Raw genomic sequence first — 56,826 nt, forward strand, 5'->3', positions numbered from 1 at the left:
TCGCGGTCCAGGAGCACCGTCGGCGACAGGTTGATCGGCTTCGGGAAGGTCCGCTTCACGCCACGGTTGCGGTCATCGGAGAAGCGCGACTCGCCGCGGCCGTTGGACATGGCCTGGTTCTGCAGGGGGCACTCGCCGCCCTTGTCGCAGACGGGGCAGTCGAGCGGGTGGTTGATCAGCAACAGCTCCATCACGCCCTGCTGCGCCTTGTCGGCGACCGGGCTGGTGACCTGCGTGGACACGACCATGCCTTCGGCGACCGGCAGCGTGCACGAGGCCTGCGGCTTGGGGAAACCCCGGCCGTTGCCGGCGTCGGGTACGTCGACCAGGCACTGGCGGCACGCACCGGCGGGTGCGAGCAGCGGGTGGTCGCAGAAGCGCGGGATCTGCACGCCGATCTGCTCGGCGGCGCGGATGACCAGCGTGTCCTTGGCGACGCTGACCTGGACGCCGTCGATGGTGACGGTGACCAGGTCGGTCTTCTCSACTGCGTTGGTCGAGCCTGTCGAGACCGTCATGCGCTGACCTCCGTACCGGCCCAGGCGGTCGACTTCGCCGCGTCGAAGGGACACCCGCCGTGCGCGAGGTGGGCGAGGTACTCCTCGCGGAAGTGCTGGATGGAGCTGGAGATCGGGCTGGTCGCACCGTCACCGAGGGCGCAGAAGGAGCGGCCCAGGATGTTGTCGCACTGGTCGAGGAGCTGGTCGAGGTCGGCCTCGGAACCCTGGCCGTTCTCGAGCCGGGTCAGCGCCTGCACCAGCCACCACGTGCCCTCGCGGCACGGGGTGCACTTGCCGCAGGACTCGTGCTTGTAGAACTCGGTCCAGCGCAGCACCGCACGCACCACGCAGACGGTCTCGTCGAAGATCTGCAGGGCCCGGGTGCCGAGCATGGAGCCGACCGACCCGACGCCCTCGAAGTCGAGCGGGATGTCGAGGTGCTCGGCGGTCAGCAACGGCGTGCTGGAGCCGCCGGGCGTCCAGAACTTCAGCTCGTGGCCGTCGCGGATGCCACCGGCCAGGTCGAGCAGCTGGCGCAGCGTGATGCCGAGCGGCGCTTCGTACTGACCGGGCTTCACCACGTGACCCGACAGCGAGAAGATGCCGTGGCCCTTGGACTTCTCGGTCCCCATCGAGGCGAACCAGGCRGCACCGTTCTTCACGATGGCCGGCACCGAGGCGATCGACTCGACGTTGTTGATGACCGTCGGGCTGGCGTAGAGGCCGGCGACGGCGGGGAACGGCGGCCGGAGCCGCGGTTGTCCACGACGACCCTCGAGGCCCTCCAGCAGCGCGGTCTCCTCGCCACAGATGTAGGCACCGGCACCGGCGTGSACGACGATGTCGAGGTCGTAGCCCGAGCCGTGGATGTCGGTGCCGAGGTGGCCCGCGGCGTACGCCTCCTCGACGGCCGCCTGGACCCGGCGGATGACGTGCAGGACCTCACCGCGGATGTAGATGAAGGCCTTGTTCGCGCGGATGGCGTAGGAGCTGATGATGACGCCCTCGACGAGGACGTGGGGGTTGCCCATCATCAGCGGGATGTCCTTGCAGGTGCCCGGCTCGGACTCGTCCGCGTTGACGACGAGGTACTTCGGCCGGGGGTTGTCCTGCGGGATGAAGGACCACTTCATGCCGGTCGGGAAGCCGGCGCCGCCGCGGCCGCGCAGCCCGCTGTCCTTGACGGCGGTGATGACGTCGTCCTGGCTCATGCCGAACGCGATGTCGAGGGCGGCGTACCCGCCCTTGSWCTCGTACGGCGCCAGCTTCCAGCCCTGCTCGACGTCCCACATGTCCGTGAGGACGGGGGTCAGCATGTCGCTCACTTGKCGGWCTCCTTGMGCACKGGCTGGRCCTCGGGCTTGGCCTCGATCGCCGGGGCCGCGGGTGCGTCGGGTGCCGTCCAGCCGCGCTCGCGCGCGATCTTGAGGCCCGCGAGGCTCGCCGGACCGGCCGTGGGGCCTTCGTCGACGCGRCCGTCGGGGAAGCCGGCGAGCACGCGCTCGGCCTCGCGCCAGCTGCAGAGCTTCGGGCCACGGGTCGAGGCCACGTCGTGGCCGGCGCGCAGCGACTCGACCATCTGGACCGCGGACTGGGGAGTCTGGTTGTCCATGAACTCCCAGTTGACCATCATCACCGGCGCGAAGTCGCAGGCCGCGTTGCACTCGATGTGCTCGAGGCTGACGGTCTTCGAGTCACCYTGGCGYTGTACGGCGACCTCGTCGTTGCCGATCTCGAGGTGGTCCTTGAGACGGGCGAAGATCTCGTCGCCACCCATCACGGCGCAGAGCGTGTTGGTGCACACCCCGACGTGGTAGTCGCCGACGCCGTGGCGCTTGTACATCGTGTAGAAGGTCGCCACTCCGCTGACCTCGGCGGCGCTGATGTCGAGGATCGCGGCGCAGGCCTCGATCCCCTCCGGGGTGACCCGGCCCTGCACCGACTGCACGAGGTGCAGCATGGGGAGCAGGCCCGAGCGCGGCTCGGGGTAGCGCTCGGAGATCTCGCGGAGCTCGGCGAGCGTCTTCTCGTCGATCGGTGGAGTGGGCATTAGCGGTCGACGCCTCCCATGACGGGGTCGATGCTGGCGATCGCGACGATGACGTCAGCAATCTGGCCGCCCTCGCTCATGACGCCCATCGCCTGGAGATTGTTGAACGAGGGATCACGGAAGTGGGCCCGGAACGGYCGGGTGCCGCCGTCGGAGACGACGTGSGCSCCGAGCTCGCCCCGGGGCGACTCGACCGGCACGTAGGCCTGGCCGGCCGGGACCCGGAAGCCTTCGGTGACCAGCTTGAAGTGGTGGATCAGTGCTTCCATCGACTCACCCATGATGTGGCGGATGTGGTCGAGGCTGTTGCCCATGCCGTCGCTGCCGATGGACAGCTGGCTGGGCCAGGCGATCTTCTTGTCGGACACCATGACCGGCGCACCTTCGAGCTTCGCGAGGCGGTCGGCGGCCTGCTCGATGATCCGCAGCGACTCCCACATCTCGTTGAGGCGGACCCGGAACCGGCCATAGGAGTCGGCGGTGTCCCACGTCTGCACGTCGAAGTCGTAGGTCTCGTAGCCGCTGTAGGGCTGCGCCTTGCGCAGGTCGAAGCCGTAGCCGGTGCTGCGCAGGACCGGGCCGGTGAGGCCGAGCGCCATGCAGCCCTCGAGGTCGAGGTGGCCGACGTCGACCAGCCGGGCCTTGAAGATCGGGTTCGCGTTGCAGAGCGCGGCGTACTCGGGCAGCCGCTTCTTCATCAGCGCGATGAAGGAGCGGATGTCGTCGAGGGCGCCGGGCGGGAGGTCCTGGGCGACACCGCCGGGGCGGATGAACGCGTGGTTCATCCGAAGGCCGGTGATCAGCTCGAACAGGTCCAGCACGAGCTCGCGCTCRCGGAAGCCGATCGTCATCACCGTCAGGGCGCCGATCTCCATGCCGCCGGTCGCGATGCAGACCAGGTGGGAGGAGATCCGGTTGAGCTCCATGAGCAGGACCCGCATGATCTGGGCCTTCTCGGGGACCGCGGTGTCCGTGCCGTCCTCGATGCCCAGCAGTCGCTCCACGCCCAGGACGTAGGTCATCTCGTTGTAGAACGGCGAGAGGTAGTCCATCCGCGTGCAGAACGTGACGCCCTGCACCCAGGAGCGGTACTCCATGTTCTTCTCGATGCCGGTGTGGAGGTAGCCGATGCCGCAMCGGGCCTCGGTGACCGTCTCGCCCTCGATCTCGAGGATCAGGCGGAGCACRCCGTGCGTCGACGGGTGCTGCGGGCCCATGTTGACSACGACCCGCTCCGCGGCGTCGCCCTCACCCAGGCCGGAGGCGATCTCGCTCCAGTCCTGACCGGTGACGGTGAAGACCTTGCCGTCGGCGGTGTCCGCAGCGGCCGACGGGTCGGCGTAGAAGTCGGTGTTGGTCTGGCTGGCCATCAGTTGTAGCTCCTGCGCTGGTCCGGCGGCGGGATGCTGGCGCCCTTGTACTCCACAGGGATGCCGCCGAGGGGGTAGTCCTTGCGCTGCGGGTGGCCCGGCCAGTCGTCGGGCATCAGGATCCGGGTCAGCGCCGGGTGGCCGTCGAAGATGATCCCGAACATGTCCCACGTCTCGCGCTCGTGCCAGTCGGCRGCGGGGTAGAGCGGGACCAGGCTCGGSACGTGGGCGTCGCCGTCRGGTGCGCTGACCTCGACGCGGATCCGGCGGTTCCACGTGTAGGACATGAAGTGGTAGACCGCGTGCAGCTCGCGACCGGCGTCACCGGGGTAGTGCACCGCGCTCACGCCGGAGAGGAACTCGAAGCGCAACGCCGGGTCGTCCCGCACCAGGCGGGCCACGGCGAGCNACGTGGGCGTCGCCGTCAGGTGCGCTGACCTCGACGCGGATCCGGCGGTTCCACGTGTAGGACATGAAGTGGTAGACCGCGTGCAGCTCGCGACCGGCGTCACCGGGGTAGTGCACCGCGCTCACGCCGGAGAGGAACTCGAAGCGCAACGCCGGGTCGTCCCGCACCAGGCGGGCCACGGCGAGMAGRTTGTCGCGGTGGACGTGGAAGGTGATCTCGCCGCGGTGGATCACGACGCTCTCGATGAGGGGGTCGAGCGTGTCGGCSACCGTGTCGAACCAGCCACCGAAGGGCCGCTGCGCGACACCCGGCAGGACCACCGGGGCCACCAGGCCACCGAAGCCGCTCGTGTCGCCGGTGCCGCGGACRCCGAACATGCCCTGGCGCTCGCCGACCGCGCGGATCTCGACACCGGGCTCGCCGATGGCCTCGGGAACGTTCTCCGGCGACTGCTCGACCGCCGGCTGCTCGACAGCCTTCTCGGGGCCCGCCTTCTCGGGGCCAGCCTTCTCGGTCATCGGAGCATTCCCCTCATGTCACCGGTCGGCACCGCGACSAGGCCCTCGGCTTCCATCTCGCGGATCTGGGCCAGGCGGTTCGCGCCGAGCGGCGTGGCCTGGACCTTGTCGTGCAGCTTGAGGATCGCGTCGATCAGCATCTCCGGGCGCGGCGGGCAGCCCGGGAGGTACATGTCGACGGGCACGACGTGGTCGACGCCCTGGACGATCGCGTAGTTGTTGAACATGCCGCCGCTGCTGGCACACACGCCCATGGCGAGGACCCACTTGGGCTCTGCCATCTGGTCGTAGATCTGGCGCAGGACGGGYGCCATCTTCTGGCTCACCCGGCCGGCCACGATCATCAGGTCGGCCTGGCGCGGGCTGGCCCGGAAGACCTCCATGCCGAACCGGGCCAGGTCGTACTTCGGGAGGCCCTCGGCTTCCATCTCGCGGATCTGGGCCAGGCGGTTCGCGCCGAGCGGCGTGGCCTGGACCTTGTCGTGCAGCTTGAGGATCGCGTCGATCAGCATCTCCGGGCGCGGCGGGCAGCCCGGGAGGTACATGTCGACGGGCACGACGTGGTCGACGCCCTGGACGATCGCGTAGTTGTTGAACATGCCGCCGCTGCTGGCACACACGCCCATGGCGAGGACCCACTTGGGCTCYGCCATCTGGTCGTAGATCTGGCGCAGGACGGGYGCCATCTTCTGGCTCACCCGGCCGGCCACGATCATCAGGTCGGCCTGGCGCGGGCTGGCCCGGAAGACCTCCATGCCGAACCGGGCCAGGTCGTACTTCGGNCATCTTCTGGCTCACCCGGCCGGCCACGATCATCAGGTCGGCCTGGCGCGGGCTGGCCCGGAAGACCTCCATGCCGAACCGGGCCAGGTCGTACTTCGGRCCGCCCGAGGTCATCATCTCGATCGCRCAGCAGGCCAGGCCGAACGTCGCGGGCCAGAAGCTGGCCTTGCGCATGTAGCCGGCCAGTCCTTCGACCGTGGTCAACAGKACGCCGCTCGGCAGCTTCTCTTCGACACCCATGGGTCAGTCCCAATCCAATCCGCCGCGGCGCCAGACGTATGCGTAGGCCACGAAGACCGTGGCGATGAACAGGACCATCTCGACCAGGCCGAACCACGCCATGGCGTCCAGGTACAGGGCCCAGGGGTACAAGAAGATGATCTCGATGTCGAAGACGATGAAGAGCATCGCGGTGATGTAGTACTTCACCGGGAAACGCCCACTGAGCGCCTGAGGCGTCGGCTCGATACCGCACTCGTAGGAGTCGAGCTTCGCGCGGTTGTAGCGGCGCGGCCCGATCATGGTGCTCATCGCCACGGACCCGACCGCGAACAACGCAGCCAGTGCAGCGAGAACCAGAACCGGTGTGTAGAGCTCCATGAGCCTCCCTCCCCCCCAGCGAACGAACGCCAAGGTTCACGGCCCGACGACCTGATCCCATGCGCAATGCCGTAGCGCCTCAGTCCGGCATCAAGCACTTTCTAGCCGAGGTCGGACGCTGACAAGTCACCCCGCGGGGTGAGCAACTGGGTGGCGCCAGATTGGGTCGGAAGCGGACAGCAGACATGGACCAGTCACTCGAGTCGGAGAGTTCTGGACATGCCACGACTGCAACCCCGCCACGCGTGGGCCAACGCTCATTCCATTCGCGCCGAGCGCCCTCCGACACGGTCAGGAATCGCAGCCCCCAGAGCCACTAGGTGATGTGGGTCACACCCATTGCCTCACTCATACGGGTGAGGTCGATGAACGTTCCCTCACGGTCAGATGAACTTGCCGAACACTTCGAAAGTAGATCTCGTGATGGCAACAGCCAGCGCCGCAGAAGCGCAACAGTCCAGTACCCACGCACCAGGTGACGACGATTCGGAGCACCGTTCCAACGAGACATCGGATCCGAGCGATGAGGGCGCGTCCAGCAGTCGGTGGCGACGGATCTGGTCGCATGGTTCCGCCAAGGCGGTCGCATGGATTGTCACGGTTGCCATCGCGACTGGGTGCATGTGGATCGTCGTACTCAAGGACAGCGAAAGTGTCGACAGTTCGTCATCGACGGCCCCGACAGAACCCGCCCCGGCCGCCTCGCTCGAAAGACTGAAGGCACTCAACGACCCCGTCGCCGGCTACCACCTGGAATACCCGGCGACCTGGGCCGAGGTCGCTTCCGCAGACACGCCCGCCGGACCTGACGGCCATGTCGTCCGGATCGCTGGCGAGAACGCAATGAGCATTCGAACCTTTGCCCTCGAACGTCCTGTCGAGGCCTCCGCAGTGGCCGACATGCGAGCCGTCACCGATGCGATCCTGTCCAGCCCCAAAGCACAACTGACTGTGCTCGATGTTCGCGAGACCGAAGTCGCTGGCCTCCCAACGATCTACTACCTCTACTACTTCCCAGCCGGGTCGCAGCGGGGAATTCACGCCCACTACTTCATCTTCGACCGCACGAAGATGCACGCCTTGATCTTTCAGGTCGTCCCCGACGCCGATTTTGCCGACTACGCGAAACAGTTCGACCAAGTGGTCGCGTCCTTCAAGTCCGCGGCCTCCTAGGCCTCAGACCCTGACACAGTCCCACTCCCTCCAACTGCGTCATTCAGGAGCAGACATGATCTGGCTCATCCTTGGAATCGTGCTCGGAATCCTTCTCGTACGGACATTGCAGACAGCCCTCATCGCGCTGGCGGCCAGTCTGGGCAGGATCGACACCGCGCTGAACGACGTCGTCACGGAGTGCCAGCTGATCGTCCCGGCTCTCGACGGAGTACCCGCACTGGCGGAGACGCAAGCGCTCGTCGGCGCCGTTCCCGGCCTGGTTGAACGCTACGTGGGCGCACTGAAGCCCCTTCTCTAGTCATACCGAAAGGGATCCCGCCATGACACTCCTCATCGTCACCGCTGTCGCCGTCTCCATCGTGGCTGCAGTCGTCCTCGTCTTCTACCTGATCAAGGTCATCAAGGCGTTGCGCAGCATCACGGCCAAGCTGGCCAACGCACGCATCCTTCTCCTCACCACGTCGTCCCAGACCGCTCCGGCGACAGACCTGGTCGGTGGCATCGGAAGCAATGTCAGCTCCTTGCACCAACTGGTCACGGGTGTCGCCCGCAGCTTGGGGCTCTCCGTGCGAGGTCACCGGTGACCGCCTACGCGGGCGCATGCCAGGACCTTGGCTTCATCTGCGACTGGCGCGTCTCCGCAGACAGAAGGTCGGCTGCCGTCGACGGACTGGTTGACCATCTCAACGAGATCCACGCCACCGGTTCGACGTCACCTGCGCTCAGCGCGGTGGTCGACAGTCACATCACCGAGACTCCTGCCGGCACCTCCGGCGGAGCTCACACCAAGGAGCACGCATCGTGAACAGCAAGCACGTCTTCCCCAGCAAGCTGCCAGCCTCACGCAGCGTCACTCCAGGTGGGCTGGCCTCGATCATCCTGGTCGTCGTGGCCGCCCTCGTCCTGGTCTTCCTCCTGAACCGCACCCAGCACAACGCCGTTGAGATTCGCGGGGCGGCCGCTGAAATCGCCACAAGCGGTCGCGGAATCAACGAGTACACGGATTCAATTCTTCAGCTGAACCGGACGAACGAACTGGCCACATCGATCCTCGAGAGCGCGAAGCCACTCGACGCAACACTGACGGACATCAATGGACTGGCCAGCGAGATCGACACCACGGTGGCTGGCATCGAGGGCAGCGCCACGGGCATCGCCACCAGTGCCCGGTCCATCAACTCAAGCGCTGCAACGATCAAGGGCGACGTCACGAAGATCAACGAGGTGGCGACCGACATCTCGAACAGTGCGGCCGGTATCAACGCAAATGCCGCCAAGATCCTGACCTCCGCCAGCGCTATCGAACGCGGTATCAAGATGATCAACGGCAACGCCGCAAAGGCCGCCAAAGTCGTCAGCGGAATCCTCGCCGATGCGCGCGGCATCGATACAACGGCCGTCCGAAGCGATCATCTCGCCGGCTGTATCGACAGCGGCCTGAACGGCGGACCGAAGTGCTGACCCGCACGAAACGCCCACAAAGCCCGCAACGCTCCTTGACGAGAATCGGAGGTTGACCATGGCAACCGACACCCAGACCACCTTCGCTCTCAGTTCCGCGGGACTTGAACGGCAGCGCGGCATCGACCTCTGGCTACGGACCTGGATCGCGCTCGGCATCGTCGTCGCCGTGACGGTCATCGGATACCTGATCTTCATTTCAAGTTCCCTCGCCGGCATCAACACGCATCTCCAAGCCGCAAGGTCCGCGGTCGTCGACGTCAACGGCAACACCAAGACCCTTCCTGGCCAGATCAGTACGGTCAACGAGAACCTGACCAGCATCGACGAGGCGCTGAAGCCGATTCCGTCGCACGCGACAGACATCCGAGACAATCTCGCGTCCGTCCAGGGCCATGGCGTTGCCATCGACGGGTCGTTGTCGCACACCAACGGCCAGCTGGCCGGAGCGGCAAAGGACCTCGCCGTCACCACGCCCCTGCTGAACAACATCACCACGCAGTTGAGCGACACCTCGCAACTTCTCACCTCGATCCTGAGTTCAACCTCAGCTATCGACGACAACCTCTTGATTCTTCAAGGTGATGGGGCTTCAGGAGTCGGGAAGACCGATGCGACAGTTGCCTCGATCGTCCGGACGCTGACACCCACCGGGGCAGGTCTCGATGACATCCTCTCCGGGTTGAAGTCGGTCAACGTCCACCTCTACGACGTCTGCCGCAGCGTGCCCGTCAATCTGTTGCACGGACGTCAGCCGTGCTGACGAGTGCTCTCGCCCGCTACTCGACGACCCCGTCACCTGGGCAACGTCGGGCCATCACACTGAACCTCGTGATCTTCTTCGCGTTCACACTGACGGCGGTAGTCATGCTGACTCGGACAGCGATGGCCGCGAACGCCATCAACCGCGATGTGGCGAGCGCCATCGAACCAGCCGTCGTCGGCATCAACGAGGGGACCAAGGGCCTCCCGGTACTCGACACAACAGCTCAAGTCACCAGCAAGATCGCAGCTGCCGCCGAACCTCTTCCCGGCCATCTCGCCAGCGTCGTCGATTCAACTGGCCGCATCGACAGCAACCTTGCGTCCACCCAGAAAAGTGCCACGGGCATCGGCTCTTCTGTCGATAGCATCAAGGCCTCGACCGGGGTGATCACGTCCGATGCCGGCGTCCTGAACGAACTCGTTGACGACATTCGCAACCGAGCCGAGGGTATTGATACGAGTCTCTCGGCCGTGGCACGACTCTCCTCTTCCATGGTGAAGGGACTGTCCGGCGCCAACGCGTCGCTCACCGACATTCTCCGCGCAACGGGACCTCTCAGTCGTGCGGTGGGGGGCATTCAGGAGAGCGTTCCAAGAATCAGGGAGCACGCTCAAGACATCGCGAACAGTCCCATCCTGCTGAGGAATGGGCTGGCCGTAACGTCTCTGCTCGGTAACGTCCTGGAAGGGAACTGACCATGGGAAGCCCTGCTTGGTACATCGGACTGATTGTCGGTGCTGGCGTAGTACTCACCGTGGTCGTTTGCGTGTCCACCATTCTCAGCCTTGCCAGGCGCATCTCGATGCAGGCCCGTGAACTCTCATTGGCGCTGGGCGCGACCGTCGACAACACCGAAGTGCTGCACGTCATCCCATCAGTCAACGACATGATCGTGACCGTGCACGAGGCAATCGGCACCCTCCGAACAGACGTGTTCGAGAAGAGGCGAGCCCGATGACTGCAGTCGACAACGAGACGGCGCTTTGGTGGATTCTCATTGGCATCGGAGTTGCGGTGACGCTTTGCGTAGTGGTCCTGCTGTCGCTCCTCTCGGCGTTCGTCCGGGACATCGAACACAACGTGCGAGCTGCAGGCGCGCAGTTGGGGCACTTGGCGAACAACACCGGAACACATCCGCACGTGCACCAGACTGCCCAACTCATCAGCGCGCTGGGTGTCGAGTTGCAAGCACACAACGCGGCTCTCAGCAGGACGACGGGACCACTATGAACACGAACCTCACGTCAGCGTTGAGTCTGATCGTCGTCGTCGCACTGCTGGCGGTGCTCGTGGGCTTCGTTCGCCATCTCACGGGCGTCCTCAATCGAACTGGAAAGAACCTGGTGGATGCGCTCGCTGTCACCACGACCATTCGACAGGACTGCGAGCAGATCGTAGGCGGTGTGCTGGCGCTGAATGTCAATCTGAACGCCGCCGCTGCAGGACTCAACGCCGTGACCAGCTCCGCCCAAAGACGCGCTGCTTCGCGCACGACTGAGCTGAGGCCGATCACGCATCCACCAACCCCTGCTCAACCGCCCGCCACGGTCCGCACGACCGTCTCCGCGATCCGGGACATCCGCGCGCCGAAGTCCAAGATCGAGTCCACCCCGGAGCCAGCACGGGTCTGGACGATCCGGGAACCCACGCCCAATGGTGACGCTCCACGCGGCCTTCATGTCCGTGACGGCGGCTGAGAGAGTTGGAACCCCGGCGGTCCCGGTCGAGGTGACGATGGCCTCCGACCGGCGCTGGCGCGGCACCGAGTCGGGCTGCTAGCAGCGTGACTCGCATCCTGCTCGTGGAAGACGAGCAACAACTCGCTCGAGCGCTACACATCAGTCTTGGCGCGCATCAGTACGACGTCGAGGTTGTCGCTACGACTGCCGAAGCCTTGGAGTTGGTGGCGGAGGAGCTCCCCGATCTCGTCCTCCTGGACCTCAGTCTCTCCAACTTCAACAGCATCGGCATGGTCCTCGAACTACGCGGATGGAGCGATGTGCCGATTGTCGTCCTCTGCTCGCGGAATGGGCAGCGAGACAAAGTCGATGCACTTGCCGCCGGCGCAGACGACTACGTCACGAAGCCGTTCGGCATGGACGACCTACTCGCGCGCGTCAGTGCAGCGCTGCGACGCAGCGGCGGCTCGCCGTCCCCGACATTGGTCGAGACGTCGTCATTCCGCGTTGACCTCGCGGCCAGGACCGCCACCGGCCCAGGCGGCAGTGATGCACTGCTTACTCCCAAGGAGTGGCATGTGCTCGAGGTACTGCTCCGCAGCCCGCGCCAACTGGTCACCCAGCGACAACTGCTCGCCGAGGCCTGGGGCCCCGGGGCCGAGACGCACGCTCACTACTTGCGCATCTATCTGGGGCAGCTCCGTCGCAAGCTCGAGGCGAATCCGGCACGTCCGCGGCACCTCGTCACTGATCCTGGTGTCGGGTATCGGTTCGAACCCTGACCAGCTCACTCCCGATTCGGCCTCGTCAAGACAGGGCTGCGTCCCTCGCCAAGATCCGCCCGGAGACTGCCGTTCGGACCGTGCTGCTTCGTTCGGCAGCCCACCTCAGCCCAAGGGTTTTCGACCAGTAAGCGTCCAGTGCTTTGCTGTGGTTGGACGGCCGCATTCCTGCGAGTGGAGCATCGCTGCAGGTCAGAGGCTTGGTTTGGTTGGTGCATGCGTGAATTGAGCTCAGGACCGCGAATCCCACTGCTTCAAATCTCAAACTGCCTCTGATCTGCGTTTCCGCAGGTCAGAGGCAGTTTTTCGGTCGGGCTGACAGGATTTGAACCTGCGACCCCCTGACCCCCAGTCAGGTGCGCTACCAAGCTGCGCTACAGCCCGAACACTCCGTACGGGATCGCCGTTCGGAGCGTGGGAACCTTACCGCAGCCGCATCGTCGGCCCCGAATCGCCCTCCCTCAGCGGAAGTCGCGCGATGACTGGCGGGCCTGGAGGGCTGCCCCTGCCCCGGGCAGGACGGTGTCGATCGACTCGATCCGGTCGGCGATCAGGTTGGTGACGCCGTCCTCGCGTTCGAGGCGGCCGCGGATCACCACGGCGACCTTGTTGCGTGCTGCTTGCCGGTGCACCCGCATCACACCCGGAGAGCAGACCACGTTGAGCATCCCGGTCTCGTCCTCGAGGTTGAGGAAGGTGATTCCGCTGGCGGTGCCGGGGCGTTGGCGGTGGGTGATCAGCCCAGCCACGTGCACCCGTCGGCCGGCTTCAGCAGTGGGCAACTCCCCCACTGCCCTGATCCCGGCTGCGGTGAGGACCTCCCGGTAGTGCTGGATCGGGTGCACGTCCGTGGAGATCCGGGTCGCCCACAGGTCCGCGAGGGTCACCTCCATCGGGCTCATTCCCGGCAGGGTCGGCGGCCCGGGCGCGGGCGTGCTCCCCGGCAGCTGGTCGTCGTTCTCGGCGTAGCCGGCCATCCACAGCGCCTGGCGGCGATCCAGCCCGAGGCCGTCGAAGGCACCAGCCGTGGCCAGCGCCTCGAGCTGGGCGGCAGTCAGCCCGGCCCGGCGAGAGAGGTCCAGCAGGTCGTCGTACGGCGCCTCCTCCCGCACCGCGACGATGCGTGCCGCGACCTCGCTCCCGATCCCCTTCACGGCATCCAGTCCCAGCCGCACGGCCAGCCCGGCGTCGTACCGCAGCTCGTCCGTGCCACTCGGCTCGCAGGGCTCCATGCCGGCCTGGGCGCCGGACAGCGCGATGTCGGGGCGGCGTACCTCGACGCCGTGGCGGCGGGCATCGGCGACCAGCGACTGCGGCGAGTAGAAGCCCATCGGCTGGTTGCGGAGCAGTCCGGCGAGGAACACCGCGGGGTAGCGCAGCTTGAACCACGACGAGGCATAGACGAGCAGCGCGAAGCTGAGGGCGTGCGACTCGGCGAAGCCGAAGCCCGCAAACGACAGGATCTTCACGTAGATCCCGTCGGCGACGTCGCCGACGATGCCCTTGCGCTCCATACCGGCATAGAGGGTGTCCTTGACCCGTTCGATCCGCTCGACCCCGCGCTTGGAACCCATCGCACGGCGCAACAGGTCGGCGTCGTCGCGGGTGCAGTCGCCGAGGACGACCGCCATCTGCATCAGCTGCTCCTGGAAGAGGGGTACGCCGAGGGTGCGCTCCAGCACCGGAATCAGCAACGGGTGCTCGTAGGTCACCGGCTCGCGTCCGGTCTTGCGGCGGATGAAGGGATGGACGGCGCCGCCCTGGATCGGACCGGGCCGGATCAGCGCGATCTCGATCGCGAGGTCGTAGAAGGAGCGCGGCTTGAGCCGCGGGAGGGTGCCGATCTGGGCGCGTGACTCGACCTGGAAGACACCGATCGAGTCGGCGCGACCGAGCATGTCGTAGACCTCCGGCTCCTCCTTCGGGATCGTCTCGAAGGTCCAACGGGTGCCGAGGTGTTCCTCGACCAGGCGCATCATGTGGTCGAGCGCACCGAGCATCCCGAGGCCGAGCAGGTCGAACTTCACCAACCCCATCGACTCGCAGCCGTCCTTGTCCCACTGCAGCACGGTCCGGTTGGGCATCCGCGCCTTCTCGATCGGACACACCTCGCCGATCGGCCGTTCCGTCAGCACCATCCCGCCCGAGTGGATGCCGAGGTGTCGGGGCGCGCCCATCAGCTCCTCGGCGAGCGAGACCACCTGGGCTGGGATCCCGAGGCCCTTCTCGACCTCACTCCCCCACCCGTCGATCGACTTCGACCAGGCGTCCTGCTGGCCCGCCGAGAAGCCGAGCGCCTTCGCGGCATCGCGCACCGCCATCCGCGGGCGGTAGCTGATGACGTTGCAGACCTGCGCGGCGTTGCGACGTCCGTAGGTCTCGTAGACCCACTGGATGACCTCCTCGCGCCGGTCGGAATCGAAGTCGACGTCGATGTCGGGCTCCTCCTCGCGGTGCTCGGAGATGAACCGCTCGAACGGGAGGTTGAAGAAGACCGAGTCGATCGCAGTGATCCCCAGCGCGTAGCAGACCGCCGAGCTCGCCGCCGATCCCCTGCCCTGGCAGAGGATCCGTTCGCGTCGGGCGAACGCGACGATGTCGTGGACGATGATGAAGTAGCCCGCGAAGTCCTTGCGGTTGATGACGTCGAGCTCCTTCTCGATCCGCTCCCTGGCCGCCGCTGCGTGCGGCAGGTGTGCGTAGCGATTCGCGAACCCGCGCTCGGTCAGCTCCCGCAGCCACGTGCTCTGCGTGTGCCCCTCGGGAATCCCCTGCTTCGGCAGCCGTGGCGAAGCCTTGCGGAGGTCGAAGGCCAGTTCTTCAGCGAGTACGACGGAACGGTGCACCGCATCCGGACGGTGGGCGAAGCGGCGGAGCATCTCCTCGCCGCTGCGCAGGTGGGCGCCACCGGAGAGGTCCAGCCAGCCGTCGAGCTCGGCGATGCTGCGCCTGGCCCGGACTGCCGCCATCGCCGCCGCCAGGCGCCGTTTCTCCGGGGTCGCGTGGTGCACGTTGCCGGTCGCCACGACCGGAATGCCGCGGTGGTCGGCGATCCGGGCGAGCAGGTCGTTGGTCTCGTCGGCGCCGGGATGATCGCTGACGATCAGCTCCATCACCACGTGGTCGCGCCCGAACCGGTCGACCAGGTCGTCGAGTGCGGCTGCCGCCAGGGTCGGCCCACCGGCGGCGAGCGCCTTCCTGACCGATCCCTTGCGACACCCGGTCAGGATCAACCAGTGGCCGCGGCCGCGTTCGGCGAGCTCGTCGAGATCATGCGCCGGGCTGCCCTTCTCCGGCGCACGGAGTCCTGCCTCGGTGATCGCACCGGAAAGTCGGTGGTAGCCCTCCACGCCGCGCGCGAGCACCAGCAGGTGACTGCCGGCCGGGTCGGGTACGCCGTTCTGCGTCGCGTGGATGCCGAGGGTGAGCTCGGCGCCGTACACGGTGGGGAGGGCGTAGTCCGTGCCCGCCTCCGCGAACAGCGGCGCACCGGCGAACCCGTCGTGGTCGGTGAGGGCCAGCCCGGACAGGCCCAGCCGGGTCGCCTCCTTGACCAGGTCACCGGGTGAGCTTGCCCCGTCCAGGAAGCTGAAGTGGCTGTGGCAGTGGAGCTCTGCGTACGGCGTCGCCTGCTCTGGTCGCGTGATCCGCTCGGGCTCCGCGCGCGGTTGCTTGCGCCGTGAGACCGGCGCTTCCATCGCCGGCGCACGGCCGGACAACCGGCGCTCGAGCTCGCTCCACGGGACCGGTGGGTTGTTCCAGCCCATGACGTGTCGTCAGGCCACGAGTCCGTAGCGGCCGGGGCCGATCTGGACGTAGCGGGGTTCGCGCCAACCGGGCGGGGCCGGTGCGGTCGAGGTGTAACGGTGGCCGGTCGGGGTGATGGTCTCGACCTGATGTCGCTCCTGCCGGTCAGAGACGACGTGTTGTTGCCAGCCAGGTGCTTGTTTGGCGTGGTTGCAGGCCTCACACAGGCCTTGACCGTTGTCGGTCGAGGTCTCACCACCCTGATCGGCGGGGTGGATGTGGTCGTTGTGCCGGATCGGGGCATCGCAAAACGGAGTGGCACAGATCCCGCCACCACGCGCCGCGAGGAACTCGGCCATCGCCCGCGAGTGCAGGCGCTGCTTGCTGCTCATCGACACCAACCGCCCCAGACGATTGCGGTACAGGCACCGGAACCACGCAATGACATCAGAGTCAGCGACACCTGCGATCAGGTTCCGCGCGACCTCGGCCGGAATCACCTCACCAGCGACACCATCAGCCGAGACCTCCGCCGGGCCATGGCCACCAGCCATCGACTCGTCCGACACCACGACGTTCACGGTGACCGGCACCGCCGGCGCCGTCTTGGGAGTCCCCGTGTCCGCCACCCCGGTGAGCCGGGCCAACAGCAGGTCCGACATCAACTGACCCAACGACCGCGGATCACCCGCGGCCCGTGCCGCCTCAGCATCCTTGCGCAACGACGCATAGGCCGACACCGCCTGCGCGACCGGCATCAGACCACTCAGGTACGCCATCGTGTCCGGCGCCGGACGCACCGTGACGTTGCGGTCCGCCTCCGCCCGCCGCGCCCGTCGTACAACAGCGGCGGGATCGAGCTCGGCCACCATCCGCTTGACCCTGCCGATCAGCTCACGGGTCCCGACACCCTCCAGCCCGGCAGGATCAGCGCAGATCTCCTCGTCGACGAACATCCGGTGCTCGACCACCAGACAGGCCGTCTCCCGAGCAAGCAACGTCGCCCGGAACTCACTCAGGCTGCCGTCGCGGAGCCGAGCCAGGGTGTGCGGCATCTCGGTGCGCAACACCTTCGCCAGACCCAGAAGCACCTGCCCCCGGTGCGGCGACTCGCGGCGCGCCAACCCGATCTCCGCAGCCACCCCACGCCCCTGACGAGCCGCCGGCACCCCAGCCGCTGCCTGGGCCGAACGCCGCTTCGCGTCGTACGCCACCGCCGCATCCGCCTGCACCGCACACGCAGCCGACTTCAGATCCTCAAGCGAGGCGATCAGGTCGATCTGACCTTCAGCGCCCTCCGGCAAGGCGCCGTCAGCAAGCAGCGCGCAGAATGCCTGCACCTGCTCAGCAGTGACGGGGACGGCTTCCATGGACCGAGTTTACTCGAACAGTTGTTCGAACGCAAGGACGTCGCGGCCCACTACGCATCGGTTGACCACTTCGTCAATCGCATCCCTCGTGATCGATCGACGCGCCAGGCGTCGGAGCACAACCCGCCTCACCAAGACCTTTGCCACTCCCATCCAGGCGTCCAGCACGATGGGGCGAAACTCGATCGGGAGCTCATCGAAGATCTCGACCAACAGACATACCTCGTCAGTCAGCTGACGCAATTTGTCTTCCACAAGACGTCGGAACTGTCGATTTCCATCGCCACCCGGACAGCCGAATACGAGCGGTGGAATCAGGTTGCGTTCTCTGGGCTCCAACATGTCGACGACGCTACGAACGCACCCAGACAACGGGAGGTGCCACGACGAACCACTGTGGACAACGGCGTGGACCACGTGACCTGTGGACTACCAGTGGACATTCGTTTCACCCCCGCAGGACCTTCTCCATCGCCTTCCCCTTGGCCAGCTCGTCGACCAGCTTGTCCAGGTAGCGGATCTTCTGCATCAAGGGGTCCTCGATCTCCTGGACCTTGATCCCGCACACCACACCGGTGATCAACGAGGCAGCAGGGTTCAGTCGAGCGGCAGCAAAGAAGTCCTCGAAAGTCGTCTCAGCAGCCAGGTGCGCCTTCAGCGCTGCCTCGTCGAAACCGGTCAGCCACTCGATCACCTGGTGCAGCTCGTCGACGGTGCGGCCCTTCTTCTCCACCTTGGCCACGTAGTGCGGGTAGACCGACGCGAAGCTGACGGTGAAGATCCTGTGCATCCACAGGAGGCTAGCGCTTCGCGTCCGGGCACCTCGGCGCCGTACGGTGTGCACCGTGAAGGCTCTGCTGCTCGAAAACATCCACCCCGCCGCCGTCGAGGTCCTCGAGGGCCGCGGCTACCAGGTGGAGGTGCAGTCCGGGGCGATGTCGGAGGACGAGCTCCTCGCCGCGCTCGTCGACGTCGACCTGCTGGGCATCCGCTCCAACACGACCATCACCACCCGGGTCCTGCGCGAAGCCCAGGGCCTCAAGGCCATCGGCTGCTTCTGCATCGGCACCTCCCAGGTCGACCTCGTCACGGCAGCCGAGCTCGGCATCGGCGTGTTCAACGCGCCGTACTCCAACACGCGCAGCGTCGTGGAGCTGGTGATCGGCGAGATCATCGCCCTCGCCCGTCGCCTGCCGGAGAAGATCCAGCGGATGCACGACGGCGAGTGGGACAAGTCGGCCCGCGGCAGTCACGAGGTCCGTGGCCGCACGATCGGCATCGTCGGGTACGGCAACATCGGCACCCAGCTCTCGACGGTGGCCGAAGCGCTCGGGATGAGCGTGGTCTTCTACGACAACGCCGACCGCCCGGCCCACGGCAATGCCCGCCGGGTCCGGACCCTGACCGAGCTGCTCCAGGTCGCCGACGTCGTCAGCCTCCACGTCGACGGGAGGCCGGGCAACGCCGGCTTCTTCGGCGCCGCCGAGTTCGCCGCCATGAAGCCGCGGGCCCTGTTCATCAATGCCTCGCGCGGCATGGTGGTGGACTACGACGCCCTGCGTGACCGGCTCGAGTCGGGCGACATCGCGGGCGCGGCCGTCGACGTCTTCCCCACCGAGCCGAAGGCCCAGGGCGACCCGTTCGACTCCGTGCTGCGTGGCCTCGACAACGTGATCCTGACGCCCCACATCGGTGGCTCCACCCAGGAGGCCCAGGAGGAGATCGGCTGGTTCGTCGCCGAGAAGCTCACCAAGTTCGCGCTGGAGGGGAGCACCGCACTGTCGGTCAACCTGCCCCCGGTGCAGCCCCCGGCCCTCACTGCCGGCCACCGCCTCGGCTTCCTGCACCACAACGTCGCGGGCGTCCTGGCCGAGCTGAACGCCGCCTTCGCCGATGCTGGCGACAACGTCATCGACCAGCACCTCTCCACCAGGGACCACCTCGGGTACGTCGTCAGCGACACGTCGGAGCCGCTGTCGGCCGAGACGCTGGAGATCCTGAGCCGCTCCGGGCACTGTGTCTGGGCGCGTACCTGGTAGCTCCGGCGACCTAGTCGATGCCCGCGGCCCGATCCAGCTCCTGCAGGAGCTCGTGGGCTGCGATCTCGACCTGCTTGTGGCGCCATTCGGAGGCGCGGTAGACGCAGGCGATCAGCCCGGAACGATGGATCCGGCGGAGGTCGCCGTACACGAAGGCGTGGCGCGCCTTGGTCTCGTCGTTCGCGCCCACGGTCAGGCCGAGGTGCCAGGCGGCGTACTCGTCCCACGAGTGGCGCTCGAGGAAGGCATTCTCGTCGTCCGCGGAGGGCTGCACCTCACCCCAGTCGCTGTCCAGGACGTACTGCCGGGCAGCGATCATGGCGCGGGCCTTGTCGACCGCTGCATCGTTCACTTCGTAACGAGCCATGCCCTCCAGCGTGGCACATCTACGTGACAGGCTGCCGGAGGATCGTTCGCAACTTCGCTGGCTCCACCCGCCGCGGATCACTGAGATAGATCTCGTGGTGCTTGCCCGTCATCGCGAACCCGGCCGCAGGAATGAAGTCGTCATGCATCGCGGCAAGGACAGGAGCCTCGTCGTCGTACGACCCGACATGGAGGGTCTGCACACACGTTCCCTCGTGCAAGGTCTCCAGTCGCACCTTGTCCAGAGCGGGCGGGCTGCCCTTGCGACGAACCTCTGCGACTGCGGCCTCGAAGTGCTCGCCGGTGATCCAGTCGGGCGTCAGGATCATCGCGATCCAGTCCCACTGCGACTTGTCCCGCACCGAGGTGAACGACGCCATGTCCTCGGCCCACCACAACGCCTCGAGCGGCATCACGACGTAGTCCCTGCCGAGCTGCACCTTGCTGGCGAACTTGAGCTTGTAGGCCACCGGATACAGGGCAGCGATCGCGTCGGCGTACTCCTGTGCAGTGTTCGGGTCACCGTGGCCGTCCACCATCAGGTACTGCTGCACCGGGACGTCGACGACGCGGAACTCTCCTGCGCGCGCCCGGTAGGAGTCGAGCTCCCGCTTCAGGTCGAGCTTCATGTCGGACCCCCGGATAACCATTGGCACGTGACGGCGCCTCGGACGCACACTAGCCAACTGTGCCGCGACGACCCGGCCGCGCACGACAACCGTCCCGACGCACTCACAAAAGGTGGTGACACATGACTGATATCGACGCGATCGACCTCCTCACGGAGGCTCCGAAGCCTGCCCTCCGAGCCCTGGCCGACGCCATCGACCGCGAGTTCGAGCGGCGTGACCCGGTCCTGCCCACCCCTTACGAGTACGCCGCGAAGGCGCTCGGTGTCGACACCACCGAGCTCGTCGTGCTCAGCGAGGCGCCGTCGCCGCCGGCCGCACACTCCGTCGGGCGCTGGCTGCACGACGCGCAGGCGCGCTGGACCCTCGACCACGTCGGCGCCGGACCGAGCCGCCCGGCCATCACGGAGACCGTGCCAGGCGCCGACGGTGACGTGCAGGCCTTCTCCGCCGCGATGGTCGTGCTGCCGGCCGGAACCCTGGCCGCCGTACCGGTCGTGATCAGGATCGCCTCAGACCGCTTCGGGCCCGACGTGGAGCTGATGGGGCGGGCCCAGGACGGCGGACTGCTTCCCGAGCTGTTCGAGGGCTTCCTCCGGACCTGCCGCACCACCGGGTCGCCGTACCGCCGCGGTGCCTACCGGGTCAGCTCGAACAACGCCGGACTGGTGCTGCAGCGCTGGACGACTCCCCCGGCGTCCCGTGACCTGCTGAAGCTGGACGACTCGGTCTGGCGCACGGTGGACCGCCGCGTGCACCGCGTCCTGGAGCTCGCCGACGACCTGGAGGCGCGCGGTCTCGGCACCAGCACGGGACTCCTCCTGGTCGGCCCGCCCGGCACCGGGAAGACACAGCTCGGCACCGTCGTGGCCAGCGAGCTCCTCGGTACGACGACCGTGCTGGTCCCGGGCACCTACGTCACCGAGCACTACCTCACCGAGCTGTTCGACCTCGCCGCCGACCTGTCCCCCTGCCTGATCCTGATGGATGACCTCGACCTGATCGCCGGCGAACGCGGCCAGACCAACCCGCACCGGCTGCGGGAGTTCCTCAACGTCATGGACGGCGGCCTGGCCGACCGGACAGGCGTGGTGGTGATCGCGTCCACCAACGACCACCGCAAGATCGACAAGGCGGCGCGGCGTTCCTCGCGCTTCGACACCGTCATCAAGATGGAGCCGCCCAACCTCGAAGGGCGACGGGCGATCCTCGGGCGCTACCTCGTCTGGTGCGACGCAGACCTGGACCTGGACGCCGTGGCCCGGGCGACCGGCGGTGCAACGGGCGCAGACCTCAAGGAGCTCGTACGCGCCGCCGTGCTCGAGACGGCAGACGACGTCACCACCGCTGCGCTGCTCACCCAGGCCACCACTGGCCCCTGGCGTGCGGCCGCTCCGGCGGCGGGCCACTACCTCTGAGGATCAGCTCTTCAAGGAGCGGTCGATCTCGGCGAGCAGGCTCGTGCGGCCCTTGCCGGTGGCCTCGCGGGCCCGGACCTGGCGCAGCTCCGCAGGGGTGAGGGCGGCGAGCAGCGGGCGGATCTTCGCGATGCTGAGGTCGGCGAGGTCAGGGATCGGGTCGTGCTGCACGACGGTCAGCTTCGCGTCCGCAGCACCGGCCTTCGCCTTGCCCTTCTTGCCCGTCTTGCCCAGCTTGTCCTTGCCCTTCTTGCCCGGCTTCTGACCCTTGCCCTTGCGCACCGTGTCGACGAGCTTGTTGGCGGTCGCCATCACCGGAGCGGCTGCTGTCGACAGGCCTGCCTCGAGGTTCTTGCGGGTCTCGACGCGCACCGTCTCCAGGACCTCCAGCAGCGCGTGCGTGTAGGCCTTGCTGGTGCTGACGAGCTGATCGATCAGCTTGTCCGCGTCGGTGCGACTCAGCGATCCACGCGAGACCAGGTCGTCGACGACGTCCTGCAGCCGGGTCATCTGGATGGTGACGCTGTGCTCGAGCGCACCGCGAAGAGCCTTGAGATTCTTTGCACCTGGGATCAGGTCCGAGTTCTTCTTCGCCATGGGGAGCCTCCTGCGGTCGATTGCTCCGCAGCGTAGACCTGTCCGAGGACGCGACGCGAGCATCAGTCGTACGCCGCCTCGACCTCCCACACCCCGCTGCCAACGCCTGAGCTCCACTTCAACAACCACGCACGTCCGTCGACCCCGACGACCTGGAAGCGCGCAGCCCGCCCACCCGAGCCGACGCCCACCCACCAGGACTCGTCCACCGGCCAGGGGCCGGCCCAGGACGCCACCGGCATCCGCTGGAGCGCACGACGACCGGAGGACGGGCCGATCCTGAACTGCCACGGCTCTCCTGTCACCACGCCCCGGCTCGTCACCGCGACCACCGCTCCCGCCTCATCGACCACCTCCGCCTCGAGCGGATCGGCGAACACCCGGGTCGGTGCCGGTCCGGGGATCCGGCCCGGCCACGGCCGGTCCACCGGTCGCAGTCCGGTCGCCCGCTCTCCCCACGGCACCATCGCCTGCCGGTCGGCCGCACCTCGGCCACCCTGGAGGACGGGGACCCGGACGGCGTCGTACCCGACCATGGCCTGGACGCGCGCGACCCCGCGGACGACCTGGTCGTCGGCGCCACCGCCCCACAGGCCGTCGGCATGGTCACCAGCCGGTTCGACGACGTCGGGCAGGAAGCGCAGCAACGTGACCGGGGCGCTGATCGTCGCGCCGAGGGACTTACGACTGCGCAGACCGGATCCCGCCATCCCGGCCTGGAGCTGCCAGTGCACCCGGTCGACGAGATCGCGGGAGGTGAAGCAACGGGGGTGCAGCCAGGTCCGGGCCGACACGGCCGTGCCGACGGACCCGACCGGTTCGAACTCCGCCTCGATCCGCACGCCCGTCGCCACGAGCTGCCGGCCTGCCAGTCCGGCGATGAACCGCTCGGCCGTCGTCCGCACGCTGAACGCGGCCGCCTCCGCCGAGTCGAGCGGAGGCTCGAAGGAGATCTCGCACCTCAGCTCGGGCGGTGGGGTGCGGGAGGCGAGACGGGCTGTCTCCGCTCCCTGCACCCGACGCCAGACCTCCACACCGTAGGCGCCGAACCGGTTGCTGATCTCGCCGGCGGCGAGCGCCGCGAAGTCGCCCAGCAGCACCAGCCCCAGCCGTCGCAGCAGGTCGGCGAGCTCGGCACCTTCGGGACCGTCGTCGGCCAGCACCGTCACCGGCTGGCCACGCAGGAACGCCGCCGACTCCCCCGGCGCGACGACGAAGCAGTCCTGGGGCGTCGCCTGCCGTGCCGCCCGTTCAGCGGTGTAGAGGTCATCGGCGACACCGAACCGGCAGTCCCACACCCCCACGCCCACCAGGTGCTCGGCCAGCAGCGCCGCAGCCGACTGCTCCCCGCCCACCCCGGACCGGGCGAAGTAGCGTCCCGGCGCCGGCACGGCCAGCAGTCCCGGCCGGATCGGCGCGACCCCCGGCCTGATCTCCTCGACAGAGGCCAGCACCGGCTCGAACCAGCGGGCGTCACGGTCAGGGTTGGCCGCCAGGAGCACCACGTCGGGACACCGCGCCTGGGCATCGCGACGCCGCTGGCCGCGTCGTACTCCTTCCGCACGGGCGGCGGCGTTGCAGACCACCACCTTGTTGTTCGCGAGTACGACGGCGGGCGCTGTGGTCTCGACGTTCTCGACCGACGGGGAGCTGCCGTCGGCGAGCTCCAGCATCCCGGCCGTCACCGACCAGTCGGGGCACCAGACCACCATGATCCGCATCAGCCGGCCCGCATCATCCACATCGTCCGCATCAGGCCAGCACCACCGCAGAGCGCCCGATGACCCCGGCACCACGGCGCGCGACGATCTCGACGCGCCGTTCCCGCAAACGCCCGCGCCCGTGCCCGATGCCTTCCCAGGTGGTCTGCTCGGACGAGAGCCGCGCGTCGCAGCGTGGCCAGTCACCCTGGACCACCAGCACGCCGGAACGGGCGCGGAGGCGGGCGTCGAGGATCGAGGCGGACTTGGCGTCGACCACACCGGTCGGACGCAGCACGACCACCTTCAGCACGTCGACGAGCGCGGCGGTGACCTCCAGCCAGTGCTCACCGGGCGAGGGCACCAGCACGGTGCGGGACAACGCGATCCCGTGCTGCTGCGCGGCCTCGACCCCGAAGTCGTCCCAGCCAGCGAAGCCGACCCACTCACCGGCCTGTGAGGCTCCGGCAGCCAGCGCCATCCCGAGGGTGGCGGAGTCGACGCCGTAGACCCCGCCGGTGCGCAGCTGCACCAGTCCGTCGAACATGGCCAGGGTCGGGACCGTCAGCCGGGTCGGACCACCCTGCAGCGCCTGGATCCGCCCCCGCAGCTGCTCGATCCGCGCATGCGGGTCGACCTCAGGGACAAGAACCGCAGCGTGACTCACTCACCCATGTTCGAACATTTGTTCGAACGATGCAAGTGCGCGCCTCAGGTGCGCTTGCGCTTCTCCCGGGCCTGCACCTTCATCTCGATCGGCGTACCGACGAAGCCGAACTCCTCACGCAACCGGCGCTCGATGAAGCGCAGGTAGCCCGCGTCGAGCTGGCCGGAGGTGAACAGCTTGAAGGTCGGCGGCGCGGACTGCACCTGGCTGCCGAACAGGATGCGCGGCTGCTTGCCGCCACGCACCGGGTGCGGGTGCTCGGCGACGATCCGGCCGAGGAATGCGTTGAACGCACCGGTCGTGATCCGGGTCTCCCAGCCCTCGATCGCCTTCTCCAGCGCCGGCACCAGCCGGTCGATGTGCCAGCCGGTCAGGGCGGTCAGGTTGATCCGCGGCGCCCACAGCACCTGGACCAGGTCGCGCTCGATCTCGCGGTCGAGGAAGTAGCGTCGCTCGGCGTCGACCTTGTCCCACTTGTTGAAGGCGATGACGAGCGCCTTGCCGGCCTCACGCACCTCCTGGAGGATCCGCATGTCCTGCTCGGCGACCGATTCGCTGCCGTCGAGGACCAGCACGCAGACCTCGGCCCGCTCGATGGCGGTCGAGGTGCGCAGCCAGGCGTAGTACTCGTGCCCCGAGGCCTCCTTGACGCGCTTGCGGATGCCGGCGGTGTCGATGAAGCGCCAGGACTTGCCGCCCATGTCCACGATCTCGTCGACGGGGTCGACGGTCGTGCCGGCGACGTTGTCGACGACGGAGCGCTCCTCGCCCGCGAGCTTGTTCAGCAGCGAGGACTTGCCGACGTTGGGGCGACCGACGATCGCGATCCGGCGCGGTCCGCCGATGACCTCGTCGCCAGCCTCAGGCGCCGGGGGAAGCACCTCCAGCACGGCGTCCAGCAGGTCGCCCGAGCCACGACCGTGCAGCGCCGAGACCATGTGCGGCTCGCCGAGGCCGAGGTTCCACAGGCCGAAGGCCTGGGCCTCCGCCCGCTCGTCATCGACCTTGTTGGCCACCAGGACGACCTTCTTGTCGGCCCGGCGCAGCACACGCACGACCGCCTCGTCGGCGTCGGTGATGCCGATCGTCGCGTCGACCACGAAGAGCACCGCGTCCGCGAGTCCGACCGCGATCTCGGCCTGCGCACGGATCCGCTCGGCCATGCCGCGGGCGTCGGGGTCCCAGCCGCCGGTGTCGACCAGCGTGAAGGCCCGGCCGTTCCACTCGGCGTCGTAGGACACCCGGTCACGGGTCACGCCGGGGATGTCCTGCACGACCGCTTCGCGGCGGCCGATGATCCGGTTGACCAGCGTGGACTTGCCGACGTTCGGCCGGCCCACGACCGCGAGAACGGGGACGGTGCCCACCGATCGGACGGCATCGTCCGTCGGGTCGCCCTCGGGCGTCAGTTCGTCTTCACTCATCACGGTCTCCTTGCGGGAGCGGACCGGGCAGGGTCCGCCCTGTTTCGTCGAGGGCATCAGCGAGCCCGCTGCGCATGTGCGCACGCAGAGCGGCCGACGTCAGACGTACATGGTCTCGCGTCCGAGGCCAAGGCACCGCATCGACGGCCATCGGGTGTCCCACGACGATGTCGATCCGGGTCCCCTTCGCGGGCAGCGAGCCGCTCGAACCGCCCGGTTCGCGGGTCCCGAGGAAGGTCAGGGGTACGACGGGAGCGCCGGTCACGAGCGCCAGGTACGCCGCCCCGGAGTGGAAGTGCGCGTCGAAATTGCCGGTCCCACGGGTGCCTTCCGGGAAGACACCGACCGCGTGCCCGCTCCGCAGGACGTTGACCGCGGTCCGGATCGCAGCCGGGTCGTAGTTGAAGCGGTCCAGCCTGATCTGGCCGGCGCGGCGCAGGAACCCGCCGAGAGGCCCCTTGAACATCTCCCGCTTGGTCAGTGCATGCACCGGCCGGGGCGCGAAGATCGACATCAGCGGACCGTCGATCAGTCCGACGTGGTTGCCCGCCACGACCACCGGCCCCGTCGCAGGGAAGCGCTCGGGATGGAGCACGCGGACGTCGTACCGACGGCGGATCAGCCAGGCCGACGCGGGCCTGGCCCGCACCAGCAGCCAGCGCGGCGGGGTCTGGACGACGTCGCTGTTCAAACTCGCTCCGTCACCAGCCCCACCACCAGGTCGACGACCTCGTCGAGCGTCAGGTCGGTGGAGTCGATGTGGATGGCGCCGTCGGCCATGGTGAGCGGGGCCACCGCGCGTCCCGAGTCGATCTTGTCCCGGGCGAGCAGGGATTCCCGGGTCGCAGCGACATCAGCACCGCCCGCTTCGAGGGCCCGACGCGTGGCCCGCGCGGAGGGGTCCGCGGTGAGGTAGATCTTGACCTCGGCCTCGGGCCAGACGACCGAGCCGATGTCGCGTCCCTCGACCACGATGCCGCCGGCACCGACGATCTCGCGCTGGAGGTCGACCAGTCGCGACCGCACCTCGGGCACCGTGCTGACCGGGGAGACGGCGCCGTTGACCACGTCGCTACGGATCTCGACCGACACGTCGACACCGTCAACGGTGATGGTCGGGTGGAGCGGGTCGGTGCCGGACTCCAGGACCGGGGTCAGCGCCGCGGCCGCCACCGCTGCCGCGTCGAGCACGTCCACGCCGTTGTCCAGCATCCACCAGGTGATGGCGCGGTACTGCGCCCCGGTGTCGAGGTAGCGCAGGCCGAGGCGGTCGGCGACGGCCCGGCAGGTGCTGGACTTCCCCGAACCCGAGGTGCCGTCGACCGCCACGACCACGGTCTGGCCGGCGGAAAGGTCTGCATCGATGGGGACGTTCACGGCCCGCAGACTACCGGTGAGTCACCCAGCCCTTCGACTCCAGAGCGACCCTCAGCTCCTCAGCGCGCGTCTCGATGACGTCGAGCTCGACCAGTCCGACGGGGCGTCCGGGGTCGTGATCGATCCGGACGTCCTCGATGTTGACCTCGCTCGCGCCCGCGTCGGCGAACAGCCGGGCGAGCTCTCCGGGGTGGTCGGGAACAGCGACCCGAACCGCTTCCATCGGCTGCGGCGCAGCGCCGTGCTTGCCCGGAATGGCGCGTGTGCCCGCCTGACCGTAGGCCAGCAGCGACTCGAGCCCGACCCGGTCCTTGCCGGCGACAGCCTCCAGCACGAGGTCGAGTCGATCACGGACCTCGCTCAGCAGCGCAGCCACCGCTTCGGCGTTGCCGCCGATGATCTGGCTGTAGAGCCGCGGGTCCCCGCCAGCCACCCGCGTGACATCGCGCACACCGGTGCCGGAAAGGGCCAGATGAGCCGGTGTGGCGCCGGCCAGGGTGCCGGCGACGAGGGCTGCCATCAGGTGCGGGACGTGCGAGGTGCGGGCCACGGCACGGTCGTGCTCCTCGGGCGGCAGGTGCACCGGGACCGCGCCGCACACGCGCACCAGCGCCTCGACGACGTGGACCGCGGTCGGCGTCGCGTCCGGGCCGGGCGTGATCGCCCACGGGCGGCCGTCGAACATGGCCGCGCTCGCCGAGAGCGGCCCGGAGTGCTCGGTGCCCGCCATCGGATGGCTGCCGACGTAGCGGCCGACGGCGCGATGGCCCGCCACTGCGTCGAGCGGCGCACCCTTCACACTGCCGACATCGGTGACGACCGTGTCCGGTCCAGCGGCATCGAGGGTCGCACGGATCGCGGCACCCAGCGCGTCCGGCGGTACGGCGACCACGACCAGCTGCGGGACGTCATCTGCCTCCCGTGGGCGGCCGGCGCCGAGCCCGGACGCGGTCCGGACATGGTCGGGCGCGGCATCGCTCAACAGCACCTCGAGACCGGCGCGGCGGCAGGCCAGCGCGATCGAGGTGCCGATCAGGCCGGTGCCGATGATCTCGACGGGGCCGGTCAGCGTCGTCATCAGAGTCCGACCAGGTCGAGGAGCTCTCCGAGCTCGTCGTCACTGAGCTCACGCGTCGTGCCACTGGCCAGCGTGCCCAGCTCGATCGGTCCGAACTTCGTGCGGCTCAGCTGCCGCACGGGGTGTCCGACCTGGTCGAGCAGACGTCGCACGATCCGGTTGCGCCCCTCGTGGATGACCAGCTCGATGATCGAGCGGTCCGCGGTCGCGGCGAGGATCCGCGCACGCCGTACCTCCACCGGACCGTCGTCGAGGGTCACTCCGGCGAGCAGGTCCGCGACCGTGTTCTTCGCGATCCGGCCGGTCACCTCGGCGACGTAGGTCTTCTCCACCTCGAACGACGGATGCGCCATCCGGTGGGCGAAGTCACCGTCGTTGGTCAGCATCAGCAACCCGGAGGTGTCGGTGTCGAGGCGGCCGACGTGGAACAACCGCAGCGCGGGATCGGCCGCCAGGACGTCAGCGAGCACGTCGGTCAGCGTCGAACGGCCCTGCGGGTCCGACATCGTCGAGACGACTCCGCGCGGCTTGTTCAGCACCAGGTACATCTGGTCGGACACGGGCGGCAGCCGCTTCCCCGACACCTTGATCACCGCCGTACGCGGATCGACCTTGGTGCCGAGACGGGTGACGACCTCGCCGTCGACCTCCACCTCGCCGTCGAGCATCAGTTCCTCGCACTTGCGGCGCGAGGCGACGCCCGAGGTGGCAAGAAGCTTCTGGAGGCGGATCAGGCCGTCCTCGTCGACCGCGATGTCACGCGCCATCGGGCTCGACCTCCGTCGTGTTGGGGACATCTGCGGCCTGCGCCGACGCCAGCTCGTCCTCGAGCTCGGAGAGGTCGGGCAGGTGGGGCGCCAGGTCGGGCAGCTCGTCGATCGAGACGATGCCGATCCGCTCCAGGAAGTACGACGTCGTGCGGTAGAGCGTCGCGCCGTGCTCGCCGTCCTGACCGGCCTCCTCGACCAGCCCACGGCTGATCAAGGTGCGCATCACCCCGTCGACGTTGACACCTCGCACCGCGGAGACGCGGGCGCGCGACACCGGCTGCTGGTACGCCACGACCGCGAGGGTCTCCAGCGCGGCCTGGGTCAGCCGGGCCTGCTGGCCCTCGAGCACGAAGCCCTCGACGACCTGGGCGTACTCCTCGCGGGTGTAGAACCGCCAGCCACCCGCGACATTGCGCAGCTCGAAGCCACGACCCTGCTCGTCGTACTCGGCAGCGAGGGCAGCCAGAGCGGCCGCCACCTCGGCAGCCGGGTAGCTCACGGCGGTGGCGAGGATGAGCTCGTCGAGTGGCTGGTCAGCCACCATCAGTACCGCCTCCAGCGCGGGGCGCAACGCCGCGAACGGCACCGGCAGTGCTTCTTCGACCTGGTCAGTCATCTGTGTTCTCCTCGGGGCCCTGCTGTTCAGGGCCCTTCTCCTCGGTGCCCGGATCCTCGGGTGGGGGCGCGCCGTCGAACTCGTCAGTGATGAGCTCATCCACGTCGACCGTGTCGTCGCCGGTCCAGCGCACGGTCAGCTCGCCCAGCGGCGTCATCTGGTCGAACGCCACGACACCTTCACGGAACAGCTCCAGCAGCGACAGGAACCGCGCCACGGTGGTGAGGGTGTCAGGTGAATCGCCGCACAGGGCGCGGAAGGTCATCGTCCCGCTGCGTCGCAGCCGGTCCATGACGACGGCCGCCTGCTCGCGCACGCTGACCGTCGGGGCGTGGATGTGCTGGAGGTTCAGCTGCAGCTCGGGCCGCGGCTGCATCGCCTTCGCCGCGAGCGCGGCGAACTGGTCGAGGCCGATCCCGATCAGCACCTCCGGCAGCAGGCTCGCGAACCGGTCCTCCAGGCCCACGGCGCGGGGGTAGCGGCGCGACTCCTCCTGCAACCGGCGATCCATCAGTGCGGCCACCTGCTTGTAGGCCCGGTACTGCAGCAACCGGGCGAACAGCAGGTCGCGGGCCTCGAGCAGCGCGAGGTCCTCCTCGTCCTCGACGTCGCCCTGCGGGAGCAGGCGCGCCGCCTTCAGGTCGAGCAGGGTCGCCGCGACGAGGAGGAAGGAGGTGGTCTCCTCGAGGTCGCCGTCATCGGGCAGCCGCTTGATGTGCGCGATGAACTCGACAGTGACCTCAGCCAGCGCGATCTCGGTGACGTCGAGCTTGTGCTTGGAGATCAGGCTCAGCAGCAGGTCGAAGGGACCTTCGAAGTTCGCCAGACGAAGCTCGAACCCACCGGCCGTCTCGCTCACCTCGGGCGAATCTGCCTCACTCACACCTGCATCATGACTCACGCAGGCGCCTGACCAGCGCGGAGTCCTCTCCCCCGGACTCGAGCTCGGCGAGGACCAGGTGCAGGGCCTCCCGAACGATCCGTCCGCGATCCACGGCCAGGCCGTGCTCGCCGCGCAGCGTGAGCCGGGCCTTCTCCAGGTCCATCAGCTCGGTGGCGGTGACGTAGACGGTGATCTTCTCGTCGTGCCGGACCCGGCCACTGGGTGCCTTCTGGGGCGCTTCGTCGGTGGTCCCGATCGACTGGGGTGCGTCGGGGACGGCGCGAACCTTGCCCCGACCCGGTCGTGTGCCCTCCTCACCGGCGGTCGGACGGAAGAGGTCGTCGGCCGTCGGCAGGCTCACACGTCGAGACACCGCAGCGCCACCTCCTTCGCCAGCTGGCGATAGGCCTCGGCGCCCGAGGAGCCCGAGGCGTAGGAGGTGATCGGCTCGCCGGCCACGGTCGAGTCGGAGAACTTCACGGTACGGCGGATGACGGTGTGGAACACCTGGTCACCCCAAGCCGACACGAGCCGCTCGAGGACCTCGCGACCGTGCAGGGTGCGACCGTCGAACATCGTGCCGAGCACGCCGTCGACCTCGAGAGCCGGGTTGAGGCGCTCCTTGACCTTGTCGATCGTCTGCTTGAGCAGCGCGACGCCGCGCAGCGCGAAGTACTCGCACTCCAGCGGCACGATCACGCCGTGCGAGGCCGTGAGCGCGTTGACCGTGAGCAGGCCGAGCGAGGGCTGGCAGTCGATCAGGATGACGTCGTACCGCGCCAGGGCAGGCGCCAGCACCCGCTGCAGGGTCTGCTCGCGGGCCACTTCGTGCACCAGTTGCACCTCGGCGGCCGACAGGTCGATGTTGGAGGGCAGCAGGTCCATGCCGGGGACGCCGGAGGGCACCACCACGTCGTCGATGGTGGTCTGGCGGTCCATCAGCAGGTTGTAGACCGTGTGGTCCATCTCGTGCGGGTTGAGCCCGAGACCGACGGACAGGGAGCCCTGCGGGTCGAAGTCGACGAGCAGCACCTTGCGACCGAACTCGGCCAGCGCAGCGCCGAGGTTGATCGTGGTCGTCGTCTTGCCGACGCCACCCTTCTGGTTGCACATCGCGATCACGCGCGCAGGGCCGTGCTCGGTGACCGGCTTCGGCGTCGGCAGCACCGGCATCATGCGCCCCGTGGGACCGAGCTTGCCCGTGGACTCCAGCACCGGGGAGACGCGCGTCATCGCGGTCTCCACGGGGAAGTCGATGGGGAACTGCAACGTCGTTGCCTCGGCATCATCGTTGCCCGTACCGAGCGGGATGTCGCTTCCCGATGCCGGGATGCGCGTCCTCGGCGGCATGTCGGGTGCACTGGAACCTCCGTAGAAACCGACCATTGCCCTCACCTTTGTGTCATCTGCGGTTGCGGGCCCCTTCCCCAGGGCCCGGGACTCCCCCAGTCAACAATGTCGACACGGCGACATTGGGGAGACTCGCCGCAGCGATCGGCGCCGGTCGGTTGGCGGGTCAAAGGGCCGGTCAGTCAGCCGGTCGGTCAGCCGGTGAGGCAGTGCGCCTCGAGGGTGCGTACGACGGCCTCGCCGGCCTCGTCGCTGGCGGACAGGTCGACCTCGGCGACGATCACCCAGTCGTGGTTGCCCTCCGGGTCGTGCAGGGTCTGCGTGGCCACCCACCGACCCGGCTGCTTGTCCACGGAGAGCAACGCGGGTCCGCGCGCGTCGCCGTCGGTGAGCAGGCGACGGTGCTCGGCGAAGTAGTCCTCGATCGCCTCATCCCAGGCCTTCTCACCGAACTCGCTGCCGGACGCGGCCTCGAGCGCGGCGAGGCCGGGTACGTCGTCGCGCGCGAACAGCTCGACGCGCCGCCACATCGCGTTGCGGACCATCACCTCGAAGACACGGCCCTGCTGGCTGAGCGGACGCGGCGGGGGCGGCGGCTCGCCGTGCGCGACGGTCGACGGGATGTGGTCGGGGTGGTTGAGCGCTTCCCACTCGTCGAGGAGCGAGGAGTCGACCTGGCGGACCGTCTCGCCCAGCCACTCGACCAGCAGCTCGAACTCGTCGGTGCGCACCGCGTCGGGCACGCTGTGCCGCAGCGCGCGGTAGGCGTCGGTGAGGTAGCGCAGGATCAGTCCCTCGGACCGGGCGATCTGGTAGCGCGAGACCAGGTCGGTGAAGCCCATCCCCTGTTCCCACATCTCGCGGACGACGGACTTGGGAGCCAGCGCGTCCGGCGGGAGCCACGGGTGGCGTTCGCGATAGGTCTCGAACAAGGGCTCGAGCAGCTCGCCGAGCGGCTCGGGCCAGGTGATCTGCTCGACCAGCACCATTCGCTCGTCGTACTCGACACCGTCGGCCTTGAGCGCGGCGATCGCGTCTCCACGCGCGGCATGTCGCTGGGCGAACAGCAGCGGGCGCGGCGCCTCCAGCGTCGCCTCCATGACGGAGATGACGTCGAGCATGAAGTCCGGGCTCTCGGGATCCAGGACGTCGAGCACCGCAAGGGCGAAGTGGGACAGTGGCTGGTTGAGGGCGAAGTCCTCGGGCAGCGCCTCGGTCAGCACGTAGCGGCGTCCGAACCCGTCGATCTCGTCGAGCCGCGTCAGCACCTCCGAGGTGACCAGGCTGCGCGCCAGCCGGACGGCCCTCTTGGCCAGGCGCAGCTGGGTACGCCGCTCCTCGTGGTTGTCCATCAGCAGCCGACGCAGGACCACGAACGCGTCCTCGTCACGGGAGAGGACGTTGACGAGCATCCCGTTGTCGACCTTCATCTGCGACTTGAGCGGCTCGGGCTTGCCCTCGACCAGCCGGGTGAAGGTCTGCTCGCTCCAGACCACGGTGCCCTCGGGCGGCTTGCGCAGCTGCGCCTTGGACTTGCGCTTGGCCTGCTTCTCGACGCTCATCGCGGCGTTCTTCGCGGCTGCCTTCGCCTTGGCCTTCTCGTTCTCGATCACGTGCTCGGGCGCCTGTACGACGACGTAGCCCGCCGTGTCGAACCCGGCACGCCCCGCGCGGCCGGCGATCTGGAGGAACTCGCGCGTGCGCAGCACCCGCTGGCGGGTGCCGTCGAACTTCGCCAGTCCGGTGAACAGAACCGTGCGGATCGGCACGTTGATGCCGACCCCGAGGGTGTCGGTGCCGCAGATGACGGTGAGCAGGCCCGCCTGCGCGAGCTGCTCGACGAGGCGGCGGTAGCGCGGCAGCATCCCGGCGTGGTGCACGCCGATCCCCTGGCGCAGCAGCTTGTTGAGGATCTTGCCGAAGCCGGCGGCGAACCGCACGCCTGCGATCCGCTCGGCGATCTGTTCCTTGCGGTCCTTGGGCAGCACCGTGTCGAGGCGCCCGGGTCCGGCCAGCAGGGAGACGGCGTGCTCGACCGCCGCAGCCTGGGTGAAGTGCACGACGTACACTGGCCCCTGACCCGTGGTGACCAGCTCCTCGAGGGTCTCGCCCATCGGGTCCAGGGACCAGCTGAAGTTCAGGGGAACCGGGCGTTCGGCCTCGTCGACGACCGCGGTGTCGCGCCCGTTGCGGCGCGTCATGTCGGCAGCCAGCTCGGTCACGTCGCCGAGGGTGGCGGACATCAGGAGGAATTGCGCCCGCGGGAGCTCGATGAGCGGCACCTGCCATGCCCAGCCACGTCCGGGTTCGCCGTAGAAGTGGAACTCGTCCATCACGACCATGCCGACGTCGGCGGCCTCGCCCTCACGCAGGGCGATGTTGGCGAGCACCTCGGCGGTGCAGCAGATGATCGGTGCATCGGCGTTCACGGAGACGTCGCCGGTCAGCATCCCGACGTCTGCGGCGCCGAAGATCTCGACCAGGTCGAAGAACTTCTCGCTCACCAATGCCTTGATGGGTGCGGTGTAGAAGGTCACCCGGTCGTCGGCGAGCGCGGCCATCGCCGCTCCCATGGCCACGAGCGACTTCCCCGACCCGGTGGGGGTCGCGAGGATGACGTTCTCGCCGGACAACAGCGAGAGGAGCGCCTCCTCCTGGTGTGGGTAGAGCGTCAGGCCCTGCCCTTCGGCGTACGCAAGGATCCGGTCGTAGGCCGCATCGGTGTTGCCCGAAGAGCCCGATGAACCCGGTGAATCAGCCATGTCGGGCCCGGGGATGCGCGGTGGCGAAGACCTCGCGCAGGTTGTCGACGGTGACCAGCGTGTAGACCTGTGTCGTCGTCACCGACGCATGTCCGAGGAGCTCCTGCACGACGCGCACGTCCGCACCGCCGTCGAGCAAGTGGGTCGCGAACGAGTGACGCAGGGTGTGCGGCGAGACGTCGCGGGTCACCCCGGCCCGCTCGGCTGCCTTCACCAGCACCGTCCACGCCGACTGCCGGGACAGGCGCCCACCACGGGAGTTGAGGAACAGCGCGGCATGCGAGCTGCCCGCGTTGGTCGAGCTCGTCGAGACCAGCGCGGGCCGCCCGCGGACGAGATAGGCCGCCACGGCAGAGCGCGCGTAGGAACCCACGGGAACCAGCCGCTCCTTGCCGCCCTTGCCACGCAGCAGGACCGTCTCAGGGTCTGCCACGTCATCGACGTCCAGGCCGACGGCCTCCGAGATCCGCGCTCCGGTGCCGTACAGGAGCTCGAGCAGCGCCCGGTCGCGCAGCGCCAGCGGGGTGCCCGGTGCGCCCGCGGCTTCGAGGATCGCCTCGACGTCGGACAGCGGGAGCGCCTTGGGCAGTCGCTTCGCGGGCGTCGGGGGCTTCACGGCGGCGGCAGGGTCGAGCGTGGCGAGTCCGTCGGCGACGGCGAACTTGTGGAAGCCCCGCACGGCCACGACGGTGCGTGCGGCCGAGGCCGCGCCGAGCGGCGGGTGGTCGCCGCTGCCTTCCCGCAACCGGATGAGGAATTCCGAGACCGTTGCCTCGGTGATCTGGTCGAGTCCGTCGATCCCGGCGCCGGCAAGGTGCTCGCGATAGCGCCGGAGGTCGCGGCGGTAGGAGGTCAGCGTGTTGAGGGCCAGACCCTTCTCGACGGTGAGGTGGTCCAGATAGGTGCGGACCGCTCGGTCCACCGCATCCGCCGCACTCACCCGGTCAGGCTAGCGCGTCCTCCAGCGGGACCGACGCGATGCCAACGGCCTCGCCCACCGGAGCGTTGGTGAGGTTGCCCGCGTGGGTGTTCAGTCCGAGGGCCAGACTGTGGTCGTCACGGCACGCCTGGACCCAGCCCTTGTTGGCCAGCGCGACGGCGTACGGCAGTGTCGCGTTGGTCAGCGCGTACGTCGACGTGTTCGGCACCGCACCGGGCATGTTCGCCACGCAGTAGAACGTCGAGTTGTGGACCTGGTACGTCGGATCGGCGTGCGTCGTGGGGTGGGTGTCCTCGAAGCAGCCGCCCTGGTCGACCGCGATGTCGACGAGCACGGAGCCGGGCTTCATCCGCGACACCAGCTCGTTGCTGACCAGCTTCGGGGCCGCCGCTCCGGGGATCAGCACCGCACCGATCACGAGGTCGGCCTCCATCACCTGCTGCTCGAGCGCCAGCTTCGACGACGCGAGTCCGTGCACCTGGTTGCTGTAGCGCCAGAAGGACATCCGGAGCTTGTCGAGGTCGGTGTCGAGCAACGTGACGTCGGCGCCCATGCCGAGCGCGATGTTGGCGGCGTTCTGACCGGACACGCCGGCGCCGATGATCACGACCTTCGCGTTGGCGACTCCCCCCACGCCGCCCATCAGCACGCCGCGTCCGCCCTGGGCCTTCATCAGGTTGTAGGCACCGACCTGCGGGGCGAGGCAACCGGCGACCTCGGACATCGGGTAGAGCAGCGGCAGCGCGCCCGTCGGCAGCTGCACCGTCTCGTAGGCGATGCCGGTGACCCGACGGGCCAGCAGCTCCTCCGTCAGTGCCTTGTCCGCGGCCAGGTGCAGGTAGGTGAAGAGGACCTGCCCGTCGCGCATCCGGGCGTACTCCTCTGCGATGGGCTCCTTGACCTTGAGCACCATGTCGGCGGTCCCCCACACGGCATCGGCGTCCGGCAGGATCTGCGCACCCGCGGCGACGTAGTCGACGTCCTCGATCGACGAGCCGAGTCCCGCGCCGGCCTGGATCAGGACCTCGTGGCCGTGGGCCACCAGCTCGTGCACGCCGATCGGCGTGATCGCCACCCGGTACTCGTGGTTCTTGACTTCCTTCGGTACGCCGACGCGCATGGGACTCCTCCTGATCGCTGGCCCGGTTCACGGGACTGATCGAAGTCTGAAGATTCGTCGGCGCCTCCGCTAGTACCTCCAGCGATTATTCGGCCGGAGGACCAAGAACGATCAGATCGTCGGCCCGCGCGCCCCGCCGGAGCGACGTGCCGAACCAGATTCGGTACGACGTCCCCGGAGGTGCTCGAAGATCAGGCTGGTCTCGGTCATCGCCACGTCGCGGGTACCACTGAGGTGGTGCAGGACGAACTCGCGCAGCTCCTCGGAGTCCGCGGTGGCGACGTGGATCAGGAAGTCGTCGGCGCCAGCGAGGAAGTAGACGTTGAGGACCTCGGGCAGGCCGGCCATCGCCTGCGCGAACGCGCTGAGCTCGCTGCGCGCATGCGGGCGCAGCCGCACCGAGATCATGGCCTGGAGGGGCCTGCCGATGCTGGCCTGGTCGACCTCGACCTGGGTACCCAGCAGGACACCGCGTTCGAACAACGATCGGACACGGCCGTGGCAGGTCGACGGAGCGATCCCGACTCGTGCGGCAAGAACGTTGTTCGCCAACCGTGCATCGCCCTGCAGCTCCCGAACGATCGCGGCATCGATGGCATCCAGCTCGGACATGCTTCGCAGCATAGGGCGGGCGCCCGTGAGATGTTCAGGCGCGCGGTTGCCCCGCACGATCGCGCAGCACCTGGACGGCGAGCACGGCCTGGACAACGGGACCGTCCGTCACCGCGCCGGCAAGGATGGCGTCGACCAGCTCGGGGAACGGGACCCAGATCGTCTCCAGGTCGGCCTCTTCGTGCGCGAGCACGAAGTCGCCCCGGTCGGCAGCGGACAGGCCTTCGGCCAGGTAGTAGTGGATCCGCTCGGCGGAGTAGCCGGGCGAGCTGAACGTCGACAGCAGATGGGTCCACTGCTCCGCCTGCATGGCGGCTTCCTCGCGCAGCTCGCGCCGTGCGACCTCGATCGGGTCCTCACCCGGGTGGTCGCACACGCCAGCCGGCAGCTCGATCAGCCGGTGCTGCGCGGGGTGCCGGTACTGGCGCAGGCAGAGCACCCGGTCGTCCTCGTCGATGGCCAGGATGACCGCGGCACCGGGGTGCTCGACGACCAGGCGCCGGAAAGCTCCCTCGTCGACCGCGCCGGGACGCGTGACCTGGTCCGAACGCAGCGCGAGCACCCAGCCGTCGCGGTGCAGGTCCGTGCTGGACCCGACCGGCCACGACTCGGGGACGTCGCGCAGTTCGCTCATTCGCCGACCGGTTCGGGGTGCAGCCCGGTCTCGTCGATCTCGAGGCGCGTCTCACGCTGACGCACCAGCGCGGCGCCGACCAGGCCCGCGAACAGCGGGTGCGGCCGGGTCGGGCGCGAGCGGAGCTCGGGGTGCGCCTGGGTGCCGATGTAGTACGGGTGCACGTCACGCGGCAGCTCGACGAACTCGACCAGGTCGAGATCGGTGTTCAGCCCCGAGAACACCAGACCTGCCTTCGCGAGCCGCTCACGGTAGGAGTTGTTGACCTCGTAGCGGTGGCGGTGCCGCTCCTCGATCATGTCGGCACCGTAGACCTCACGGGCGATGGATCCGGCCGAGAGCGTCGCGGGGTACAGGCCCAGGCGCATCGTGCCGCCCAGGTCACCGGCGCCCTCGACGATGTTCTTCTGCTCCTCCATCGTCGCGATCACGGGCTCCGGGGTGTCCACGTCGAACTCCGTGGAACCCGCCTTGGAGAGGCCGAGCTCGGTGCGGGCGTACTCGATCACCATGCACTGCAGCCCCAGGCAGAGGCCGAGGGTGGGGATGGCGTGGGCACGGGCATAGGTGAGGGCGCCCAGCTTGCCCTCGAGGCCACGGATGCCGAATCCACCGGGCACGCAGATCGCGTCGACGTCGGACAGCTGCTTGGCCGCGCCCGCCTGCGTCTCGCACTCGTCGGAAGCCACCCAGCGCAGGTGCACCTTGGCCTCGTGGGCGAACCCACCGGCGCGCAGGGCCTCGGCGACCGAGAGGTACGCGTCGTGCAGGTCGACGTACTTGCCGACCAGCGCGATGGTCACGTCCTCCTTGGGGTGGTGCACCCGGCGGAGCAGGTCGTCCCACAGCGTCCAGTCGACGTCGCGGAAGGGCAGGTTGAGGCGTCGTACGACGTAGGCGTCCAGGCCCTGGCGGTGCAGCACCTTCGGGATGTCGTAGATCGACGGAGCGTCGGCCGCGGTGACCACGGCGTCCTGCTCGACGTCACACATCAGCGAGATCTTGGCCTTGATGCTGTCCGGCAGCTCCCGGTCCGCGCGGCACACGACGGCGTCGGGCTGGATACCGACCTGGCGCAGTGCGGCAACCGAGTGCTGCGTGGGCTTGGTCTTCAGCTCGCCCGAAGGACCGATGAACGGAACCAGCGAGACGTGCAGGAAGAAGACGTTGTCACGGCCGATGTCGTGGCGGACCTGGCGGGCAGCCTCGAGGAACGGCAGCGACTCGATGTCGCCGACGGTGCCACCGACCTCCGTGATCACGACGTCGACCGGACCGCTCTCGCCAGCGTCGTTCAGGACGGTCTGGCGGCCCATCGCAAGGATGCGTTCCTTGATCTCGTTGGTGATGTGGGGAATCACCTGGACCGTGTCGCCGAGGTACTCGCCCTTGCGCTCCTTGGCGATCACCGACGAATAGACCTGTCCGGTGGTGACATTGGCGATCTGGTTGAGGTTCGTGTCGAGGAAGCGCTCGTAGTGCCCGATGTCGAGGTCGGTCTCGGCGCCGTCGTCGGTCACGAAGACCTCGCCGTGCTGGAACGGGTTCATCGTCCCGGGGTCGACGTTGAGGTACGGGTCCAGCTTCTGCATGGTGACCCGAAGGCCCCGGGAGCGCAGCAAGCGACCCAGGCTCGAGGCGGTGAGGCCCTTGCCAAGAGAAGAGGCGACCCCTCCGGTGACGAAGAGATGCTTTGCCTGATGTCCGCGCTGCGTCAAGCCACTAATGGGCGCCATGTTCACGGGATTCCATCCTACGTGTTCCGGCCTCAGCCTGCACGTCGACGCGCCACGTCCAGCAGTTCGCGGGCGTGGGCCAGGGCGGTGTCGGACTCGGCGAGGCCGGCCAACATTCGGGAGAGCTCGCGTTCGCGACCCGCGTCATCGAGGGTCACGAGTCCGGAGCTGGTGACAGAACCGTTGCTGGCCTTCTCGACCAGGACGTGGCGATCCGCGAAGGCCGCGACCTGCGGAAGGTGGGTGACGACGAGGACCTGGGCACCGAGCGCGAGGGTCGCGAGCCGTCGTCCGATCTCCACGGCTGCCGCTCCCCCGACGCCCGCATCGACCTCGTCGAACACGAAGGTCGGCACCGGGCTGGTGCCGGCAAGGCAGACCTCGACGGCCAGCATGACGCGGGACAGCTCACCGCCGGAGGCACCCTTGTTCAACGCGCGGGGGTCCGAACCGCTGTTGGCGGCCAGCAGGAACTCCACGTCGTCCAGTCCGCTGCGCCCGAAGCGCACCCAGGTGCCGTCGACCAGCAGCAGGTCCGCGGGCGGGTGCTCCTGATCAGCAGGTACGTCGGCGCCGGCTCGCGTCGCGACCCGGATCGTCATTCGGGCGTGCGGCATCGCCAGGAGGGTCAGCTCGTCACTGACGGCCGATCCGAGCTTCTTCGCTGCTGCGGCTCGCGCCTTGCTCAGCTTTGCGCCGGCGGCAGCCAGGTCGACGCGTAGCGCGGCCGAAGCCGCGGCCAGGGCGTTGATCTGGTCGTCGGTCGAGTCGAGGTCCATCAAGCGCTTCGAGGCGTCCTCGGCCCAGGCCAGGACGTCGTCGACACTGTCGCCGTACTTCCGGGTGAGCGCGAGGAGGGCAGCGCGGCGCTCGGATGCTGCCGCCAGCCGGTTCGGGTCGGTGTCGATGCCCGAGGCATAGGAGGCGACGTCGGCGGCGACGTCGGAGAGCAGGTAGCTGACCTCGGCGACCCGGTCAGCGAGCGCTCCGGCCTCGGGGTCGTGACCCCGCACGCCTTCGAGCAGCCCACGGGCCGCAGCGACGGCACCCAGCGCGTCCGGCGAACCGTGGTCGCTGGAGAGCGCCTCCCTGGCCTGCTCGGCGGCACCACGCAGGGTGTCGGCGTGGCCGAGCCGTGATTCCTCGGCGGCCAGGTCGACGTCCTCCCCCGACTGCGGGGCGACAGCAGCGACCTCGTCGACGCCGAACCGGAGCACGTCGGCCTCACGGGCACGTTCGCGAGCGGTGGCGCGCACGTCGGCGAGCTCGCGTTCGGTGGCGATCAGGCGATCATGCAGCTCCGCATAGGTGGCGTGGAGCGCGTCGTGACCGCCGAAGCGGTCCAGCGCGTGCCGCTGGGTCTGCGGCTTCAACAGTCGGTGCTGGTCGGACTGGCCGTGGACCGCGACCAGCGGCTCGGCGATCGCCGCCAGCGTGGCCACGGGCACGCCCGCTCCCCCGGCGAACGCACGGGACCGGCCTTCGGCGCTGACGTTGCGAGCCAGCACGACGCTGCCGTCCTCCACCTCGCCGCCCGCCTCTTCGACGGCGGCGCTGAGCCCGGGCAGCGCGTCGGCGCGCACCAGTCCCTCGACCCGAGCCTGCTTCGCGCCCGCGCGCACCGCGCCCGTGTCAGAGCGTCCCCCGAGCAACAGCCCCAGCGCCGTGACGACCATCGTCTTGCCGGCACCGGTCTCACCGGTGATCACGGTCAGTCCGGGTCCGAGCTCGAGGACGGAGGAGTCGATGACTCCGAGCGAGCTGATCCGCAGTTCTTCGATCATGTCCGATCACCGCGCTCCCATGCCTGTCGACGTTCGGCCGCGCCGCGCCATCCCTCGACCGACAGGCCGAACTTCGCGACCAGGCGGTCGGTGAACGGAGCCTGATGGAGCCGGACCAGTCGCACGGGACGCAACCCGCGGCTCACCTCGATCCGTGCGCCGGGCGGCAGGTCGACGCTGCGTCGACCGTCGCACCACAGCACGCCCGAACCCTGGTTGCCCTCGAGCACCTCGATCGCGATGACCGACGACGGCGCCACCACCATGGGCCGCGCAAAGAGCGCATGGGCACTGAGCGGAACGATGCAGAGTGCCTCGACCTGCGGCCACACGATCGGACCACCGGCACTGAAGTTGTACGCCGTCGAGCCGGTCGGAGTCGCGCAGACGACCCCGTCACAGCCCCAGCGGGACAACGGGCGGCTGTCGATCTCGACGACGACCTCGAGCATCCGCTCGCGAGCCGCCTTCTCGACGCTGGCTTCATTGAGCGCGAACGTGGCATAGACCAGCTCGCCGTCGACGAACGCCCGCACGTCGAGGGTGAGACGGTCCTCGGTGGTGTACCGCTGGTGGATGATCGCGTCGATGGTGGCGGCCACGTCCTCGTGCTCCGCCTCTGCGAGGAAGCCCACGTGGCCCAGGTTGACCCCGAGGACGGGGGTGAGCCGTTTGTGGGTCACTTCCGCAGCGCGCAGGATGCTGCCGTCACCGCCGATCACCACGGTGAGCTCGCAGCCCCGGCTGGCGTCGGTCTCGGAGTCGGTGAGCTCGACCGCCGGGACGTAGCCGGCCGGGTCGAGCTCGAGGTCGTCGGCCTCGCTGCGCAGCAGCCGGACGATGATCCCGTTCCCGGTGAGCTCCTTGACGAAGGAACGCGCCACCTCGCGCGCCTCGGGGCGACGCGTGTGCGCCAGCACCAGGACGCGGCGCGGCGTGTCGCTGCTCGCGTTGGCGTCCATCTCGCTGGTCGTCATGGAGCCACCATCTCATCCGGGCCCGACGTACCGCGCCGTACGACCTCCGCGATGGACTCGTCGTCGACACTCGGAGGACCGTGACGCAGCCACAGGAAGAACTCGACGTTGCCGGAGGGCCCCGGTAGGGGGCTCACGGTGACGGCCCGCGCGCCCCAGCCCCGGGCAGCCGCGGCGTGAGCCACCGCGAGCACGGCCTCGGCACGCAGTTCAGGGTCCCGGACGACGCCACCCTTGCCGACGCGGTCCTTGCCGACCTCGAACTGCGGCTTGACCATCAGGGCCAGGTCGCCGTCGGCGCGGGTCACGCCCAGCAGCGCGTCCAGGACCAGGACCAGGGAGATGAAGGAGAGGTCGCCGACGACCAGGTCGACCGGTCCTCCGATGTCGTCGGACGTCAGGCTCCGGACGTTCGTGCGGTCGTGGACCCGGACCCTCTCGTGTTGCTGCAGGGACCAGTCGAGCTGTCCGTAACCCACGTCGACGGCAACGACCTCCTCGGCCCCGGCACGCAGCAACACGTCGGTGAAGCCGCCCGTCGAGGCGCCTGCGTCGAGACAACGTCGCCCGGAGACAGTCAGCCCCTGAGCGCCGAAGGCCGTCAGCGCACCCAGCAGCTTGTGGGCGCCTCGGGAGACGTAGTCGGGCCCGTGCTCGCCCTCGAGCACGAGGATCGCGAGGTCGGTGGTGACACCGGTCGCCGGCTTCGTCGCCACGACACCGGAGACCTTCACCCGGCCGTCAGCGATCAGCTGGGCGGCGCGCTCGCGGGACGGCGCCAGACCTCGGCGAACCAGTTCCGCGTCGAGACGGAGTCGGCGCGGTGGCACGATCAGGCGCTGGCGGCCGGCGGATTGTCGAGGGTCTGGCGCAGATCTGCGTGCGCTTCCTCGAAGACGGCAGCATGCTCGGCCAGTGGACGGGCGTCGAGCCCGGCAACGAGGTCGAGCACCCGGTCGACGGAGTCGATCCCGGTGGGCGTGGGCGCCGGAACAGGTACCTCGGTCATGCGCTGAGGCTACCGCGCCGCACCGGCCTCACCGGGGACCCGGGCCGCGGTGAGGTCCACCACCGTTCCCGTCGCGTCGAGATGGTTCCAGGCCGATCCGGCGGCGACTCGCCACCAGTCGGCCGAAGCCGCGTCCGCCGCCAGCTGCTCGAGCTCGAGCCGACCGGCGCGCACCTGCCCGCGCCAGCCGCCGAGCACCCACGCGTCGCCGGAGCGTTCGGGAACCCGATGTGCCGTACCGAGGCCACCCAGATCGGGCGCGATGTAGGAGGGCCGCAGCGCCGGTGGCGCCGCCACCAGGTCCTCGAGCCCGGTGACGCCGGTCAGCACCAACAGCGAGTCGACACCCGCGTTGTGGGCACCTTCGATGTCAGTGTCGAGGCGGTCGCCCACCATGAGCGGACGGTCGCCCCCGACGCGTCGGACCGTCTCGTCCAGGAGGGGTCGCTCGGGCTTGCCTGCCACCACGGGCGAGACCCCGGTGAATCGCTCGAGCATCTCCACCAGCACGCCGTGACCCGGCGCAACGCCGAACGACGTCGGGATCGTGGTGTCGGTGTTGCTGGCCACCCACGGCACGCCCTCGCGGATCCGTACGGCGGCGCGCATGATCTCGCGCCAGCGCAGCTCCGGCCCGTACCCCGACGCGACGGCCCGGGCATCGTCATCGACACCGACCGGGACCATGCCGGCCTCCTCGAGGGCAGCCCGAAGACCGGCGCCACCGAGGCACACGATGCTGGCGCCGACACCGAAGCGCTCCGCCAGCAGGCGTGCTGTCGCCTGCGCGCTGGTCACCACGTCCCTGGTGCTCGCGGGCACGCCGAGCTCGGTCAGGTGCTCAGCCACCGCTGCCGGCGGACGGGACGCGTTGTTGGTGATGAACGCGACCCGCATGCCAGCGGTACGGACGTCCGCGATGTGACCGGCTGCGCCCGGGACCGCCGCGGCGCCGATGTAGACGACGCCGTCCAGGTCGAGCATGGCCAGGTCGTAGACGGCCGAGAGCGGCCGGCTGGAGGTGAGCAACACGTGACCACCCTGCCAGTGCCTGCCACCGAATGCTCCGTACGATGCCCAGATGGACGCAACCGCCCTGGTGACACCTCCGTACGTCGCCGGTCCGCTGCGCCTCGAACCCTTCGCCGGGCTGATGCTCGCGCCCGCACGGGTGGGCAACCCCTCGACCGGCCGCGCGTTCGCCCGTCCCTACAAGGACGTGTCCGCCCGCCTGTTGCGGTGGCAGGCCAAAGGCTACGTGAGCCGCGACGCCGAGGCGGCGCTCTATCTCCATGAGTACACCTCGGCCGGAATGACCGTGCGCGGCCTGGTCGGCGCCCTCGACGTGTCACGGCGCGCCAAGCGACCCGCTGACCGCGCAGTGCTCCCCCACGAAGGAATCCATCCGGCACAGGCCGATGACCTCGCCGACCGGATGGCCGAGATGCAGCTGAACCCGGCACCGATCCTGCTGGTGCACCGCGGCAGCGACGTACTGCGATCGACACTGGCCACGGTGATGACCTCGAGGCCGGACCACGCATTCACCGACCGCGGCGAGCAGCAACACCGGATCTGGGCGATCCGCGACCCCGCCACGTTGACCACCATCGCCATCGAGCTGGCCGGCAGTCGCGCCCTCATCGCCGACGGCCACCACCGGTACGCGGCCTACCTGCGCCTGCAGCGCCGCCACGCGGGTGCCGACGGAGGCCGGGCGGCGACCGACTTCGGGCTCGCCATGCTGGTCGACCAGGAGGCCACGCCGCTGTTCCTCGGCCCCATCCACCGGACCCTGGCCGGTGCCTCCCTGGCCGACCTGCGCGACGCCGTCGAGAGCGTCGGTCTCCACTACGAGGAGCAGAGCCAGGCCGATGCGGTCGCAGCCCTGAGTGCCACCCGCCTCGTCGCCACCGACGGCACCACCTGGGCGGTGCTCGACCTGGACCCGGGCAGCGGCGAAGCCGCCGTGGAGACGTTGCACCGCCGAATCGTCCCGGCTCTCCCCCACGGGCCGACGGCCCTGACCTATCACCACAGCGTCGACGACGCGCTCGGGCGTGCACGGCCCGACCAGGTCGCTGTGCTGATGCCAGCGCCGTCGGTCGACCTGGTGCTCCGCATCGCCGAGGCCGATCGCCTGCTACCGGAGAAGGCCACCTCGTTCCAGCCGAAGCCCAGCCTCGGTGTCCTCATCAGGTCTTTGCGCGACGCACCAGCCGACCCGAGCTGACCTCCACCTCGACCCGGGACGACGTCGCACCCCCGGCCCGGTAGAACCGACGGCGCAGTGCGCCCTCCACGGCGACCTCGTCACCTTCGCGCCACCGGCCCATCGAACGACGGGCCTTGGGAGTCCAGGCCGCGAGGTCGACGACGTCGACCGAGGGACCTCTGCGCCCCGTCGGGAGCACCCGCACTTCCTCGCGGCTGACGATCAGACGGCACACACCGAGCAGATCGCCACTGGGCAGTTCGCGTTGTTCGGCATCGGCTGCGAGCCGGCCGACCAGTGTCACTTCATTCACCATCACGGTTCCTCCTCCTTGGGATGAACCGAGCATCTGATTCCCTGCCGACACGTGGGCCTCGCGTGCCCTGGCGCTGTGGAGAATCTCCTGTCGAAAGAGGCGCTGTGGAGAACTGATGGACCCCAACGAGGCCGATGAATTGGGCGCAAAAAGCACGAAAGGCCAGCACCTGAGGTGCTGGCCTTTCGGCAATGTATGTCCGGCGGCGTCCTACTCTCCCACAGCCTCTCGGTTGCAGTACCATCGGCGCTGGCAGGCTTAACTTCCGGGTTCGGGATGGGACCGGGTGTTTCCCTGCCGCTATGGCCGCCGTAACTCTATTAACCCTCTGTTCGGGGTGCCCGTGTGGTGTGGGAGTTCTCCCCGTGTAGGGGTGGACTCCTTGACCTGGGGCCCCTGTGTCGGGGNATTGAAAAGTGTTGGGTACAAAACAGAGTAGAGGCCACCCGAGGGTGGCCTCTACCTGAATGTATGTCCGGCGGCGTCCTACTCTCCCACAGCCTCTCGGTTGCAGTACCATCGGCGCTGGCAGGCTTAACTTCCGGGTTCGGGATGGGACCGGGTGTTTCCCTGCCGCTATGGCCGCCGTAACTCTATTAACCCTCTGTCCAGGTGTGCCCGTGTGGTGTGGGAGTTCTCCCCGTGTGTGGGGTGGACTCCTTGACCTGGGGCCCCTGTGTCGGGGTTGGTCTTCATAGTGGACGCGTGTTTGTGCTGTGATGCGTGTTTGTTAAGTGTGTTGGGGATTTGTTGTGGCAAGTCTTCGGCCTATTAGTACCGGTCGGCTGGGCATTGCTGCTGTACACCTCCGGCCTATCAACCCAATAATCTATTGGGGGCCTTAACCCCACAAGGGGGTGGGAAACCTCATCTTGAAACGTGCTTCCCGCTTAGATGCGTTCAGCGGTTATCACTTCCGAACGTAGCCAACCAGCCATGCACCTGGCGGTACAACTGGCACACCAGAGGTTCGTCCATMCCGGTCCTCTCGTACTAGGGACAGCCTTTCTCAAGTTTCCTACGCGCGCGGCGGATAGGGACCGAACTGTCTCACGACGTTCTAAACCCAGCTCGCGTGCCGCTTTAATGGGCGAACAGCCCAACCCTTGGGACCTACTCCAGCCCCAGGATGCGACGAGCCGACATCGAGGTGCCAAACCATCCCGTCGATATGGACTCTTGGGGAAGATCAGCCTGTTATCCCCGGGGTACCTTTTATCCGTTGAGCGACAACGCTTCCACTCGCAGTTGCCGGATCACTAGTTCCGACTTTCGTCCCTGCTCGACATGTCTGTCTCACAGTCAAGCTCCCTTGTGCACTTACACTCAACACCTGATTGCCAACCAGGCTGAGGGAACCTTTGAGCGCCTCCGTTACTCTTTAGGAGGCAACCGCCCCAGTTAAACTACCCATCAGGCACTGTCCCTGAACCAGATCATGGCCCTAGGTTAGACATCTAGTACGACCAGAGTGGTATTTCAACGTTGACTCCACAACCACTGGCGTGGCTGCTTCAAAGTCTCCCACCTATCCTACACAARCCGAACCAAACACCAATGCCAAACTATAGTAAAGGTCCCGGGGTCTTTCCGTCCTGCCGCGCGTAACGAGCATCTTTACTCGTAGTGCAATTTCGCCGAGTCCATGGTTGAGACAGCGCCCAAGTCGTTACTCCATTCGTGCAGGTCGGAACTTACCCGACAAGGAATTTCGCTACCTTAGGATGGTTATAGTTACCACCGCCGTTTACTGGGGCTTAAATTCTGAGCTTCGACTTGCGTCTAACCCGTCCTCTTAACCTTCCAGCACCGGGCAGGAGTCAGTCCGTATACATCGTCTTACAACTTCGCACGGACCTGTGTTTTTAGTAAACAGTCGCTTGGGCCTGGTCTCTGCGGCCCTTCACGCTTCCCCAGCAAGTGGGTACACGATCCAGGCCCCCCTTCTCCCGAAGTTACGGGGGCATTTTGCCGAGTTCCTTAACCATGGTTGTCTCGATCGCCTTAGTATTCTCTACCTGATCACCTGAGTCGGTTTGGGGTACGGGCGGCTCATGGCTCGCTAGAGGTTTTTCTCGGCAGCATAGGATCATCCACTTCCCCCATACGGGGTCGGCATCACGTCTCAAGGTCACCAATCAAATGGTCACGTGGCGGATTTGCCTACCACGTCCCCTACACGCTTACCCGCCGTCTACCATCGCGGCGGTTGGACTACCTTCCTGCGTCACCCCATCGCTTGACTACTACCGGTTCGGGTTCCACGCTCTGCTCACCCCCCTCGGTCCGAAGACTCCGGTAAGATGAGTTTCGGGTGGTTAGCATTACCGGGCTCGTCATGGGCGCCATTTCGCCGGTACGGGAATATCAACCCGTTGTCCATCGACTACGCCTGTCGGCCTCGCCTTAGGTCCCGACTTACCCAGGGCAGATTAGCTTGACCCTGGAACCCTTGATCATTCGGCGCACGGGTTTCTCGCCCGTGATTCGCTACTCATGCCTGCATTCTCACTCGTGTGGCGTCCACGGCTGGATCACTCCGCCGCTTCACTCGCCACACGACGCTCCCCTACCCATCGACGCCCCTGAACCAACTGATCAAGTCAGCGGCTTGGGTTAATACGTCGATGCCATGGCTTCGGCGGGCGGCTTGAGCCCCGCTACATTGTCGGCGCGGAATCACTTGACCAGTGAGCTATTACGCACTCTTTCAAGGGTGGCTGCTTCCAAGCCAACCTCCTGGTTGTCACTGCGACTCCACATCCTTTTCCACTTAGCCGCCTCTTAGGGGCCTTAGCCGATGGTCTGGGCTGTTTCCCTCTCGACTACGAACCTTATCGCCCGCAGTCTCACTGCCACGCTTACACTTACCGGCATTCGGAGTTTGGCTAACGTCAGTAACCTGGTCGGGCCCATCGGCTATCCAGTGCTCTACCTCCGGCAAGAAACACGCAACGCTGCACCTAAATGCATTTCGGGGAGAACCAGCTATCACGGAGTTTGATTGGCCTTTCACCCCTACCCACAGGTCATCCCCTCAGTTTTCAACCTAAGTGGGTTCGGTCCTCCACGCCGTCTTACCGGCGCTTCAACCTGCCCATGGGTAGATCACTCCGCTTCGGGTCTTGAGCGTGCGACTAAAGCGCCCTATTCAGACTCGCTTTCGCTACGGCTTCCCCACACGGGTTAACCTCGCCACACACCGCAAACTCGCAGGCTCATTCTTCAAAAGGCACGCTATCACCCCACAAGGGAGCTCTAACGGATTGTAGGCACATGGTTTCAGGTACTATTTCACTCCCCGCCAGGGGTACTTTTCACCTTTCCCTCACGGTACTTGTCCGCTATCGGTCATCGAGGAGTATTTAGGCTTAACGGGTGGTCCCGCCAGATTCACACACCATTCCAGGAGTGGCGTGTTACTTGGGAGATACCGAACACAGCCAGCGTCTATCGTCTACGGGGCTATCACCCGCTACGGCACCGCTTTCCAACGGTCTTCGACCTCAACACTGGTTTCTGACTGTGCGCCACACCGGCAGGTGCGACAACGATATTCCCACGACCCCTACACCGCAACGTCTGCCGACTATCACACGATATAGGTTTAGCCTCATCCGATTTCGCTCGCCACTACTCTCGGAATCACGGTTGTTTTCTCTTCCTGTGGGTACTGAGATGTTTCACTTCCCCACGTTCCCTCCACACACCCTATTTTATTCAGATGTGGGTAACTGGACATAACTCCAGCTGGGTTTCCCCATTCGGACATCCCCGGATCAACGCTCGGTTGCCAACTCCCCAGGGCATTTCGCAGGCTCCCACGTCCTTCATCGGCTCTCGATGCCAAGGCATCCACCATGTGCCCTTAATAACTTGCCCACAACAAACCACCAACACACACAACAAACCAAACAACAGCATGATGCGCACGTCGGATCGTCCTCGTGGTAACTCAAATTCTCAAGAACACTAAAACAATCACGAAACAACACAAACAAAAACCGCCCACCACAACCTCACCCCACCCCCTCTAGATACAAGGAGCCCAGGGCAAGCAAGTGCGGGCGGATGCTCGCGTCCACTATGAATAAATCAAACAACCAAGAAGCCCAACCAGCTCACCCAGACCCATCTCCCCACCCAGGCCGAAGCCCAAGCAGCAAGACGTACCAGTCCAGGCTCGTCTGATGCCTCAGATACCCAACAGCGTGTCAGCACACCCACACCAACCAACACCACAAAGGACGTCGACCAGGCGAGTAAGAAATGTTGTGTTCCACTAGTGAACAACCCAAAGTTTCAATGACACATTCGGCCATCGAGCAGGGTGTGCTCCTTAGAAAGGAGGTGATCCAGCCGCACCTTCCGGTACGGCTACCTTGTTACGACTTCGTCCCAATCGCCAGCCCCACCTTCGACGGCTCCTTCCACAAGGGTTAGGCCACCGGCTTCGGGTGTTGCCGACTTTCGTGACGTGACGGGCGGTGTGTACAAGGCCCGGGAACGTATTCACCGCAGCGTTGCTGATCTGCGATTACTAGCGACTCCGACTTCATGGGGTCGAGTTGCAGACCCCAATCCGAACTGAGACCGGCTTTTTGGGATTCGCTCCCCCTCACGGGATCGCAGCCCTTTGTACCGGCCATTGTAGCATGCGTGAAGCCCTGGACATAAGGGGCATGATGACTTGACGTCATCCCCACCTTCCTCCGAGTTGACCCCGGCAGTCTCCTATGAGTCCCCACCATTACGTGCTGGCAACATAGAACGAGGGTTGCGCTCGTTGCGGGACTTAACCCAACATCTCACGACACGAGCTGACGACAGCCATGCACCACCTGTACACCAGTATCAAAGAGACCCCCATCTCTGGGGGCTTCCGGTGTATGTCAAACCCAGGTAAGGTTCTTCGCGTTGCATCGAATTAATCCGCATGCTCCGCCGCTTGTGCGGGCCCCCGTCAATTCCTTTGAGTTTTAGCCTTGCGGCCGTACTCCCCAGGCGGGGCGCTTAATGCGTTAGCTACGGCACGGAACCCATGGAATAGGTCCCACACCTAGCGCCCAACGTTTACGGTGTGGACTACCAGGGTATCTAATCCTGTTCGCTCCCCACACTTTCGCTCCTCAGCGTCAGGTAATGCCCAGAGAACCGCCTTCGCCACCGGTGTTCCTCCTGATATCTGCGCATTTCACCGCTACACCAGGAATTCCATTCTCCCCTGCATACCTCTAGTCTGCCCGTATCGAAAGCAAGCCATGAGTTAAGCCCATGGTTTTCACTCCCGACGCGACAAACCGCCTACGAGCCCTTTACGCCCAATAATTCCGGACAACGCTCGGACCCTACGTATTACCGCGGCTGCTGGCACGTAGTTGGCCGGTCCTTCTTCTGTACCTACCGTCACTTTCGCTTCGTCGGTACTGAAAGAGGTTTACAACCCGAAGGCCGTCATCCCTCACGCGGCGTTGCTGGATCAGGCTTCCGCCCATTGTCCAATATTCCCCACTGCTGCCTCCCGTAGGAGTCTGGGCCGTGTCTCAGTCCCAGTGTGACCGGTCACCCTCTCAGGCCGGTTACCCGTCAAAGCCTTGGTGAGCCATTACCTCACCAACAAGCTGATAGGCCGCGAGCACATCCTGCGCCGAAAAAACTTTCCACACACCCCCATGCAGGGACATGTCATATCCGGTATTAATCACCGTTTCCGGTGGCTATCCCAGAGCGCAGGGCAGATTACTCACGTGTTACTCACCCGTTCGCCGCTCGAGTACCCCCGAAGGAGCCTTTCCGCTCGACTTGCATGTGTTAAGCACGCCGCCAGCGTTCGTCCTGAGCCAGGATCAAACTCTCCATAAGAAAATCCAATACTGACAAACAACAAACCCTGACAAGTATTACTACCGTCAGAATCAATCATATTGCCGAAACCACACACCAACCACCCAAAGGCAGCTGATGCCAAAACAGTCACAACAATCTATATGCATGACACACTGTTGAGTTCTCAAATCAATCATATTGCCGAAACCACACACCAACCACCCAAAGGCAGCTGATGCCAAAACAGTCACAACAATCTATATGCATGACACACTGTTGAGTTCTCAAGAATCAGACGCACTCGCGCTTCGCCAGCCTCTCGGCCAAGTCTGTCGCGGGGCAACCTGTGAAACCTTACCCGTGCCGCTTCCCCTCGTCAACTTGGCGTGACCGCCATGTCTTGAAGCTGTTCAACACTGGTGCCCGGACGTGGTTCAACCTCTTTTTTGCTTCCGATCCGTGTGGATCCTCAGCAGAGGTTTTCCGCGTCCTGCGGCGAAACGGAACATTACCCCCATGGGTCCCCCGGGTTGCAAATCGGGGGGTACCTTGAGCTGTCAGGAGGGTCGTTTCACGCTCAGATGAGCGTGGAACGGAGCTCCTGGGACCGAGCGCGGAGGTCGGTCAACTGCTCGCGAACCCGGGCCGGCGCCGTACCTCCGCGGCCGTCGCGAGACGCGACGGACCCCTCGACGGTCAGCACGTCGCGCACTTCCGGCGTCAACTCCGGCGAGATGGCCGCGAACTGCTCGTCAGTGAGCTCGTCGAGCTCGATGCCGAGCTCCTCGCAGCGACGTACGCAGGCACCAGCGACCTCGTGGGCGATCCGGAAGGGCACGCCCTGCCGCACCAGCCATTCGGCGATGTCGGTCGCCAACGAGAAGCCCTGAGGCGCCAGGGCCGCCATCCGCTCGGTGTTGAACACCAGCGTGGCGATCTGGCCCGTGAAGGCAGGAAGCAGCACCTCGAGGGTGTCGACGGAGTCGAACACCGGCTCCTTGTCCTCCTGGAGGTCCCGGTTGTAGGCCAGCGGCAGTGCCTTCAGCGTGGTCAGCAACCCGGTGAGGTTGCCGACCAGTCGTCCTGCCTTGCCACGGGCCAGCTCCGAGATGTCGGGGTTCTTCTTCTGCGGCATGATGCTCGAACCCGTTGACCAGGAGTCGTGCAGCGTCACGAAGTCGAACTCCCTGGTCGCCCACAGGATCACTTCCTCGGCAATCCTGCTGACGTCGATCCCGGTCTGCGCAGTCACGTAGGCGAACTCCGCGACGAAGTCGCGTGAGGCCGTTCCGTCGATCGAGTTCGCGGTCGAGCTGGTGAAGCCCAGCTCGCGCGCCACCAGCTCGGGATCCAGGCCCAGGCTCTGCCCGGCCAGTGCCCCCGAGCCGTAGGGCGAGTCCCCCGCCGTACGGCGGCGCCAGTCCCCCAGGCGTTCGACATCGCGCAGCAGCGCCCAGGCGTGGGCCAACAGGTGGTGCGAGAGGAGGACCGGTTGGGCGTGCTGCAGGTGGGTGCGCCCCGGCATGATCGCCGGGACCTCGCCCAGGTGGGCGTCGGCCTGGGTCGCGAGGGCGTCCACCAGGTCCAGGATCAGGCCACCCACGGAGAGCGAGTGGTCGAGCAGGTAGCACCGGAAGAGCGTCGCGATCTGGTCGTTGCGCGAACGTCCCGCCCGGAGCCGACCGCCGACGTCGGGGCCGACCTCGTCGATCAACAGCCGCTCCAGGGCACCGTGCACGTCCTCGTCGGACGGGTCGGGCTGCAACGAGCCGTCGGAGAAGCGGGCCGCAAGCGCATCGAGGCCTCGATGCAGCTCGGCCTCGTCGGCCGGTGTCAACAGCCCCGCGGCGCCGAGCGCCTTCGCGTGTGCGTGCGACCCGGCGATGTCGTAGAGGCCGAGACGCCAGTCGAAGTGCGTCGAGCGCGACAGCGCGTCGAGCTCCGGTGAGGGGCCACCGGCGAACCGACCACCCCAGAGCTTGCCCGTGTTGGTCTCGCCGCTCATGTCGTTCCTCCCCGGACGTGCGCAATCGCCGTCCGCATCTGCTCCATCAACCGCGGGTCCACCGCGCGGCCGTCGTCTGCCAGTTCCTCCGGGGTCCACCATCGCGCCTCGAAGATCGACTGCGACTCGAGCAGGTCGAGTCCCTCGAAGCTCACCGGTGTCTCCTCGAGTGCGACGGCGAACAGGGTGGAGTCATTCACGTAGTCCCGCCCGTCCCAGGCGAACTCCACCTCGAAGGTGCCGAACGGAACTCCGAGATCGTCAGCTGGTACGTCGATCCCGGTCTCCTCGCGGAGCTCGCGCGCGCCTGCCTCGGCGAGGGACTCCCCCGGGTCGACCGCGCCACCGATGGTGAACCAGTAGCGGACGTCAGGGAGCGCGGGGTCGCAGCCGAGCAGCAACAGCACCTTGCTGTCGCTGCTCACCGGCAGCACCCGCGCCACCGTCCGACGGGTCGGTTCAGCGTGCATCAGTCGGTTCCGGACTCCATCGCGACGTCTTCGAGGATCGCCTCCGCTTCCAGGCCACCGTCAGGGTTCGCGGTGATCTGGTCGTAGCCGCCCGGCGGCAGCTCACCGAAGAGCGTGCCGTTCTCGACCAGCACCTGGCCCTGGTCCAGCGGCTGCGCTGCGTAGAGCTCGAGCTTGGCGCGGGAGTCGGCGATGTCGAGGTTGCGCATCGTCAGCTGGCCGATCCGGTCGGTCGGTCCGAAGGCGGCGTTCTCGACGCGCTCCATCGACAGCTTCTCCGGGTGGTAGGAGAAGTTCGAGCCCTCGGTCTTGACGATCGTGTAGTCGTCGCCTCGGCGCAGCCGCAGCGTCACGGTGCCGTTGACGAGCGAGGCGATCCAGCGCTGGATGGACTCCCGGAGCATCAGCGCCTGCGGGTCGAGCCAGCGGCCTTCGTAGAGCAGGCGACCGAGCTTGCGGCCCTCGAGGTGGTAGTTCGACAGGGTGTCCTCGTTGTGGACGGCGTTGAGGAGTCGCTCGTACGCCGCGAACAGCAGCGCCATCCCGGGGGCCTCGTAGATCCCGCGCGACTTGGCCTCGATGATCCGGTTCTCGATCTGGTCGGACATGCCGAGGCCGTGGCGACCACCGATGACATTGGCCTCCAGGACGAGGGCGACCGGGTCGTCGTACCGGCGGCCGTTGAGAGCCACCGGGCGCCCGGCCTCGAAGGTGACCGCCACGTCCTCGGTCTCGATCGCAACGGCGGGGTCCCAGAACTTCACGCCCATGATCGGCTCGACGATCTCGAGGGAGACGTCGAGGTGCTCGAGGGTCTTCGCCTCGTGGGTGGCACCCCAGATGTTGGCGTCGGTGGAGTACGCCTTCTCGGTCGAGTCGCGATACGGCAGGCCGTGGGCGACCAGCCACTCACTCATCTCGTGGCGGCCACCGAGCTCGGTGACGAAGTCGGCGTCGAGCCACGGCTTGTAGATGCGCAGCTCGGGATTCGCCAGCAGCCCGTAGCGGTAGAACCGCTCGATGTCGTTGCCCTTGTACGTCGAGCCGTCGCCCCAGATGTTGACGTCGTCGGCCTGCATCGCGCGCACCAGCATCGTGCCGGTGACGGCGCGACCGAGCGGGGTGGTGTTGAAGTAGGCCTTCGCGCCGGAGCGGATGTGGAAGGCGCCGCACGCGAGCGCGGCCAGTCCCTCCTCGACCAGCTGCGACTTGATGTCGACGATGCGGGCGATCTCGGCGCCGTACTGCCGGGCACGGTCCGGCACACCGGCGATGTCCGGCTCGTCCGGCTGCCCGATGTCAGCGGTGTAGGTGCAGGGCACCGCGCCCTTGTCGCGCATCCACGCGACGGCGACGGAGGTGTCGAGGCCGCCGGAGAAGGCGATACCGACGCGCTCTCCCACGGGCAGGGAGGTCAGGACCTTGCTCAACTGCTGTTCCTTTCGGATTGAGCCCTTTCGGGCTCCACTCGCTCTGCGAGGGAGGTGAATCGGTGGGCCAGTGCTGCTCCCCCGGCGGGGTCGCGGCCGATGACCAGGACGGTGTCGTCGCCGGCGATGGTGCCGAGGACGTCGTGATCGGCGCCGACCTCGGCCTTGTCGATGGCGCTGGCGAGGAACTGCGCAGCCCCGGGCGGGGTGCGCAGGACGACGAGATTGGCGCTGGCCTCGGCGCTGACGAGGAGCTCTGCACACAGGCGGGACAGCCGCTGGTGGGCGGCGCCGCTCTCGGCGGACACCGGCGTCCGGTCGCCACCTTCGGCCGGTACGGCGTACACGAGGTTCCCGGACGCGGCGCGGACCTTGATCGCATCGACCTCCACGAGGTCGCGGCTCAGGGTGGCCTGGGTGACGTGCACGCCGCGTCCACCGAGCAGGTCGGCGAGCTCGGGCTGCGAACGCACCTCGCGGCTCTCCAGCAGCTCGATGATCAACGCCAGCCGGGCGTTCTTCGTCAGCGGCGTCAGCGCGTGCTCACTCATGGGGAGCGCCCAGTCGAGCCGGGTCCTGGAGCCAGGCCATCACGGCCTTCTGCGCGTGGCGGCGGTTCTCGGCCTCGTCCCACACGACGCTCTGCGGTCCGTCGATGACCTCGGCGGCGATCTCCGACCCGCGGTACGCCGGCAGGCAGTGCAGGACGATCGCGTCCGGGCTGGCGTGGGCGACCAGCTCCGGGGTCACCGCGTAGGGGCCGAAGACGGCACGCCGGGCGTCGGCCTCGGCCTCCTTGCCCATCGAGATCCAGGTGTCGGTCACGACCACGTCGGCTCCGGCAACAGCCTTGACGGGATCGGTC

General features: G+C 67.3%; 55 protein-coding genes, 1 tRNA gene, 4 rRNA genes and 4 pseudogenes (1 of these 64 only partly in view). 14 read left to right on the forward strand and 50 right to left on the reverse strand.

The genetic code is table 11. The features are described from left to right. The 10 genes and pseudogenes from ASD84_RS00005 to ASD84_RS00040 form a co-directional block, all read right to left on the reverse strand. Positions 1-518, reverse strand: a 518-nt coding sequence (locus ASD84_RS00005) for a 2Fe-2S iron-sulfur cluster-binding protein (RefSeq protein ID WP_156392316.1), incomplete at its 3' end; no start/stop codon positions are given. Continuing rightward, the gene (gene nuoF, locus ASD84_RS00010; protein WP_082587102.1) at positions 515-1,816 is read right to left on the reverse strand and encodes an NADH-quinone oxidoreductase subunit NuoF; all 1,302 of its coding nucleotides are present in this window, start codon (positions 1,814-1,816) and stop codon (positions 515-517) included. The genes ASD84_RS00005 and nuoF, both read right to left, overlap by 4 nt. Before the next feature lie 5 nt (positions 1,817-1,821). Then, entirely contained in the window at positions 1,822-2,550 is a 729-nt protein-coding gene (nuoE, locus tag ASD84_RS00015; protein WP_056705312.1) for an NADH-quinone oxidoreductase subunit NuoE, read from the reverse strand. Next, the gene (locus ASD84_RS00020; protein ID WP_056705317.1) at positions 2,550-3,920 is read right to left on the reverse strand and encodes an NADH-quinone oxidoreductase subunit D; all 1,371 of its coding nucleotides are present in this window, start codon (positions 3,918-3,920) and stop codon (positions 2,550-2,552) included. Before ASD84_RS00020 ends, nuoE begins: the two co-directional genes overlap by 1 nt. Further along, the coding region (locus ASD84_RS00025) for an NADH-quinone oxidoreductase subunit C (RefSeq protein ID WP_156394684.1) at positions 3,920-4,328 on the reverse strand (409 nt) is incomplete at its 5' end. The genes ASD84_RS00025 and ASD84_RS00020, both read right to left, overlap by 1 nt. Position 4,329: 1 nt before the next feature. Then, positions 4,330-4,847 (reverse strand): annotated as a pseudogene (locus ASD84_RS00030) (NADH-quinone oxidoreductase subunit C); the annotation flags it as partial. Then, positions 4,844-5,257, reverse strand: a pseudogene (locus ASD84_RS25630) (NADH-quinone oxidoreductase subunit B); the annotation flags it as partial. The pseudogenes ASD84_RS00030 and ASD84_RS25630, both read right to left, overlap by 4 nt. Continuing rightward, a pseudogene (locus ASD84_RS25635) lies at positions 5,258-5,629 on the reverse strand (NADH-quinone oxidoreductase subunit B); the annotation flags it as partial. A gap of 1 nt (position 5,630) precedes the next feature. Next, positions 5,631-5,870, reverse strand: a pseudogene (locus ASD84_RS25640) (NADH-quinone oxidoreductase subunit B); the annotation flags it as partial. Between the two features lie 3 nt (positions 5,871-5,873). Continuing rightward, positions 5,874-6,230: an NADH-quinone oxidoreductase subunit A gene (locus ASD84_RS00040; protein ID WP_056705321.1), complete on the reverse strand. Its 357-nt coding sequence runs from the start codon at positions 6,228-6,230 to the stop codon at positions 5,874-5,876. 387 nt (positions 6,231-6,617) lie between these two features. Here ASD84_RS00040 and ASD84_RS00045 point away from each other — a divergent pair, with 387 nt between their 5' ends. From ASD84_RS00045 to ASD84_RS00095, 11 genes are all read left to right on the forward strand, one after another. After that, positions 6,618-7,403 (forward strand): PsbP-related protein, encoded by a 786-nt coding sequence (locus ASD84_RS00045; RefSeq protein WP_156392318.1) that lies wholly within the window; start codon positions 6,618-6,620, stop codon positions 7,401-7,403. Positions 7,404-7,458: 55 nt separating this feature from the next. Beyond that, on the forward strand, positions 7,459-7,704 hold the full coding sequence (locus ASD84_RS00050; RefSeq protein WP_056705329.1) for a hypothetical protein: 246 nt from the start codon (positions 7,459-7,461) through the stop codon (positions 7,702-7,704). A 22-nt stretch (positions 7,705-7,726) separates the two neighbouring features. Next, positions 7,727-7,990 carry a hypothetical protein gene (locus ASD84_RS00055; protein ID WP_056705331.1) on the forward strand — a complete coding sequence of 88 codons (264 nt, stop codon included), beginning with the start codon at positions 7,727-7,729 and terminating at the stop codon, positions 7,988-7,990. Further along, positions 7,987-8,211 carry a DUF1059 domain-containing protein gene (locus ASD84_RS00060; RefSeq protein WP_056705334.1) on the forward strand — a complete coding sequence of 75 codons (225 nt, stop codon included), beginning with the start codon at positions 7,987-7,989 and terminating at the stop codon, positions 8,209-8,211. Before ASD84_RS00055 ends, ASD84_RS00060 begins: the two co-directional genes overlap by 4 nt. Further along, the gene (locus ASD84_RS00065) at positions 8,208-8,867 is read left to right on the forward strand and encodes a hypothetical protein (protein ID WP_056705339.1); all 660 of its coding nucleotides are present in this window, start codon (positions 8,208-8,210) and stop codon (positions 8,865-8,867) included. The genes ASD84_RS00060 and ASD84_RS00065 overlap by 4 nt, the downstream gene beginning before the upstream one ends. 58 nt (positions 8,868-8,925) lie before the next feature. Then, entirely contained in the window at positions 8,926-9,630 is a 705-nt protein-coding gene (locus tag ASD84_RS00070; protein WP_056705341.1) for a hypothetical protein, read from the forward strand. 68 nt (positions 9,631-9,698) lie between these two features. Beyond that, positions 9,699-10,328: a hypothetical protein gene (locus ASD84_RS00075; RefSeq protein ID WP_056914101.1), complete on the forward strand. Its 630-nt coding sequence runs from the start codon at positions 9,699-9,701 to the stop codon at positions 10,326-10,328. Between the two features lie 2 nt (positions 10,329-10,330). Further along, positions 10,331-10,591, forward strand: a complete 261-nt coding sequence (locus ASD84_RS00080; RefSeq protein WP_056705345.1) for a hypothetical protein — start codon at positions 10,331-10,333, stop codon at positions 10,589-10,591. After that, positions 10,588-10,863: a hypothetical protein gene (locus ASD84_RS00085; protein ID WP_056705346.1), complete on the forward strand. Its 276-nt coding sequence runs from the start codon at positions 10,588-10,590 to the stop codon at positions 10,861-10,863. The genes ASD84_RS00080 and ASD84_RS00085 overlap by 4 nt, the downstream gene beginning before the upstream one ends. Further along, positions 10,860-11,330 carry a hypothetical protein gene (locus ASD84_RS00090; protein ID WP_056705348.1) on the forward strand — a complete coding sequence of 157 codons (471 nt, stop codon included), beginning with the start codon at positions 10,860-10,862 and terminating at the stop codon, positions 11,328-11,330. Before ASD84_RS00085 ends, ASD84_RS00090 begins: the two co-directional genes overlap by 4 nt. 86 nt (positions 11,331-11,416) lie before the next feature. Further along, entirely contained in the window at positions 11,417-12,094 is a 678-nt protein-coding gene (locus ASD84_RS00095; RefSeq protein ID WP_056705350.1) for a response regulator, read from the forward strand. A 310-nt stretch (positions 12,095-12,404) separates the two neighbouring features. Here the strand turns inward: ASD84_RS00095 and ASD84_RS00100 are convergent. From ASD84_RS00100 to ASD84_RS00120, 5 genes are all read right to left on the reverse strand, one after another. Continuing rightward, positions 12,405-12,478, reverse strand: a tRNA-Pro gene (locus tag ASD84_RS00100). 77 nt (positions 12,479-12,555) lie between these two features. Beyond that, positions 12,556-15,861, reverse strand: coding sequence for an error-prone DNA polymerase (locus tag ASD84_RS00105; protein WP_056705352.1), 3,306 nt, complete (start codon positions 15,859-15,861; stop codon positions 12,556-12,558). 9 nt (positions 15,862-15,870) lie between these two features. Beyond that, positions 15,871-17,211 carry an HNH endonuclease gene (locus tag ASD84_RS25950; RefSeq protein WP_056705354.1) on the reverse strand — a complete coding sequence of 447 codons (1,341 nt, stop codon included), beginning with the start codon at positions 17,209-17,211 and terminating at the stop codon, positions 15,871-15,873. 9 nt (positions 17,212-17,220) lie between these two features. Beyond that, positions 17,221-17,553, reverse strand: a complete 333-nt coding sequence (locus ASD84_RS00115) for a hypothetical protein (protein WP_156392320.1) — start codon at positions 17,551-17,553, stop codon at positions 17,221-17,223. Between the two features lie 106 nt (positions 17,554-17,659). Further along, positions 17,660-18,001, reverse strand: a complete 342-nt coding sequence (locus tag ASD84_RS00120; RefSeq protein WP_056705359.1) for a DUF2200 domain-containing protein — start codon at positions 17,999-18,001, stop codon at positions 17,660-17,662. 55 nt (positions 18,002-18,056) lie between these two features. Here ASD84_RS00120 and serA point away from each other — a divergent pair, with 55 nt between their 5' ends. Then, positions 18,057-19,250 (forward strand): phosphoglycerate dehydrogenase, encoded by a 1,194-nt coding sequence (gene serA, locus ASD84_RS00125; RefSeq protein ID WP_056705361.1) that lies wholly within the window; start codon positions 18,057-18,059, stop codon positions 19,248-19,250. A gap of 10 nt (positions 19,251-19,260) precedes the next feature. On the opposite strand, the gene ASD84_RS00130 is transcribed toward serA, so the two are convergent. Further along, positions 19,261-19,617 carry a hypothetical protein gene (locus tag ASD84_RS00130; protein ID WP_056705364.1) on the reverse strand — a complete coding sequence of 119 codons (357 nt, stop codon included), beginning with the start codon at positions 19,615-19,617 and terminating at the stop codon, positions 19,261-19,263. Positions 19,618-19,636: 19 nt separating this feature from the next. After that, positions 19,637-20,245, reverse strand: a complete 609-nt coding sequence (locus tag ASD84_RS00135; RefSeq protein WP_082574288.1) for a GyrI-like domain-containing protein — start codon at positions 20,243-20,245, stop codon at positions 19,637-19,639. A gap of 122 nt (positions 20,246-20,367) precedes the next feature. Between ASD84_RS00135 and ASD84_RS00140 the strand changes: the two genes are divergently transcribed. Next, positions 20,368-21,663, forward strand: a complete 1,296-nt coding sequence (locus ASD84_RS00140; RefSeq protein WP_056705370.1) for an AAA family ATPase — start codon at positions 20,368-20,370, stop codon at positions 21,661-21,663. A gap of 3 nt (positions 21,664-21,666) precedes the next feature. Here ASD84_RS00140 and ASD84_RS00145 read toward each other — a convergent pair whose 3' ends face one another. The 23 genes from ASD84_RS00145 to ASD84_RS00250 all read right to left on the reverse strand — a co-directional run bounded on the left by ASD84_RS00145 (position 21,667) and on the right by ASD84_RS00250 (position 44,731). After that, positions 21,667-22,260 (reverse strand): hypothetical protein, encoded by a 594-nt coding sequence (locus tag ASD84_RS00145; protein ID WP_056705372.1) that lies wholly within the window; start codon positions 22,258-22,260, stop codon positions 21,667-21,669. 62 nt (positions 22,261-22,322) lie between these two features. Beyond that, entirely contained in the window at positions 22,323-24,002 is a 1,680-nt protein-coding gene (locus ASD84_RS00150; RefSeq protein ID WP_235531259.1) for a DNA polymerase Y family protein, read from the reverse strand. 10 nt (positions 24,003-24,012) lie between these two features. Further along, a complete protein-coding gene (locus tag ASD84_RS00155) occupies positions 24,013-24,627 on the reverse strand; it encodes a hypothetical protein (RefSeq protein ID WP_056705380.1) in 615 nt (204 codons plus the stop codon). A gap of 44 nt (positions 24,628-24,671) precedes the next feature. After that, positions 24,672-26,051 (reverse strand): ribosome biogenesis GTPase Der, encoded by a 1,380-nt coding sequence (gene der, locus ASD84_RS00160; RefSeq protein ID WP_056705383.1) that lies wholly within the window; start codon positions 26,049-26,051, stop codon positions 24,672-24,674. Beyond that, positions 26,044-26,742: a lysophospholipid acyltransferase family protein gene (locus tag ASD84_RS00165; RefSeq protein ID WP_056705386.1), complete on the reverse strand. Its 699-nt coding sequence runs from the start codon at positions 26,740-26,742 to the stop codon at positions 26,044-26,046. Before ASD84_RS00165 ends, der begins: the two co-directional genes overlap by 8 nt. Then, complete coding sequence (cmk, locus tag ASD84_RS00170) at positions 26,739-27,428, reverse strand: (d)CMP kinase (protein WP_235531260.1); 690 nt, start codon at positions 27,426-27,428, stop codon at positions 26,739-26,741. Before cmk ends, ASD84_RS00165 begins: the two co-directional genes overlap by 4 nt. A 10-nt stretch (positions 27,429-27,438) precedes the next feature. Continuing rightward, positions 27,439-28,506, reverse strand: a complete 1,068-nt coding sequence (locus tag ASD84_RS00175; RefSeq protein ID WP_056705392.1) for a prephenate dehydrogenase — start codon at positions 28,504-28,506, stop codon at positions 27,439-27,441. Continuing rightward, positions 28,506-29,273 (reverse strand): pseudouridine synthase, encoded by a 768-nt coding sequence (locus ASD84_RS00180; RefSeq protein WP_056705395.1) that lies wholly within the window; start codon positions 29,271-29,273, stop codon positions 28,506-28,508. The genes ASD84_RS00175 and ASD84_RS00180 overlap by 1 nt, the downstream gene beginning before the upstream one ends. Next, the gene (gene scpB / locus ASD84_RS00185) at positions 29,263-29,892 is read right to left on the reverse strand and encodes an SMC-Scp complex subunit ScpB (RefSeq protein WP_056705398.1); all 630 of its coding nucleotides are present in this window, start codon (positions 29,890-29,892) and stop codon (positions 29,263-29,265) included. Before scpB ends, ASD84_RS00180 begins: the two co-directional genes overlap by 11 nt. Next, positions 29,885-30,775 carry a segregation and condensation protein A gene (locus ASD84_RS00190; RefSeq protein WP_056705401.1) on the reverse strand — a complete coding sequence of 297 codons (891 nt, stop codon included), beginning with the start codon at positions 30,773-30,775 and terminating at the stop codon, positions 29,885-29,887. The genes scpB and ASD84_RS00190 overlap by 8 nt, the downstream gene beginning before the upstream one ends. 7 nt (positions 30,776-30,782) lie before the next feature. After that, complete coding sequence (locus ASD84_RS00195) at positions 30,783-31,148, reverse strand: hypothetical protein (protein WP_056705404.1); 366 nt, start codon at positions 31,146-31,148, stop codon at positions 30,783-30,785. Then, positions 31,133-32,008, reverse strand: a complete 876-nt coding sequence (locus ASD84_RS00200) for a ParA family protein (RefSeq protein ID WP_235531264.1) — start codon at positions 32,006-32,008, stop codon at positions 31,133-31,135. The genes ASD84_RS00195 and ASD84_RS00200 overlap by 16 nt, the downstream gene beginning before the upstream one ends. A gap of 311 nt (positions 32,009-32,319) precedes the next feature. After that, positions 32,320-34,887: a DEAD/DEAH box helicase gene (locus tag ASD84_RS00205; RefSeq protein ID WP_056705407.1), complete on the reverse strand. Its 2,568-nt coding sequence runs from the start codon at positions 34,885-34,887 to the stop codon at positions 32,320-32,322. Next, complete coding sequence (locus ASD84_RS00210; RefSeq protein ID WP_056705410.1) at positions 34,880-35,827, reverse strand: site-specific tyrosine recombinase XerD; 948 nt, start codon at positions 35,825-35,827, stop codon at positions 34,880-34,882. Before ASD84_RS00210 ends, ASD84_RS00205 begins: the two co-directional genes overlap by 8 nt. 4 nt (positions 35,828-35,831) lie before the next feature. Next, on the reverse strand, positions 35,832-36,947 hold the full coding sequence (gene ald / locus ASD84_RS00215; RefSeq protein ID WP_056705414.1) for an alanine dehydrogenase: 1,116 nt from the start codon (positions 36,945-36,947) through the stop codon (positions 35,832-35,834). 111 nt (positions 36,948-37,058) lie between these two features. After that, complete coding sequence (locus ASD84_RS00220) at positions 37,059-37,559, reverse strand: Lrp/AsnC family transcriptional regulator (protein WP_235531261.1); 501 nt, start codon at positions 37,557-37,559, stop codon at positions 37,059-37,061. 34 nt (positions 37,560-37,593) lie between these two features. Then, the gene (locus ASD84_RS00225) at positions 37,594-38,193 is read right to left on the reverse strand and encodes an NUDIX domain-containing protein (protein WP_056705421.1); all 600 of its coding nucleotides are present in this window, start codon (positions 38,191-38,193) and stop codon (positions 37,594-37,596) included. Then, positions 38,190-39,929: a CTP synthase gene (locus tag ASD84_RS00230; protein WP_056710430.1), complete on the reverse strand. Its 1,740-nt coding sequence runs from the start codon at positions 39,927-39,929 to the stop codon at positions 38,190-38,192. The genes ASD84_RS00225 and ASD84_RS00230 overlap by 4 nt, the downstream gene beginning before the upstream one ends. A 32-nt stretch (positions 39,930-39,961) precedes the next feature. After that, positions 39,962-41,713 carry a DNA repair protein RecN gene (recN, locus tag ASD84_RS00235; RefSeq protein ID WP_056705424.1) on the reverse strand — a complete coding sequence of 584 codons (1,752 nt, stop codon included), beginning with the start codon at positions 41,711-41,713 and terminating at the stop codon, positions 39,962-39,964. Further along, positions 41,710-42,690: an NAD kinase gene (locus ASD84_RS00240; protein ID WP_235531262.1), complete on the reverse strand. Its 981-nt coding sequence runs from the start codon at positions 42,688-42,690 to the stop codon at positions 41,710-41,712. The genes recN and ASD84_RS00240 overlap by 4 nt, the downstream gene beginning before the upstream one ends. Beyond that, positions 42,687-43,520: a TlyA family RNA methyltransferase gene (locus ASD84_RS00245; RefSeq protein ID WP_056705426.1), complete on the reverse strand. Its 834-nt coding sequence runs from the start codon at positions 43,518-43,520 to the stop codon at positions 42,687-42,689. Before ASD84_RS00245 ends, ASD84_RS00240 begins: the two co-directional genes overlap by 4 nt. Positions 43,521-43,522: 2 nt before the next feature. Next, positions 43,523-43,699 (reverse strand): hypothetical protein, encoded by a 177-nt coding sequence (locus ASD84_RS24930; protein ID WP_156392322.1) that lies wholly within the window; start codon positions 43,697-43,699, stop codon positions 43,523-43,525. A 9-nt stretch (positions 43,700-43,708) separates the two neighbouring features. Continuing rightward, positions 43,709-44,731 (reverse strand): HAD-IIA family hydrolase, encoded by a 1,023-nt coding sequence (locus tag ASD84_RS00250; protein WP_056705430.1) that lies wholly within the window; start codon positions 44,729-44,731, stop codon positions 43,709-43,711. Positions 44,732-44,780: 49 nt separating this feature from the next. Between ASD84_RS00250 and ASD84_RS00255 the strand changes: the two genes are divergently transcribed. Continuing rightward, on the forward strand, positions 44,781-45,932 hold the full coding sequence (locus ASD84_RS00255) for a DUF1015 family protein (protein ID WP_056705432.1): 1,152 nt from the start codon (positions 44,781-44,783) through the stop codon (positions 45,930-45,932). Here ASD84_RS00255 and ASD84_RS00260 read toward each other — a convergent pair. From ASD84_RS00260 to argF, 10 genes are all read right to left on the reverse strand, one after another. Then, entirely contained in the window at positions 45,895-46,230 is a 336-nt protein-coding gene (locus ASD84_RS00260; protein ID WP_200954725.1) for a single-stranded DNA-binding protein, read from the reverse strand. The two genes, ASD84_RS00255 and ASD84_RS00260, sit on opposite strands and share 38 nt — an antisense overlap. A 197-nt stretch (positions 46,231-46,427) precedes the next feature. After that, positions 46,428-46,544, reverse strand: a 5S ribosomal RNA gene (gene rrf, locus ASD84_RS00265). 159 nt (positions 46,545-46,703) lie between these two features. Next, a 5S ribosomal RNA gene (rrf, locus tag ASD84_RS00270) occupies positions 46,704-46,820 on the reverse strand. A gap of 161 nt (positions 46,821-46,981) precedes the next feature. Further along, positions 46,982-50,112 (reverse strand): 23S ribosomal RNA (locus ASD84_RS00275). A 461-nt stretch (positions 50,113-50,573) separates the two neighbouring features. Further along, positions 50,574-52,092: ribosomal RNA gene (locus tag ASD84_RS00280) — 16S ribosomal RNA — on the reverse strand. Together the 16S, 23S and 5S rRNA genes form the textbook arrangement of a ribosomal RNA operon. Before the next feature lie 541 nt (positions 52,093-52,633). After that, positions 52,634-54,061 (reverse strand): argininosuccinate lyase, encoded by a 1,428-nt coding sequence (gene argH / locus ASD84_RS00285; RefSeq protein WP_056705437.1) that lies wholly within the window; start codon positions 54,059-54,061, stop codon positions 52,634-52,636. Continuing rightward, complete coding sequence (locus ASD84_RS00290) at positions 54,058-54,531, reverse strand: NUDIX hydrolase (protein WP_056705438.1); 474 nt, start codon at positions 54,529-54,531, stop codon at positions 54,058-54,060. Before ASD84_RS00290 ends, argH begins: the two co-directional genes overlap by 4 nt. Next, on the reverse strand, positions 54,531-55,961 hold the full coding sequence (argG, locus tag ASD84_RS00295; protein ID WP_056705441.1) for an argininosuccinate synthase: 1,431 nt from the start codon (positions 55,959-55,961) through the stop codon (positions 54,531-54,533). Before argG ends, ASD84_RS00290 begins: the two co-directional genes overlap by 1 nt. Continuing rightward, positions 55,958-56,512, reverse strand: a complete 555-nt coding sequence (locus ASD84_RS00300) for an arginine repressor (protein WP_056705444.1) — start codon at positions 56,510-56,512, stop codon at positions 55,958-55,960. Before ASD84_RS00300 ends, argG begins: the two co-directional genes overlap by 4 nt. Beyond that, positions 56,505-56,826 carry the 3' portion of an ornithine carbamoyltransferase gene (gene argF, locus ASD84_RS00305; protein ID WP_056705445.1) on the reverse strand. 623 nt of this gene lie beyond the right edge of the window, so only the last 322 of its 945 coding nucleotides appear in the window; its start codon lies off the right edge, out of view — the gene reads right to left on this strand; it ends in the stop codon at positions 56,505-56,507. The genes ASD84_RS00300 and argF overlap by 8 nt, the downstream gene beginning before the upstream one ends.

The organism is Nocardioides sp. Root682 (assembly GCF_001427795.1).
GTDB lineage: Bacteria > Actinomycetota > Actinomycetes > Propionibacteriales > Nocardioidaceae > Nocardioides.

What these genes read in the sequence shown, in the direction of transcription:
- ald (WP_056705414.1), bottom strand. Translation starts at nt 36,947, where the DNA reads ATGCGCGTCGGCGTACCGAAGGAAGTCAAGAACCACGAGTACCGGGTG.
- ASD84_RS00175 (WP_056705392.1), bottom strand. Translation starts at nt 28,506, where the DNA reads ATGACGACGCTGACCGGCCCCGTCGAGATCATCGGCACCGGCCTGATC.
- ASD84_RS00045 (WP_156392318.1), top strand. Translation starts at nt 6,618, where the DNA reads ATGAACTTGCCGAACACTTCGAAAGTAGATCTCGTGATGGCAACAGCC.
- ASD84_RS24930 (WP_156392322.1), bottom strand. Translation starts at nt 43,699, where the DNA reads ATGACCGAGGTACCTGTTCCGGCGCCCACGCCCACCGGGATCGACTCC.
- ASD84_RS00145 (WP_056705372.1), bottom strand. Translation starts at nt 22,260, where the DNA reads ATGGCGAAGAAGAACTCGGACCTGATCCCAGGTGCAAAGAATCTCAAG.
- ASD84_RS25950 (WP_056705354.1), bottom strand. Translation starts at nt 17,211, where the DNA reads ATGGAAGCCGTCCCCGTCACTGCTGAGCAGGTGCAGGCATTCTGCGCG.
- scpB (WP_056705398.1), bottom strand. Translation starts at nt 29,892, where the DNA reads ATGACTGACCAGGTCGAAGAAGCACTGCCGGTGCCGTTCGCGGCGTTG.
- ASD84_RS00115 (WP_156392320.1), bottom strand. Translation starts at nt 17,553, where the DNA reads ATGTTGGAGCCCAGAGAACGCAACCTGATTCCACCGCTCGTATTCGGC.
- ASD84_RS00105 (WP_056705352.1), bottom strand. Translation starts at nt 15,861, where the DNA reads ATGGGCTGGAACAACCCACCGGTCCCGTGGAGCGAGCTCGAGCGCCGG.
- ASD84_RS00130 (WP_056705364.1), bottom strand. Translation starts at nt 19,617, where the DNA reads ATGGCTCGTTACGAAGTGAACGATGCAGCGGTCGACAAGGCCCGCGCC.
- ASD84_RS00085 (WP_056705346.1), top strand. Translation starts at nt 10,588, where the DNA reads ATGACTGCAGTCGACAACGAGACGGCGCTTTGGTGGATTCTCATTGGC.
- ASD84_RS00300 (WP_056705444.1), bottom strand. Translation starts at nt 56,512, where the DNA reads ATGAGTGAGCACGCGCTGACGCCGCTGACGAAGAACGCCCGGCTGGCG.
- ASD84_RS00080 (WP_056705345.1), top strand. Translation starts at nt 10,331, where the DNA reads ATGGGAAGCCCTGCTTGGTACATCGGACTGATTGTCGGTGCTGGCGTA.
- ASD84_RS00050 (WP_056705329.1), top strand. Translation starts at nt 7,459, where the DNA reads ATGATCTGGCTCATCCTTGGAATCGTGCTCGGAATCCTTCTCGTACGG.
- ASD84_RS00230 (WP_056710430.1), bottom strand. Translation starts at nt 39,929, where the DNA reads ATGGCGCCCATTAGTGGCTTGACGCAGCGCGGACATCAGGCAAAGCAT.
- der (WP_056705383.1), bottom strand. Translation starts at nt 26,051, where the DNA reads ATGAGTGAAGACGAACTGACGCCCGAGGGCGACCCGACGGACGATGCC.
- ASD84_RS00260 (WP_200954725.1), bottom strand. Translation starts at nt 46,230, where the DNA reads ATGGTGAATGAAGTGACACTGGTCGGCCGGCTCGCAGCCGATGCCGAA.
- ASD84_RS00070 (WP_056705341.1), top strand. Translation starts at nt 8,926, where the DNA reads ATGGCAACCGACACCCAGACCACCTTCGCTCTCAGTTCCGCGGGACTT.
- ASD84_RS00135 (WP_082574288.1), bottom strand. Translation starts at nt 20,245, where the DNA reads ATGAAGCTCGACCTGAAGCGGGAGCTCGACTCCTACCGGGCGCGCGCA.
- ASD84_RS00040 (WP_056705321.1), bottom strand. Translation starts at nt 6,230, where the DNA reads ATGGAGCTCTACACACCGGTTCTGGTTCTCGCTGCACTGGCTGCGTTG.
- ASD84_RS00290 (WP_056705438.1), bottom strand. Translation starts at nt 54,531, where the DNA reads ATGCACGCTGAACCGACCCGTCGGACGGTGGCGCGGGTGCTGCCGGTG.
- argH (WP_056705437.1), bottom strand. Translation starts at nt 54,061, where the DNA reads ATGAGCGGCGAGACCAACACGGGCAAGCTCTGGGGTGGTCGGTTCGCC.
- recN (WP_056705424.1), bottom strand. Translation starts at nt 41,713, where the DNA reads ATGATCGAAGAACTGCGGATCAGCTCGCTCGGAGTCATCGACTCCTCC.
- ASD84_RS00055 (WP_056705331.1), top strand. Translation starts at nt 7,727, where the DNA reads ATGACACTCCTCATCGTCACCGCTGTCGCCGTCTCCATCGTGGCTGCA.
- ASD84_RS00120 (WP_056705359.1), bottom strand. Translation starts at nt 18,001, where the DNA reads ATGCACAGGATCTTCACCGTCAGCTTCGCGTCGGTCTACCCGCACTAC.
- ASD84_RS00225 (WP_056705421.1), bottom strand. Translation starts at nt 38,193, where the DNA reads ATGAGCGAACTGCGCGACGTCCCCGAGTCGTGGCCGGTCGGGTCCAGC.
- ASD84_RS00205 (WP_056705407.1), bottom strand. Translation starts at nt 34,887, where the DNA reads ATGGCTGATTCACCGGGTTCATCGGGCTCTTCGGGCAACACCGATGCG.
- ASD84_RS00180 (WP_056705395.1), bottom strand. Translation starts at nt 29,273, where the DNA reads ATGGCGCGTGACATCGCGGTCGACGAGGACGGCCTGATCCGCCTCCAG.
- ASD84_RS00200 (WP_235531264.1), bottom strand. Translation starts at nt 32,008, where the DNA reads ATGACGCGCGTCTCCCCGGTGCTGGAGTCCACGGGCAAGCTCGGTCCC.
- ASD84_RS00220 (WP_235531261.1), bottom strand. Translation starts at nt 37,559, where the DNA reads ATGTCCGAGCTGGATGCCATCGATGCCGCGATCGTTCGGGAGCTGCAG.
- ASD84_RS00255 (WP_056705432.1), top strand. Translation starts at nt 44,781, where the DNA reads ATGGACGCAACCGCCCTGGTGACACCTCCGTACGTCGCCGGTCCGCTG.
- ASD84_RS00090 (WP_056705348.1), top strand. Translation starts at nt 10,860, where the DNA reads ATGAACACGAACCTCACGTCAGCGTTGAGTCTGATCGTCGTCGTCGCA.
- ASD84_RS00140 (WP_056705370.1), top strand. Translation starts at nt 20,368, where the DNA reads ATGACTGATATCGACGCGATCGACCTCCTCACGGAGGCTCCGAAGCCT.
- ASD84_RS00240 (WP_235531262.1), bottom strand. Translation starts at nt 42,690, where the DNA reads ATGACGACCAGCGAGATGGACGCCAACGCGAGCAGCGACACGCCGCGC.